At 71.8% G+C, this 57671-nt stretch carries 47 protein-coding genes and 1 pseudogene (2 of these 48 running past the window's edge); 35 read left to right on the forward strand and 13 right to left on the reverse strand.

What is annotated here, in order from left to right; translation table 11 throughout:
* Window positions 1-712, forward strand: the end of a protein-coding gene (locus ACIP2X_RS10735; RefSeq protein WP_401670278.1) for an MOSC domain-containing protein. The gene continues 1013 nt to the left of window position 1, outside the view; only the last 712 of its 1725 coding nucleotides appear in the window; the start codon falls outside the window, past its left edge; its stop codon occupies window positions 710-712.
* 123 nt (window positions 713-835) lie between these two features.
* Here ACIP2X_RS10735 and ACIP2X_RS10740 read toward each other — a convergent pair whose 3' ends face one another.
* Window positions 836-1483, reverse strand: coding sequence for a TetR/AcrR family transcriptional regulator (locus tag ACIP2X_RS10740; protein ID WP_401670281.1), 648 nt, complete (start codon window positions 1481-1483; stop codon window positions 836-838).
* A 154-nt stretch (window positions 1484-1637) separates the two neighbouring features.
* On the opposite strand from ACIP2X_RS10740, the gene ACIP2X_RS10745 reads away from it, so the two are divergent.
* Both ACIP2X_RS10745 and ACIP2X_RS10750 read left to right on the forward strand, forming a co-directional pair.
* Window positions 1638-2372 (forward strand): SDR family NAD(P)-dependent oxidoreductase, encoded by a 735-nt coding sequence (locus tag ACIP2X_RS10745; RefSeq protein ID WP_401670284.1) that lies wholly within the window; start codon window positions 1638-1640, stop codon window positions 2370-2372.
* Between the two features lie 117 nt (window positions 2373-2489).
* Window positions 2490-2963: a carboxymuconolactone decarboxylase family protein gene (locus ACIP2X_RS10750; protein WP_401670286.1), complete on the forward strand. Its 474-nt coding sequence runs from the start codon at window positions 2490-2492 to the stop codon at window positions 2961-2963.
* 67 nt (window positions 2964-3030) lie between these two features.
* Here the strand turns inward: ACIP2X_RS10750 and ACIP2X_RS10755 are convergent, their stop codons facing one another.
* On the reverse strand, window positions 3031-3813 hold the full coding sequence (locus tag ACIP2X_RS10755) for a DUF899 family protein (RefSeq protein ID WP_401670288.1): 783 nt from the start codon (window positions 3811-3813) through the stop codon (window positions 3031-3033).
* Between the two features lie 314 nt (window positions 3814-4127).
* Between ACIP2X_RS10755 and ACIP2X_RS10760 the strand changes: the two genes are divergently transcribed.
* The 6 genes from ACIP2X_RS10760 to ACIP2X_RS10785 all read left to right on the forward strand — a co-directional run bounded on the left by ACIP2X_RS10760 (window position 4128) and on the right by ACIP2X_RS10785 (window position 10310).
* On the forward strand, window positions 4128-4697 hold the full coding sequence (locus ACIP2X_RS10760) for a 2Fe-2S iron-sulfur cluster-binding protein (protein ID WP_401670291.1): 570 nt from the start codon (window positions 4128-4130) through the stop codon (window positions 4695-4697).
* Entirely contained in the window at window positions 4694-5680 is a 987-nt protein-coding gene (locus tag ACIP2X_RS10765; protein WP_401670293.1) for an FAD binding domain-containing protein, read from the forward strand. The genes ACIP2X_RS10760 and ACIP2X_RS10765 overlap by 4 nt, the downstream gene beginning before the upstream one ends.
* A 9-nt stretch (window positions 5681-5689) precedes the next feature.
* Window positions 5690-7918, forward strand: a complete 2229-nt coding sequence (locus ACIP2X_RS10770; protein WP_401670296.1) for a molybdopterin cofactor-binding domain-containing protein — start codon at window positions 5690-5692, stop codon at window positions 7916-7918.
* Window positions 7919-7997: 79 nt separating this feature from the next.
* Entirely contained in the window at window positions 7998-8792 is a 795-nt protein-coding gene (locus ACIP2X_RS10775; RefSeq protein WP_401670298.1) for a class I SAM-dependent methyltransferase, read from the forward strand.
* Window positions 8793-8990: 198 nt separating this feature from the next.
* Window positions 8991-9452 carry a hypothetical protein gene (locus tag ACIP2X_RS10780; RefSeq protein WP_401670301.1) on the forward strand — a complete coding sequence of 154 codons (462 nt, stop codon included), beginning with the start codon at window positions 8991-8993 and terminating at the stop codon, window positions 9450-9452.
* A gap of 150 nt (window positions 9453-9602) precedes the next feature.
* Window positions 9603-10310 (forward strand): response regulator, encoded by a 708-nt coding sequence (locus ACIP2X_RS10785; RefSeq protein ID WP_401670304.1) that lies wholly within the window; start codon window positions 9603-9605, stop codon window positions 10308-10310.
* Here ACIP2X_RS10785 and ACIP2X_RS10790 read toward each other — a convergent pair.
* On the reverse strand, window positions 10288-10695 hold the full coding sequence (locus tag ACIP2X_RS10790) for a LytR/AlgR family response regulator transcription factor (protein WP_401670307.1): 408 nt from the start codon (window positions 10693-10695) through the stop codon (window positions 10288-10290). The two genes, ACIP2X_RS10785 and ACIP2X_RS10790, sit on opposite strands and share 23 nt — an antisense overlap.
* A gap of 220 nt (window positions 10696-10915) precedes the next feature.
* On the opposite strand from ACIP2X_RS10790, the gene ACIP2X_RS10795 reads away from it, so the two are divergent.
* Both ACIP2X_RS10795 and ACIP2X_RS10800 read left to right on the forward strand, forming a co-directional pair.
* Entirely contained in the window at window positions 10916-11329 is a 414-nt protein-coding gene (locus ACIP2X_RS10795; protein WP_401670309.1) for an ATP-binding protein, read from the forward strand.
* Window positions 11330-11489: 160 nt separating this feature from the next.
* Window positions 11490-13016 carry a DUF4118 domain-containing protein gene (locus ACIP2X_RS10800; protein WP_401672286.1) on the forward strand — a complete coding sequence of 509 codons (1527 nt, stop codon included), beginning with the start codon at window positions 11490-11492 and terminating at the stop codon, window positions 13014-13016.
* Between the two features lie 118 nt (window positions 13017-13134).
* Here ACIP2X_RS10800 and ACIP2X_RS10805 read toward each other — a convergent pair whose 3' ends face one another.
* The 3 genes from ACIP2X_RS10805 to ACIP2X_RS10815 all read right to left on the reverse strand — a co-directional run bounded on the left by ACIP2X_RS10805 (window position 13135) and on the right by ACIP2X_RS10815 (window position 17747).
* Window positions 13135-15099 (reverse strand): FHA domain-containing protein, encoded by a 1965-nt coding sequence (locus ACIP2X_RS10805; RefSeq protein WP_401670312.1) that lies wholly within the window; start codon window positions 15097-15099, stop codon window positions 13135-13137.
* Between the two features lie 61 nt (window positions 15100-15160).
* Window positions 15161-16978 (reverse strand): serine/threonine-protein kinase, encoded by a 1818-nt coding sequence (locus ACIP2X_RS10810; RefSeq protein ID WP_401670315.1) that lies wholly within the window; start codon window positions 16976-16978, stop codon window positions 15161-15163.
* A 151-nt stretch (window positions 16979-17129) separates the two neighbouring features.
* Window positions 17130-17747 carry a TetR/AcrR family transcriptional regulator gene (locus ACIP2X_RS10815; protein ID WP_401670317.1) on the reverse strand — a complete coding sequence of 206 codons (618 nt, stop codon included), beginning with the start codon at window positions 17745-17747 and terminating at the stop codon, window positions 17130-17132.
* Between the two features lie 132 nt (window positions 17748-17879).
* On the opposite strand from ACIP2X_RS10815, the gene ACIP2X_RS10820 reads away from it, so the two are divergent.
* Window positions 17880-18650, forward strand: a complete 771-nt coding sequence (locus ACIP2X_RS10820; RefSeq protein ID WP_401670319.1) for an SDR family NAD(P)-dependent oxidoreductase — start codon at window positions 17880-17882, stop codon at window positions 18648-18650.
* 712 nt (window positions 18651-19362) lie between these two features.
* Complete coding sequence (locus ACIP2X_RS10825; protein WP_401670322.1) at window positions 19363-20202, forward strand: class I SAM-dependent methyltransferase; 840 nt, start codon at window positions 19363-19365, stop codon at window positions 20200-20202.
* A 308-nt stretch (window positions 20203-20510) separates the two neighbouring features.
* Here the strand turns inward: ACIP2X_RS10825 and ACIP2X_RS10830 are convergent, their stop codons facing one another.
* Window positions 20511-21731: a saccharopine dehydrogenase family protein gene (locus tag ACIP2X_RS10830; protein WP_401670324.1), complete on the reverse strand. Its 1221-nt coding sequence runs from the start codon at window positions 21729-21731 to the stop codon at window positions 20511-20513.
* Window positions 21732-21852: 121 nt separating this feature from the next.
* Here ACIP2X_RS10830 and ACIP2X_RS10835 point away from each other — a divergent pair, with 121 nt between their 5' ends.
* The 6 genes from ACIP2X_RS10835 (at window position 21853) to ACIP2X_RS10860 (ending at window position 31971) form a co-directional block, all read left to right on the forward strand.
* Window positions 21853-22635, forward strand: a complete 783-nt coding sequence (locus tag ACIP2X_RS10835) for a TetR/AcrR family transcriptional regulator (RefSeq protein WP_401670326.1) — start codon at window positions 21853-21855, stop codon at window positions 22633-22635.
* Between the two features lie 41 nt (window positions 22636-22676).
* Entirely contained in the window at window positions 22677-23660 is a 984-nt protein-coding gene (locus ACIP2X_RS10840) for a hypothetical protein (protein WP_401670328.1), read from the forward strand.
* Between the two features lie 245 nt (window positions 23661-23905).
* On the forward strand, window positions 23906-25768 hold the full coding sequence (locus ACIP2X_RS10845) for an HSP90 family protein (protein ID WP_401670331.1): 1863 nt from the start codon (window positions 23906-23908) through the stop codon (window positions 25766-25768).
* A complete protein-coding gene (locus ACIP2X_RS10850; RefSeq protein ID WP_401670333.1) occupies window positions 25769-28786 on the forward strand; it encodes a tetratricopeptide repeat protein in 3018 nt (1005 codons plus the stop codon). It begins immediately after the preceding gene.
* A 106-nt stretch (window positions 28787-28892) separates the two neighbouring features.
* Entirely contained in the window at window positions 28893-29108 is a 216-nt protein-coding gene (locus tag ACIP2X_RS10855) for a hypothetical protein (protein ID WP_401672288.1), read from the forward strand.
* A gap of 292 nt (window positions 29109-29400) precedes the next feature.
* Window positions 29401-31971 (forward strand): discoidin domain-containing protein, encoded by a 2571-nt coding sequence (locus ACIP2X_RS10860; RefSeq protein ID WP_401670336.1) that lies wholly within the window; start codon window positions 29401-29403, stop codon window positions 31969-31971.
* Between the two features lie 89 nt (window positions 31972-32060).
* On the opposite strand, the gene ACIP2X_RS10865 is transcribed toward ACIP2X_RS10860, so the two are convergent.
* Window positions 32061-32480: an ester cyclase gene (locus ACIP2X_RS10865; protein ID WP_401670339.1), complete on the reverse strand. Its 420-nt coding sequence runs from the start codon at window positions 32478-32480 to the stop codon at window positions 32061-32063.
* 61 nt (window positions 32481-32541) lie between these two features.
* Here ACIP2X_RS10865 and ACIP2X_RS10870 point away from each other — a divergent pair, with 61 nt between their 5' ends.
* The 12 genes from ACIP2X_RS10870 to ACIP2X_RS10925 all read left to right on the forward strand — a co-directional run bounded on the left by ACIP2X_RS10870 (window position 32542) and on the right by ACIP2X_RS10925 (window position 46515).
* Window positions 32542-33129, forward strand: a complete 588-nt coding sequence (locus ACIP2X_RS10870; RefSeq protein WP_401670341.1) for a TetR/AcrR family transcriptional regulator — start codon at window positions 32542-32544, stop codon at window positions 33127-33129.
* 194 nt (window positions 33130-33323) lie between these two features.
* Window positions 33324-34406: a LacI family DNA-binding transcriptional regulator gene (locus ACIP2X_RS10875; protein WP_401670343.1), complete on the forward strand. Its 1083-nt coding sequence runs from the start codon at window positions 33324-33326 to the stop codon at window positions 34404-34406.
* Between the two features lie 97 nt (window positions 34407-34503).
* A complete protein-coding gene (locus ACIP2X_RS10880; protein ID WP_401670346.1) occupies window positions 34504-35772 on the forward strand; it encodes an extracellular solute-binding protein in 1269 nt (422 codons plus the stop codon).
* Between the two features lie 10 nt (window positions 35773-35782).
* Window positions 35783-36742, forward strand: coding sequence for a carbohydrate ABC transporter permease (locus ACIP2X_RS10885; protein ID WP_401670348.1), 960 nt, complete (start codon window positions 35783-35785; stop codon window positions 36740-36742).
* 5 nt (window positions 36743-36747) lie between these two features.
* Complete coding sequence (locus tag ACIP2X_RS10890; protein WP_401670351.1) at window positions 36748-37599, forward strand: carbohydrate ABC transporter permease; 852 nt, start codon at window positions 36748-36750, stop codon at window positions 37597-37599.
* 46 nt (window positions 37600-37645) lie between these two features.
* On the forward strand, window positions 37646-39064 hold the full coding sequence (locus tag ACIP2X_RS10895; RefSeq protein WP_401672290.1) for a GH1 family beta-glucosidase: 1419 nt from the start codon (window positions 37646-37648) through the stop codon (window positions 39062-39064).
* Window positions 39064-41409, forward strand: a complete 2346-nt coding sequence (yicI, locus tag ACIP2X_RS10900; RefSeq protein ID WP_401670354.1) for an alpha-xylosidase — start codon at window positions 39064-39066, stop codon at window positions 41407-41409. Before ACIP2X_RS10895 ends, yicI begins: the two co-directional genes overlap by 1 nt.
* 374 nt (window positions 41410-41783) lie before the next feature.
* Window positions 41784-42200, forward strand: coding sequence for an OsmC family protein (locus ACIP2X_RS10905; protein WP_401670356.1), 417 nt, complete (start codon window positions 41784-41786; stop codon window positions 42198-42200).
* A 108-nt stretch (window positions 42201-42308) separates the two neighbouring features.
* On the forward strand, window positions 42309-43541 hold the full coding sequence (locus ACIP2X_RS10910) for an NAD(P)/FAD-dependent oxidoreductase (protein WP_401670359.1): 1233 nt from the start codon (window positions 42309-42311) through the stop codon (window positions 43539-43541).
* Between the two features lie 131 nt (window positions 43542-43672).
* Window positions 43673-45373, forward strand: coding sequence for an FAD-binding protein (locus ACIP2X_RS10915; protein WP_401672292.1), 1701 nt, complete (start codon window positions 43673-43675; stop codon window positions 45371-45373).
* Between the two features lie 124 nt (window positions 45374-45497).
* Entirely contained in the window at window positions 45498-46244 is a 747-nt protein-coding gene (locus ACIP2X_RS10920) for an SDR family oxidoreductase (protein ID WP_401670362.1), read from the forward strand.
* A 73-nt stretch (window positions 46245-46317) separates the two neighbouring features.
* Window positions 46318-46515 (forward strand): hypothetical protein, encoded by a 198-nt coding sequence (locus tag ACIP2X_RS10925; protein ID WP_401670365.1) that lies wholly within the window; start codon window positions 46318-46320, stop codon window positions 46513-46515.
* Window positions 46516-46574: 59 nt separating this feature from the next.
* On the opposite strand, the gene ACIP2X_RS10930 is transcribed toward ACIP2X_RS10925, so the two are convergent.
* Entirely contained in the window at window positions 46575-47408 is an 834-nt protein-coding gene (locus tag ACIP2X_RS10930) for an alpha/beta fold hydrolase (RefSeq protein WP_401670367.1), read from the reverse strand.
* 262 nt (window positions 47409-47670) lie between these two features.
* Here ACIP2X_RS10930 and ACIP2X_RS10935 point away from each other — a divergent pair, with 262 nt between their 5' ends.
* Window positions 47671-48522 carry an RNA polymerase subunit sigma gene (locus ACIP2X_RS10935; protein WP_401670369.1) on the forward strand — a complete coding sequence of 284 codons (852 nt, stop codon included), beginning with the start codon at window positions 47671-47673 and terminating at the stop codon, window positions 48520-48522.
* Between the two features lie 81 nt (window positions 48523-48603).
* Here the strand turns inward: ACIP2X_RS10935 and ACIP2X_RS10940 are convergent.
* Window positions 48604-49224: pseudogene (locus tag ACIP2X_RS10940) on the reverse strand (sigma-70 family RNA polymerase sigma factor); the annotation flags it as partial.
* A 244-nt stretch (window positions 49225-49468) separates the two neighbouring features.
* On the opposite strand from ACIP2X_RS10940, the gene ACIP2X_RS10945 reads away from it, so the two are divergent.
* Window positions 49469-49984 carry a hypothetical protein gene (locus ACIP2X_RS10945; protein ID WP_401670371.1) on the forward strand — a complete coding sequence of 172 codons (516 nt, stop codon included), beginning with the start codon at window positions 49469-49471 and terminating at the stop codon, window positions 49982-49984.
* A 160-nt stretch (window positions 49985-50144) separates the two neighbouring features.
* On the opposite strand, the gene ACIP2X_RS10950 is transcribed toward ACIP2X_RS10945, so the two are convergent.
* Window positions 50145-50891, reverse strand: a complete 747-nt coding sequence (locus ACIP2X_RS10950) for an SDR family oxidoreductase (RefSeq protein ID WP_401670374.1) — start codon at window positions 50889-50891, stop codon at window positions 50145-50147.
* Window positions 50892-50987: 96 nt separating this feature from the next.
* Here ACIP2X_RS10950 and ACIP2X_RS10955 point away from each other — a divergent pair, with 96 nt between their 5' ends.
* A complete protein-coding gene (locus ACIP2X_RS10955) occupies window positions 50988-51437 on the forward strand; it encodes a cupin domain-containing protein (protein WP_401670376.1) in 450 nt (149 codons plus the stop codon).
* 123 nt (window positions 51438-51560) lie between these two features.
* On the forward strand, window positions 51561-52322 hold the full coding sequence (locus tag ACIP2X_RS10960) for a hypothetical protein (protein WP_401670379.1): 762 nt from the start codon (window positions 51561-51563) through the stop codon (window positions 52320-52322).
* A 75-nt stretch (window positions 52323-52397) separates the two neighbouring features.
* Here the strand turns inward: ACIP2X_RS10960 and ACIP2X_RS10965 are convergent, their stop codons facing one another.
* Together ACIP2X_RS10965 and ACIP2X_RS10970 are read right to left on the reverse strand one after the other, a co-directional pair.
* Window positions 52398-55406, reverse strand: a complete 3009-nt coding sequence (locus ACIP2X_RS10965) for a family 16 glycoside hydrolase (protein ID WP_401670382.1) — start codon at window positions 55404-55406, stop codon at window positions 52398-52400.
* A 1289-nt stretch (window positions 55407-56695) separates the two neighbouring features.
* Window positions 56696-57671: the 3' portion of a LacI family DNA-binding transcriptional regulator gene (locus ACIP2X_RS10970; RefSeq protein ID WP_401670385.1), read on the reverse strand. It continues 59 nt past the right edge of the window; only the last 976 of its 1035 coding nucleotides appear in the window; the start codon falls outside the window, past its right edge; the stop codon is at window positions 56696-56698.

The raw sequence follows: 57671 nt of genomic DNA on the forward strand, positions 1-57671 counted from the left end.
CCTCGCCTCCGCGGGGATCGGTGTCACTCCCGTGCTCGCCATGCTGCACCACCTCGCCGCCGCACGGGACCCGCGGCCCGTGTGGTGGATCCACGTCGCCCGCGACCGGGCCCAGCACGCCTTCGCGCAGGAGGCCCGCGGTCTGCTGGCGGAACTTCCCGACGCGCACGAGCACGTCTTCTACACCGCCGAGAGCCGCCGGGACGGGGAAACGGACGTCTCCTTCGGTCGCCCGACCGCCGCCTCGCTCACGGCCCTCGGTGTCCCGGCCGACGCCGACGCCTACCTCTGCGGGCCGACCTCCTTCATGGACGGCCTCGGCGGCCTCCTGCGCGACCACGGCCTGCGCCCCGAGCGGATCCACTCGGAACTGTTCAGCGCCCTGACCGCCGTCAACCCCGGTGTCACCGCCACCGCCGCGACCCGTCCGCACCAGCCCACCGGCCCCCCGGGCGCCGGACCCCTCGTCACCTTCGCCCGCAGCGGGATCACCACACCCTGGTCGGCCGCTCGCACCTCGCTGCTCGACCTCGCCGAGGCCTGCGACATCCCGACCCGCTGGTCCTGCCGCACCGGTGTGTGCCACACCTGCGTCACCCCGCTCGTGGCGGGCGACGTCACCTACACCACCCCACCGCTCGAACTCCCCGAGCCCGGGACCGTCCTGGTCTGCTGCAGCGCACCGGCCACCGAGGTCGTCCTCGACCTCTGAGCGACGGCCTGCGGCGGGCCGCGACAAGACGCGGGGCCCGCCCCGGACGGGCGGCGCGACTCCGCGGCGGCCGTCCGTCACTCCGCGGGGGCGGAGTCCGTCACTCCGCGGGGGCGGAGTCCGTCACTCCGCGGGGGCGGAGGGGGAATCGCCGAGGTCGAGGCGCCCCGGAGGCGGGTGCGGCAGGGTGCGGGCGCCGGCGGCGCTCAGGCCGTCGAAGGCCAGTGCCAGGTAGCGGCGCCAGGCCTGCGGCTGCGCGGCCAGCAAGGGCTCAGCCGTCTGGTGAATGCCACCGAGGAGCAGGACGATGTCCGTTCCCGTGATGTCGTCGCGGATCGCCCCTTGCTCCCGGGCGCGGGCGGTCAGCGTCTCCACCACGCCGCAGAGGCGGCCGATGGCGTCCCGCACCTCGGCATGCTGCAACGACGGCCGTCCGATCGCTTCGCAGAACGCCCGGTCGGCGGCGAGCGTCTCCACTCCCACGGTCATGAACTCCCGCAGCGCCTCCCCCGCGTCGTCGGCCGAGCCGAGCCGCTCCGCCGCGTCGAGCAGCTGATCGAGCACCTGGAGCATGATCGCCGCGAGCAGGTCGTCCTTGGAGGCGAAGTGCCGGAAGACGGTGCCCTTGGCGACACCGGCGCGCTGGGCGATCTCGCCCATCGACACGTCCGTCCCCCGCTCGGCGAACGCCGTCGTGGCGGCGGCCAGCAGCAGGCGCCGGTTACGCACCATGTCCGACCTCGGGCTCGCGGGCGTCGTGGCTCCGGTCATGTCCTCCTCCTCCGTGCGGAGGACCCTACCAGCAAGGTGACCGACGGGTCATCTTGGGTGCTACGCTCAACATGACCCATCGGTCATCTTCTGTTGCGCCGCCCATGGCCCTCCTTCCGAGCGCCCGGCGCAGCCATGTATCTCGGAGGTCGAAGTGAGCACCCTCGCAGGAAAAGTCGCCCTGGTCACCGGCGCTTCGTCGGGCATCGGCCGGGCGACGGCCCTCGCTCTGTCGGAGGCGGGCGCCAAGGTGGTCGCCGGCGCACGCAGGACCGACCGGCTGGAAACGCTGGCGAAGGAGGCCCCCGGTGAGCTGCTGCCGCTCGCGCTCGACGTCACCGACCAGGGATCGGTGCAGGACGCGGTCGCGGAAGCCGTCGGGCGCTTCGGCGCGCTCGACGTCGTGGTGAACAACGCGGGCCTCATGCTCAGCGGCATGATCCTCGGCGCGGACACCAGGGAGTGGACGCGCATGGTGGAGACCAACCTGCTCGGCTCGATGTACGTGGTCCACGCGGCGCTGCCCCACCTGCTGCGCTCCAAGGGGACGGTGGTGCAGGTCTCCTCGACGTCGGGACGTACGGCGTCCCCCGCGGGCGGCGTGTACTCGGCCACCAAGTTCGGCGTGAACGCCTTCTCCGAGGCGTTGCGCCAAGAGGTCACGAAGGAGGGCGTACGCGTCGTCGTGATCGAGCCGGGATTCGTCTCGACGGAGCTGACCGGCCACATCACCGACGAGACGATGCGGGCCATGGCCAGGGACATGGCGGCGTCCATGCGCACCCTGCGGTCCGAGGACATCGCCGCCGCGGTGCTGTACGCCGTCACCCAGCCCGAACACGTCGCCGTGAACGAGATCCTGGTCCGGCCGGTGGATCAGACCCAGTGAGGCCGGGCGAGCACGGGGCCCCGTCGAGCATGTGACGCACACCACAGTTCGTGCCGTCACAGGCGGTGGGGCCGGCCTGTCTGAACTGCGTACCCGGTACCCGATCAGGAGATCCCCATGGAACCCCGCCTGAACTTCTTCGGCAACGCCTTCGCCGGCAAGGTGCTCCGCCACATCAACACCGCCAACAAGGTCGTCACGGAATCCACCCTCCCGACCACCACCCAGGAACTCGTCAAAATCCGCGCCAGCCAGATCAACGGCTGCGGCTTCTGCACCGACATGCACACCAAGGACGCCACCCACGCCGGCGAAACCCAGCAACGCCTCAACCTCGTCGCCGCCTGGCGCGAAGCCACCGTCTTCACCGACGCCGAACGCGCCGCCCTCGAACTCACCGAACAAGGCACCCGCACCGCCGACGCCGCCGGCGGCGTCACCGACGAAGCCTGGAACAACGCCACCAAGCACTACGACGAAGACCAACTCGCCGCCCTCATCTCCCTCATCGCCGTCATCAACGCCTACAACCGCATCAACGTCATCAACCAGCAGCCCGCCGGCAGCTACCAGCCCGGCCAGTTCGGCTGACGCCGGCGGTACCGACGCGCGCACCCGGGCCCGGTCGTACGACCGGGCCCGCCCGCATGGGCGGGTGTCAGTGACAACGGCCCTGCCTGCCGAGGCTCTCCACCGGCGTCGCTCCGGGACGGGTCCACTGCGGCACGGGGCGGCTGGTCGGGCCCCACGTGGCGTTGCCGTCCGCGTCGGAGCGCCAGGACCAGCACGGGCCCTGCCCTTCGGGCCGGCCCTCGGGGTTGTCCTCCCAGCGCTCACCGCGGCCGTGGGGCGTCATGTCGAGCAGGCCGAGTGACCCGTTGACGCGCTCGTTGCCTCGTCCGGTCGTGGAGTAGGTGAGGAACACGCGCTCCCCCACGCGCAGGAAGCTGGTGAGGTGGCCCATGGGCCCGCCGACCGGCCCCTCCACGTCGCGCACCGAGTACCAGGGCTGGGTGTAGCCCATGAACGCGACGTAGGGCGCCACCTCCTCCCAGCGGCCCGTGGTCAGGACGGCGAACGAGACGCCGCGGGCGTTGAGGTAGACGGCGTCCTTCAGATGCCAGGCGGTGGTGGTGCAGCCCTCGCACTGCCCCTGGTGCGGCGCGCCGTCGTACCACATGTGCTGGTAGACCACGAGCTCCTCACGGCCCTGGAAGAGGTCCAGGAACGGCACCGGGCCGTCGGGGCCGACGACCTCGACCTTGCCGTCGAGCTCCACCATCGGCAGCCGGCGGCGGGCCGCCGCGAGGGCGTCGCCCTCCCTGGTGTGGGCCTTCTCGCGGACCAGAAGCTCGTCACGGGCGGCCTGCCAGGTGGCCAGGTCGACGACGGGCGGGTGGCCGGGCAGGGTGGTGTCCGGGGCGTGCGGCGGGGTCGTCATGGTGTCCTCCGTGGTCTCTCGTGCCAGGCAGTGCCGTACGGCGATCCGCGACGGTCACCAGAACAGACCGGCACCACGGCCGGAACTCATCGCGGCGGACGGGCCCCGGCCGGAACTCGTCACGGGACCGTTCGGATCCCCGGCCGAAACCCACCGTCGAGCCGCACGTCGGCCCCGACGCGCGGCGCGGCGGGTTTCGCGAGAGTCTGGGACGGAGGACCGTGCCCGTCGCCGGCGACGGGTCGCCTCGAGCGCTGCCAGGAGCGGCGACACCATCAGCACACACCCGCACCTAGTGAGGAAGGCGGGCCGCGATGAGCGAAGCGGACACGGGCGCCACGGGACCGAACCAGGCCGGTTCGGTCCCCGTTTCGGCGGTCAGGCTGAGCGTCAACCACGAGGTGCGGGAACTGGAGGTGGATCCGCGCACCACGCTGCTCGACGCGCTGCGCGAGCATCTGCACCTGAGCGGGACCAAGAAGGGGTGCGACCACGGGCAGTGCGGTGCCTGCACCGTGCTGGTCAACGGCCGGCGCGTCAACTCCTGCCTGTCGCTCGTCGTCATGCACGAGGACGACGAGGTCGTCACGGTCGAGGGTCTGGGCGACCCGGAGGCCATGCACCCCATGCAGCGCGCCTTCGTGGAGAACGACGGCTTCCAGTGCGGCTACTGCACGCCGGGCCAGATCTGTTCGGCCGTCGGCATGCTCTCCGAGGTCGAGGCGGGGTGGCCCAGCCATGCCACCGCCGACGTGGCCGCGCCGGAGGTCGCGCTGACCGACGAGGAGATCCGCGAGCGGATGAGCGGCAACATCTGCCGGTGCGCCGCCTATCCGAACATCGTCGCGGCCATCCGCAGCACGACGGGAGGTGGCCCGCGATGAGGTCCTTCACCTACGAGCGCGCGACGGACGTACCGTCCGCCGTCGCCTCGGTGTCCGGCAACGGCGCGAAGTACATCAGCGGCGGCACCAACCTGCTCGACCTGATGAAGCTCGGCATCGAGACGCCCGGCCATCTGGTCGACATCAGCCGGCTGCCGCTGCGGGAGATCGAGGAACTCCCGGACGGCACGATGCGCATCGGCTCGCAGGCGGTCAACTCCGTGGTGGCCGGGGACCCGCGCGTGCGCGCCCGCTACCCCATGCTGTCGGAGGCGCTGGTCGCGGGCGCCTCGGGTCAGTTGCGCAACAAGGCCTCCACCGGCGGCAATCTGCTGCAGCGCACGCGCTGCCCGTTCTTCTACGACACCGCCGCGGGCTGCAACAAGCGCGATCCCGGATCGGGGTGCTCCGCGATCGGCGGGTTCAACCGCAGCCACGCGATCCTCGGCGCCGGCGACTCCTGCATCGCCACCCATCCGTCGGACATGGCCGTCGCGATGGCCGCGCTGGACGCCGAGATCGAACTGGTCGACGCCGAGCAGGCGGTACGCCGCGTCGCCATCGGGGACTTCTACCGGCTGCCCGGCGAGACGCCGCACATCGAGAACGAGCTGCGGCCCGGTGAGATGATCACGGCCGTCGTCCTGCCCCCGCCCCCACCTGGGCGGCAGAAGTACCGCAAGGTGCGCGACCGGGCGTCGTACGAGTTCGCGCTGGTCTCCGTCGCGGCCCTGATGTCGACCACCGATCAGGGAACGATCAGTGAGGCGCGCGTGGCGTTCGGCGGTGTGGCGCACAAGCCGTGGCGCTCCCCCGAGGCGGAGGGGGCGCTGATCGGCCGTCCGGCGACGATGGCGACGTATCGCGCGGCTGCCGCGGAGGCGATGCGCGACGCGGTGGGGCAGGGACACAACGACTTCAAGATCGACCTGGCCGGACGCACGCTGTGCCGCACGCTGGCGCAGGTGGCCGGGGCGAGCTGAGGAGGCGACATGATCGGGCAGGCCGTGCACCGCGTCGACGGACCGTTGAAGGCCACCGGCAGGGCCACCTACGCCTACGAGCACTGGGAGGCCGGCCAACCGCTCTACGGTTTCATCGTCGGCTCGACGATCGGCAAGGGCCGCATCAGCCGGATCGACACCGAGGACGCCGAGCGCGCGCCGGGCGTGCTGTGGGTGATGACGTACCTCAACGCGCCGGTGCAGGGCCCGCGCGACGAGTCGATCCCCTTCGAGTACTGGCGCGCCCAGCCGGTGATGACCGGCGCCGACATCCATTACCACGGCGAACCGGTGGCCCTGGTGGTCGCGACGACCTTCGAGCAGGCCCGGGCCGCGGCCGATCTCGTCGACGTCACCTACAGCACCGGGCGCGGGCGTTTCGACTTCGGCGAGTTCGAGGACGACGTGTACATCCCGAAGGTGGTGAACGCGGGCATCCCCACGGACACCGCGGTGGGTGACTTCGACACCGGGTTCGCCGCCGCGGAGGTCCAGCTCGACCAGCAGTACACGACGCCGTACGAGTTCTCGCTGCCGATCGAGCCCAACTCGTGCATGGCCGCCCCGGACGGCGAGGACCTGATCGTCTACGTCAGCTCCCAGATCGTCGACGCGGCACAGGCCTCGGTGGCCGCCACGCTGCGGATGGACCCGGCGCGCGTGCACGTCGTCACGCCGTTCGTCGGCGGCGGGTTCGGTTCCAAGCTGGGTATCCATTCCGAGACGATCCTCGCGGCGATCGCCGCCCGCGAACTGGGCCGCCCGGTCAAGATCGCGATGACGCGTCAGCAGGTGTTCCAGCTCGTCGGCATGCGCCCGACGTCGAGCCAGCGGGTCCGGCTGGGCGCCGAGCGCGACGGTCATCTGACGGCGATCGCCCACGACGTGACCATGCACACCAACCCGGACGTCGAGTACGCCGAGCAGACGGCCGCCACCACCCGCAGCCTCTACGCCGCGCCGCACCGGCTGACCAGCCACCGGCTGGCGGCACTGGACCTGCCGCGGGGGACGGACGTCCGGGCGCCGGGCGAGGCGCCGGGCATGCTGGCGGTGGAGTCGGCGATGGACGAGCTGGCCCACACGCTCGGGATCGACCCGGTGGAGCTGCGGATCCGCAACGAACCGGCCGTCGATCCCGAGCGGGACGTGCCCTACAGCGACCGGCATCTGGTCGAGTGCATGCGCGAGGGGGCGCGCCGGTTCGGCTGGGAGGACCGTCCGGAGACCCCGGCCGGCCGCCGTGAGGGGCGCTGGCTGATCGGGTACGGCATGTCGGCCGCCATCCGCGGCCACTTCCAGGGGCCGACGACCGTGCGCGTCCGGATGGATGCCGACGGCAAGGCGGTCGTCCTCACGGACATGACCGACATCGGGACGGGCACCTACACGATCCTGACCCAGGTGGCCGCCGAAGGGCTCGGACTCCCGCTGGAGCGGGTGCGCGTGGACCTGGGGCGCTCCGACTTCCCCACCAGCTGGGGGTCCGGAGGCTCCTGGGGCGCCACCAACTCGTGCTCCGCGGCGGACCGGGCGTGCGCGGCACTGCGGACGAAGCTGGCGGAGGCGGCGTGTGGTGACGAGCGTTCCCCCCTGCACGGCCTGGATCCGGCGGGCGCGGAGTTCCACGGAGGCGGTGTGCGCATCGGCGGGGCCTTCGACGACCTGGGCGCGATCGTCGCGCGCAGCCGTCCCGAAGCGCTGGAGGCGGAGGGCCAGGTCCGCTTCATGGGCGACGACCCGAACTACTCGGAGTACTCGATCAACACCTACGGGGCGCATTTCGCCGAGGTGGGCGTCGACGCGGACACCGCCGAGATCCGGCTGCGGCGGATGCTCGGCGTGTTCTCCGTGGGCCGCGTGTTCAACCCGATCACGACCCGTTCGCAGCTGATCGGCGGCATGATCTGGGGCGTCGGCGCGGCCCTGGAGGAGGAGGCCGTGGTCGACCCGCGCTCGGGCGCCTTCGTGAACCGCGACTTCGCCGGCTATTTGGTGCCGGTGCACGCCGACATCCCCGGCGTCGACGCGGTCGTCCTGGACGGGTACGACGACAAGGCCAACCCGCTGGGCGCGAAGGGCGTCGGTGAGGTGGGCATCTGCGGGGCCGGCGCGTCGGTCGCGAACGCGGTGTTCAACGCGACCGGGATCCGGGTCCGCGACTTCCCCATCACCATCGAGAAGCTGCTTCCCGATCTACCACTGCTGGAGGCCTGAGACGGTCAACTCCCGCCGACGCCCGCGGACTCGGGTGCGCGCCCTGGCCGGCCGGCGGCCGTGTCGGTAGCGTTGCCGCGTGGATCAGGAGGAACGGCTGCTGCACGCCTCGTCGTTCGGCGCGGCTGCGGGCGCCTACGCCGCGCACCGTCCCAACTACGCACGGGCCGCGGTGGGTTGGGCACTCGCACCCGCGCCCGGCCCCCGTGTCCTCGACCTCGGCGCCGGGACCGGCAAGCTGACCGCCACGCTCGCCGCCGCGGGCGCCGAGGTGGTCGCGGTCGAACCCGACCCGGAGATGCTCACCGCGCTGCGCCGTTCGCTCCCCGCCGTCCGGGCCCTTCCGGGCAGTGCCGAGGCGATCCCGCTGCCGGACGGGTCCGTCGACGCCGTGCTGGCCGGCAACGCCATGCACTGGTTCGACATGGCCGTCGCGGGACCCGAGATCGCCCGGGTCCTGTCACCCGGCGGCGTCCTGGCCGGCCTGTGGAACCTCATGGACGACCGGGTCGACTGGGTCGCCGGGCTCGCGCGCATCGGCGGGAGCGCGGTCGTGGGACCGCGTGACACGCCGTCGAGTTGGCGCGCCGAGACGGCCGAGGCACACCTTCCGAAGACCGCCGCGGCCGCCCGGTTCGGCTCGCCGGAGCGGGCCGAGTTCCCGCACGGGCAGCTCCGTACCGCCGACTCCCTGGTCGCGACCCTCGCGACGCGCGCCGGGCTGCTGGTCATGCCGGACGAGGAACGGAACGCCACGCTGGGCCGGATCCGCGCCTTCCTCGCGAGCAGGCCGGAGACCGCCCGCGGCGAGTTCACCCTGCCTCTGCTGACCGGCGTGCTGCGGGTCCGCCCGTGCGCGGGCGATTCCTGCTAGCGGTAGGTGAGAACCACCGCTGGCTTCAAAGACACCTCTCCCCGCGAGCGCAAAGCTGGAGGCAGTTCGGTTGCCGACCGCGGAGGCGGAGAAGTAGCCGCCACCGCAGGCTCAGCATCACGTGCTGCTGCGGCTGCGCCACGGCGCCCGAAGAAACGACCCGCAGCACAGACTGTTCCGTTTCTGGAAGGACTCATCATGAACGCAAAGGCATCCAAGATCGCGCGCCTGGCTTCCGTTCCTGTCGCCGTGGCAGCCCTGAGCTTCGCAGGGGTCGGAGCCGCCAGTGCCGCCACTGTCCCCTCGGAGGCCCACAGCGCCTCCGTCACCACGAACCGTCACTTCCACGACGACGGCGACGGCAACTGGTGGAACAGCAGCTACGACGGCGGCTACAACCACGACCGTGGCGGCTACGGGCACGACGGCTACGGCTACGGCGGTCATGGTGGCTACGGGGGTTACGGCGGTGGCCACGGCGGCTACGGCGGTGGCCACGGCGGCTACGGCGGTGGCCACGGCGGCTACGGCGGTGGCCACGGCGGCTACGGCGGAGGTCACGGTGGCGGCCATGGCGGCGGTCACGGCGGTGGCCACGGCGGCGGCGGCCACGGCGGCGGCGGCCACGGCGGCGGCGGCCACGGCGGCGGCGGCCACTGAGCGCATCCAAGGGCGGGTGAGGGTCCCGCTCTCCCGTCAGGGCCGGTCGGTTCCACCGACCGGCCCTGAGTCGTGTCCCGGCGCGGTTCCCGTGTGCGGCTCGGCGCCTCGCCGCGTGCCCAGCCGCCGAGGCTCGCCGACAATGTGGTTATGACGCCAGGAACCACCGGTGCCGGGGCCGGGCCGTCCGAGGACGGACCGGCCGCGGCTGATCTGCGGGTCGTCCTCGCCGACGACGACGTACTGCTGCGGGAAGGGCTGGCCAGCCTGTTGCAGCGTTCGGGCTGCACCGTGGTGGGTCAGGCCGCCGACGCGCCGCAGCTGCTGGACGTGGTCCGGCAGGTGACACCGGAGTTGGTGGTGGTGGACATCCGGATGCCGCCGGGGCAGAGCACCGAGGGGCTGGAGGCGGCGCGCACCATCCGGCACGAGTTCCCCACCATGGGCATCCTCGTCCTGTCGGCGCACGCCGAGGTGGAGCACGCGATGGAGCTGCTGGCCAGCGGCCGCAGCATCGGCTATCTGCTCAAGAGCCGCGTGCGTGACGTGGGGGAGTTCCTCGACGCGCTGCAGCGGATCGCCAGGGGCGGTTCGGTGGTGGACCCGGCGCTGGTGCAGGAGCTGGTGTCCGTGCGTCGCCGGTCGGATCCGCTGGACGTGCTCAGCGCGCGGGAGCGGGACGTGCTCGAGCTCATGGCCGAGGGCCGGTCCAACGCCGGGATCGGGCGGCGGCTGTGGGTCACCGAGGGCACCGTGGAGAAGCACGTGCGCAGCATTCTTGCCAAACTGAACCTGCCGGAGACCGACGACGACCACCGTCGTGTCCGAGCGGTGATCACCTTCCTGGAGGCCCGTTGACAGGGCCGCGCCGGTGACAGTCGTCCGCTCCGGCGAGCAGCGTCCCGATCGCGTCGCCGGACAGCGACGTCTTGTTCAGGAAGCCCACCGCGGGGCTCGCCTCGATCAGGTCCGCGTAGTCGTCCTCGGAGTGGCTGGAGATCAGGATCACCACAAGGGCAGCCGGTCCGGCCTCGCCCTGCAGCCGCACGGCCAGGTCGAAGCCGCACTCGGCGCCGAGGTTGATGTCCACCAGCGCCACGTCCGGCCTGAGCCGCTCCGCGAGCCGCACTGCCTGGGCCCCGTCGGACGCCACGCCCACGACACTGACTCCCTGGCGCTCCAGCAGGCAGCGAGCGGCACTCAGGAAGTAGTCGTTGTCGTCGACGATCAGACAGCGCAGCATGCGTCCAGAATCCCAGGGCGGCACCTCGGCGGCATCCCTGCTAGCTGTATTCACGGCCGTTCGCGCCGCATTCGTGTGCGCCGCTGCGCGCCCTTCCCGCTGACCGGTACACACGTTGGGCGCTGGCCTGGAAGACATCGGGGGGTAGCGGAAGTGACCATGGGAACACATGGCACGGACGGCACCTCCGAGCCCGGCGGCGCCGTCGAGGAAGGAGGTGATGGCAGTGACGCACGACCACAGCGGAAAGACGTCGGCCCGCCCCTGGGCCCTGGCCCACCTTCCGGAGGCCGCTGGGGAGGCGCGGACGATCGCCCAGGAACTGCTGAGCGGGTGGGGCGTCGTCGGCGACGTCGCGGACTCCGTCCTGCTGACCGTCTCGGAACTGGTCGCCAATGCCGTCCAGCACGCGCAACCGCCGCTGTGCATGGGGCTCGGCTGCAACCACGACACCGGACGGGTGCACGTCGAGGTCTCGGACGGAGGTCCTGCCTGCGACGACTGGGCGGCGAACCTCGCCGACGACGAGCACGGCCGGGGGCTCCTGATCATCGATCAGCTCGCCGCCGCCCACGGCGACCGCCGGGAAGCGGGGCGCGCCGTCCACTGGGCGGACATCGCCTACGCATGGTGATGCCTTCCGTCCCGCACCGGGCGACTTGCGATTACTCAGGTATGTCATACTTTGGGTAATTACGTCAGTTCTTGTCGGCCAGGGAAGCGATCGGATGGGACGGCGTTGGATCCGCTCGCCGGGTCTACGGTGGTCGAACCGGCTGTTCGCCAGCGTGATCATGGTGGCCGCGATGACAGGGTTCATCGCACTTCTCAGGCCGCACACTGCCTCACTGCACCTCTCGGTGCTCTATCTGCTGGTCGTCCTCCCCGTGGCCGTCGTCTGGGGGACGGGACTGGCGCTGATCACGTCGGTCCTGTGCGTCGTCGTCTACGGATACCTGTTCGTCCCTCCGTTCCAGGCGTTCCCGGTCGCCAACTCCGAGGACATCGTCGCCCTGATCGTCTTCGCCCTGACCGCGCTGGTCGTGGGGCATCTGGCGGCCCGGATGCGGCGGGCCCTGCGGGCGGCGCAGCGCCTGACGGAGGAGCACGCGGCGCTGCGCCAGGTCGCGACCCTGGTCGCCCGCTCCTGCCCCCCTTCGGAGGTCTTCGAGGCCGTCACCCGCGAGGTCGGTCTGCTCTGCGGCGCCGACGTGGCCCGCATGGAGCGCTACGAGGCGGACGGAACCGTCACGGGCGTCGCCGCCTGGAGCCGCAACCGCCAGTTCGATCCGCTGCGGGTGGGCACCCGGTTCGACCTGAGCGGGCTGAGCGTCGCCCGCAATGTGCGTCACAGCGGCCGGCCGGTGCGGATCGAGAGCTTCGCGGGGGCCACGGGGCCGATCGCACAGGAGTCCCGCGCCAGGGGCATCCGCTCCTCGGTGGGCTGCCCGGTCACCGTCGGCGGGCGGCTGTGGGGGGTCATCGCCGCGTCCACGACGAAGGACAAGCCCTTTCCCGGGGACACCGAGGCGAAGATCGCGAGCTTCACCGAACTCGTGGCGACCGCCGTGGAGAACGCCGAGGCACGCGCCGAGCTGTCGGCCTCACGGGCAAGGATCGTCAACGCCGCCGACGAGGCGCGCCGGCGCATCGAGCGCGACCTCCACGACGGTGTCCAGCAGCGTCTGGTGTCGCTGGTGCTGCTCGTGGGCTCGACGCAGGACATGGTGCCGCCGGAACTGGACGAGCTGCGGGCGCGGCTGCGTGACGTGGGTGACGGACTGACGGACGCGTCGGAGGAGCTGCGCGAGATGGCGCGCGGCATCCACCCCTCGGTGCTTGCGACCGGTGGTCTCGTCTCCGCGCTGAAGGCGCTGGCGCGACGCTGCCCCATACCGGTCGACCTCGCGGTCCACACCGTGGGCAACCTGCCCAAGCAGGTCCAGGTGAGCGGCTACTACGTCATATCGGAGGCGCTCACCAACGTGGTCAAGCATTCCCGCGCCACCGCCGTCACGGTCACGGTCGCGGAGGACGAGACGGTGCTGCACCTGGCGGTCCGCGACGACGGTGTCGGGGGTGCGGACTTCGACGGGGGTACGGGCCTGGTAGGGCTCAAGGACCGGGTGGAGGCGCTCGGGGGCCGGATGAGCGTCGACAGTCCGCGCTCCGCGGGCACCACCCTGCGGGTGGAACTGCCGCTCTTCCACCGGGACCGTGGCGACTCCGAGCCGGCACGGGGGCCGGCGCTGAGCGCGGCGCAGGGGTCGTCCGGCCGCGCTCCGGACAGCGGCCCGCGAACGCGCTCCTCGCCCGCCTGATCGTCGCCGCGCCCGCCCGCAGTGAGCCCGCCTCGTGACCACGCGGAGCCCGCCCGCCCCCGTGCCCCGGTTCGCGCGCCGGAGCGCGCGGGACCGGTGACGGGGCAGGGGCAGGCCGTCAGGCCGGGGTGCGGGGGTCCAGGAGCTGGTCGGTCGCCGCGGGGGTGGCGGGGACGAAGACCGGGGCGTCCTGCTGGTAGAAGATGTCGATGTCCGCCTCCTCACCGCCGACGATCAGCGTGTCCCACGCACCGCTCTGCTGGAGCGTGCGCAGGGTCGAGGGAGCCAGCACGGAGAGGTGGGCCCGCAGTTCCTCGTCGTCGGGCAGGCCCGGCAGACGCGCGGCGAGGCGGTCCCTGATCGCCCGCATGCGGTCCAGCAGGAGCTCCAGGTCCTGCTCCTCCGCTCCCGTGGGCACGGCGCCCCCGGGAGTCCCGGCGGCAGGTCCGGTGACGCCGGCCACCGGCCCCTGCGCACCGTCCATGCTGCTGTCGATGATGTCCTTGATCGCTCGGGTGACGCCCCGCTCGTCCGTCGTGACCATCGCGTTCCACGCGCGGCTCTTGTGGCGGTACTGGAGCATCGACATCGCCGCCTCGTGGCGGATGAAGTCCGCGTCGCGCAGCGGGCGGCCCTGCCAGACGCGGCTGAGGGAACGGGCCAGCGAGAGGGCCGAGGCCAGACCGCTGTTCAGGCCGCGGCCGGGCCAGAAGTGGATGGCGTTGGCCGCGTCGCCCAGCAGGAAGCCGTACGTCCCGGGGCGGTCGGCGGCCGGACGGGTGAGCTGGGCGGTGAACCGCGGCCGCTGCACCATGTCGAGCCGGAACGAGGTGACCGCGCTGAGGTCGTCCTCGGCGACACCGAAGAGCCGGAGCCCCTCCTGGATCCGCTTCCACAGCGGGGAGCTGCGCAGCAGTGCGGGCAGGAACAGCGTGCCATGGGTCGGGCAGACGAACTCGTTGTCCTCCTGGCGGCTCATCACGCACGGCCGGGCCGCTATGCACTCCTCGAAGACCTGGCGCACCGGGTCGATGCCGATGACGTTGCGCGCCTCCTCGCGGGTCAGCCGCATGTTGAGGAAGCCCTCGCCGCGCAGCGAGTTGAGCAGGAAGCGGTTCTGCGCCACCGTCAGCAGGACGCTCATCGGGTCCGTGAGCCGGGACTTGACCCGCAGCCCCAGTACGACGTCCTGGAGGTGCTCCCCGTCCAGGGAGTAGATGGAGGCGTCGGCCGCGCCGAAGCGGTCCGCGAAGTGCTCCCGGGTGCGGGAGCGACCGCCCTCGCAGATCACCAGCACGTGGTCGCGGGCGACGAGGTGCTCGTGCTCGGCCGGGTCGAACCGCTTGGGGATCAGCCGGATCGCGGACTTGGTGTTGGCCAGTTGCAGCAGCCGGTCCTCGACATGGGCGATGCGGATGTTGCGGGGCGGCCGTCCGTTCACGGAGTCGGGCCCCAGCGGCCACATCTCGGAGAAATGGCCGTCCCCGAACAGCGCCTCCCCCATCTCCTCCGTCAGCGCGAGGTACTGCCGGCTCTGGACGGTGACGACCTGCTGGCGGCGGACGTTGCCGTGCGTCTCGTCCTTCCAGACCACGTCGGTGCCGCTGCGGATCCAACGGCCGTCGTAGACGGTGACCGAGACCCGCCCGCGAAGTGCCTCCTCCAGCAGCAGGGCGAAGGCGAGGCCGACCGGGCCGCCGCCGCTCACCGAGACCCGCAGCACGCCGGGGTCCACGGCGGCGCCGGCGCGGGGCAGGGCGAGCTGGGAGAGGTCCATGACCGTCTCCACGGCCTCCTGCGTCTCGAACAGGAAGGTCTCGTCGCCGATGCGTATGGTGTCGCCGGGCGTCAGCTCGTGCCGGGTGACGCGCTTGTCGTTGACATAGGTGCCGTTCCTGCTGTCGCGGTCCCGCAGCACGTAGGCGCCGTTCTCCGTGACGATCTCGGCATGCAGGCGGGAGGCACTGACGCTGACGATGATGACGTCGTTGTCACTCTTGCGCCCGAACGTCAGCGGAGCGTCGCCGAGGACCACGCTCTGACCGGCGAAGGGACCGGTGCGTCCCACGATGACCGACAACACGGAAACTCCTTAGGGAAAAGCCAGGTTGGTTGAAGTATGTGCGACATGTCGACGCGCGAGGTCACTCGCCGTTCGGTCGGCAGGTCACCGAGAACGGGACGGAGTTGGACTTCGCGTCGAACGGCGACCGGATCTCCACCGCCATCGCGCTCTGCAGCGTCCCCTCCTGCGCATACGTCGACAGCCGCACCGTCTCCTGCCGGGTCGTCGGCTCGCCCTCCCGGATCGTCAGCGTCCGCCACTGCCGGTCGACCACCGAGCCGTTCTCCGAGACCCACCGGTACGAGAACTGGACGGGAGGCCGGGTGGTGGTGAACGTCGCGGTGAACCAGGGCGCCTGGCCGTCGCCCGGCGGGCAACTCCCGTCGTACGTGGTCGCGTTGCCCGCCACTGTCACCGACACGGGCTGCGAGGCGCTGTCACCGGCCCCCTTCCCGCCGTCCGCGTCTCCGTCACCGTCGCCCATGAGGGCGTAGGTCAGGCCGCCGCCGAGCAGGACGAGCGCGGCGGCTCCGGCACCGATCAGGTACGCGGTACGACGGTTGCTCCGCGCGGGGGCGGGCGCGGCACCGGTGCCGTGCCCGAAGCCGGGGCCCGGCGGCGGGATCACCGGCCCGAACCCCGCCCCGGCGGGCGGAGGCCCGAACGAGGGCATCGGCGACGGGGCGGCCGCGGCGGGCGCCGCCGAGACCCCTGGCACCGGCGCGGTCGCCGTCCCGCCGGGTGCGGCGGCCGACACCGCCGTACGCTCCTGCGACGTGGGCCGGCCCGGTGCCGAATGCCCCGTCGCCGACGGCCCCGTCGCGGGGGTGACGGCCGTCGTGCCGCTCGCGGCGAGCGTGGCCGTCGTGTCCTCGGCGGCCGGGGTCGGCACGGTCTCTCCGGTGGCGGACACGGCGGTCGGCAGTTCCTCCGCCGCCGTGACCGCCGCCGTCACCCCGGCCGTGACGGCGGCCGTGGCCGAACTCGTGGCGACGGCGGTGGTCGTGGCGACGGCCGCGTCGGTGGTGGCGTCCGGCTCCGCGGGGAGCGCCGGCTCCCCCGCGGCCAGGTGCAGTTCCCGCGCGGCCTGCTCGGCGGTCATGCGCTCCTCGGGGTCCTTGCGCATGAGGCCCTCGATGACCGGTGTGAGCGCTCCCGCCCGGTGCGGCGGCGGAAGTTCGTCGTCCACGACGGCGCGCAGCGTCGCCAGTGCCGTCGTGCGGCGGAACGGCGAACGGCCCTGCACGGCCGTGTAGAGCAGCGCGCCCAGCGACCACAGGTCGGAAGCAGTGCCCGGCGTCCGTCCCAACGCCCGCTCCGGCGCCAGGTACTCGGGCGATCCGACGACCTCGCCGGTCAGCGTCAGCGCCGTGTCCCCCTCCACGGTGGCTATCCCGAAGTCGGTCAGCACGACCCGGCCCTCGTCACCGAGCAGGACGTTGGCGGGCTTCACGTCACGGTGCAGCACGCCCGCGCCGTGCGCCGCGCGCAGCGCCGCCAGCACCTCGACACCGATGCGCGCGGCCTCCTTCGGCGCCATGGCGCCCTCGGCGGCGATCACATCGGCCAGGGAGCGGCCCCGGACGAGTTCCATCACGATCCAGGGCCGGCCGTCGAAGGTGGCCACGTCGTAGACGGTCACCACGCCGCGGGCGTTGACCCGCGCCGCCGCCCACGCCTCCCGCTCCAGCCGGGTGTACATCCGCGCGGTGCGCTCGGCGGGGAGTTCGACCGCGGCACGCACCTCCTTGACCGCGACCTCACGGTGGAGCACCTCGTCGCGGGCGCGCCACACGGTGCCCATGCCGCCCTCACCGAGGACGGACAGCAGTCGGTACCGCCCGGCGACGAGCCGCTCGCCACCCGCGTCGGGCGAGGCCGCGTCCTGGTTGTGCATGGGGGTCAACTCCCTGTCTCTGCGAACTGCCGAACAGTACGATGAATCGCTAGACGATCACTAACTGATCATTTCAGAATGAGTTCGGTGCAGGGTTTGGTCGTGATGTGAGCGTAGCGGCGAACATCTGCGGTGTCAGATGATCTTGCGGCTACCACCGGTCGCCCTGTCCGGAACCCGTCGTCCGCAGGTGCTCGATGCCGGTGTCGAGCGCGGCCTTGAGGTGGGCGGAGTCGCCCGTGGACATCATGATGGTCACCCCTCCCTGGATGCCCGCCAGCAGCGCGGCGGCCGAGCGGTCCACGTCGAGGACGGGCGACACCAGGCCGTTGGCCTGCATGACGCGCATGCCGCGGGCGAGTTGCCGCTGCCATTGACGCATGAGCTCCGTGACAATCGCGCGGGCTCCGGGACGGGATCGCCCGACCTGCAGGAAGAGTGCCCCCAAGGGGCAGTGGTCGCCCTGGCGTTCGTAGCGCTCCACCACCAGGTCCCGCCACTGGTGCCAGGACTCCCAGGAGTCCAGCCGTCCGAGGTGGGGCTGCTGGTCCTCCAGGACACGGTCCGCCTCGAACTGGGCCACCGCCAGCAGCAGCTCGTCCTTGCCCTCGGGGAAGTAGTGGAAGAGCTGACTCTTGCTGGTGCCGGTGCGGCCACGGATGTCGTCCAGCGTCGTGAAGGCGACACCCTGCTCGCGCAGGACCTCGGCGGCCCCCTCGACGATGCGGGCCCGGGTGGCCCGTCCTTTCGCGGTCGGTGCGTGCGACATCTCGTCTTCCTCTCGCCTGCCCATCTGGACCAGAAGGTCCATTTTATGCCGTCCCCCGCGTCTGGACTTGCCGGTCCATTTTTCGCGAGGCACCGTGGTCCGCACGTTGTGGAACGAGAAGGAGCGGGCGTCATGAGCGAACGGCTGAGGAACAGGACAGCGCTGGTCACGGGGTCGACCAGCAACATCGGGCTGGCGATCGCCGAGGCGTTCGCCGCGGAAGGGGCCCACGTCATCGTGTCCGGGCGGAATCAGGAACGGGGGACCCGGGCGGCCGACAGGATCCGCGCAGCCGGTGGCCGCGCGGACTTCCTCGCCGCGGACCTCGACGGCAGCAGGCGGGCTTCGCAGGACCTGGCCGACCGCGCGCGGGAGACCCTGGGCGGGCGGATCGACATCCTGGTGAACAACGCCGGGATCTATCCGGCCCCCGGCACCATGGCCACCGACGAGGCCACCTTCGACAAGGTCTACGCGGTCAACGTGAAGGCGCCGTTCTTCCTCACCGCCGCGGTCGTCCCGGGGATGCGGGAGGCCGGCGGCGGGGTGATCGTCAATCTGGGGTCGTGGATCGCGCGGCTGGGCGTTCCGCTCGGCGCTCTCTACAGCTCCACCAAGGGCGCGATGGAGACGCTCACCCGGGCGTGGGCGGCGGAGTTCGGGCCGGCGGGCGTGCGGGTGAACGCCGTCTCGCCCGGCGTGATCCTGCCTCCGGCTCCCCCCGGCAGCGAGCCCCACGCGGGCGAGATCATGATGAAGGGCACCCCCGCCGGCGGCGTGGGCACTCCGGACGCCGTGGCGCGGGCCGTGGTCTGGCTGGCCAGCGAGGAGGCGGCCTTCGTGCACGGGACGGTGGTCGACGTCGACGGAGGCAGGACGGGCGTCGCGGTCATCGCGGCGTAACCCCCCGGGGGCTTGACTGTCCCGGGGCCCGGTTCTCCCGAGGCCCGGCTCTCCCCCGGAGCTTGGCTCTCCGGGGCTCCGGCCCTCCGGCGAGAGGCCCCAAGGGCTCGGCTCACGGGCGCTCGGCGCTCCGGCATCAGGCCGTCTGGGACTCGGCCCTCCGGGGCTTCACCTTCCGGCGAGAGGCCCTCCAAGGCTCGGCTCTCGGGGCCTCGGCCCTCCGGCGCTTGGCCTCCGGGGCTTGGCTCTCCGACTCTCGGTCCTCCGGGGCTCGGCCCTCCAGGGGCTTGGCGCTCCGAAGCTTCGCCTTCCGGCGAGAGGCCCTCCAGGGCTCGGCTCTCGAGCCCTTGGACCTCCGGCGCTTGGGCTATCGGGGGGCTTGGCTCTCCGAGACTTCGCCTTCCGCGGCTCGACTCTCCGGCGGTCGGCCCTCCGGCGCGCTTGATGCCAGGCGCGCTGGAGCCCTCCGGGGGCTTGGCCCTCCGCCACTCGGTCTTCCGACTCTCGGTTTTCCGACGCACGGCCCTCCGAGGGCTTGGCCCTCCGAAGCTTCGCCTTCCGGCGAGAGGCCCTCCAGGGCTCGGTTCTCCGGCGGTCGGCCCGCCGGCGCTCAGCTCTCCGGGGGGCGGGGAGTCCGGCGCTTGGTGCCAAGCGGCGCGCGGAGTTCGCCGGTGCGTTTCCCCTCGCTTCCGGAGGCTCTACCGTGCCGGTCATGCGCGACGACACGCCTGACGAGGCGCGCCGGGTCCGGCTGAGCCGTACTTTCGACGAGGACGCGGAGTTGTACGACCGGGCCAGGCCCGGATATCCCCGGGAGGTGTTCGACGACCTTGCCGAACTGGCCGGCGTCGGCCCCGGCTGCCGCGTCCTGGAGGTGGGCGCGGGCACCGGCAAGGCGACCTTGCCGCTCGCCGAGCGCGGGTGCCGGGTCACCGCGGTCGAACTGGGCGCGGGCATGGCCGCGGTCGCCCGGCGCAACCTGGCCGGGTTCGACTCGGTGGAGATCGTGACCGCGGACTTCGAGACCTGGCCCCTGCCGGCCGAGCGGTTCGACGCGGTCGTCTCGGCGACCGCCTTCCACTGGATCGATCCGGCGATCCGGATGGTGAGGTCCGCCGACGCCCTGCGGCCCGGTGGTGCGCTCGCCGTGGTGGCCACGCAGCATGTGGCGGGCGGCAGCGAGGAGTTCTTCGCCGAGGTACAGCACTGCTACGAGCGCTTCGACCCGGCCACACCACCGGGGCTACGGCTTCCCGCCGCGCAGGACGTCGACACCTCGTCCCACGCGGAGGAGGTCGCGCGAAGCGGCCGTTTCGGTCCCGTCGACACCCGGCGCCACACATGGGAGTCGACGTACACGACGGCGCAGTACCTGGACGTCCTGCGCACCTACTCCGGCCACCGGGCGCTGCCACCCGCCGCCCGGGAGGGCCTGCTGGAGTGCGTCGCCGCTCTGATCGACAGCCGCTACGAGGGCCGCGTCACCAAGCGCTACCTCACGGAACTACGGGTGTCGCGCACGGTCCCCGGCACGAACAGGCTCAGCCGATAGGTGGTCGGCCGGACCTGCCGACCGCACAACACGTCGATCCGCGTCATGGACCAGTCGATCCGGCCACCGGGGGCACGCAAGCCACGCAGGTGATCCCGCCATCGCGCCTCGTCCTGGGTCTCGAACAGCACCTCCCAGCGACCGTCTTCGGGCGCCGGGCGGCCGGCGGCCCACCGCCCTCTCCCCTGCCGTTCACGCCTCTTCCGTTGTCCCGCCACGGGCCGAGGATCGCTCACCGTCCGCGCCACGGCAAGACGAGCGTCCTGGTGATCCGTGGTCGGGCAGCGGCGCGAGCAGCGCGCGGGTCCTCACTGTTCCCGCATGCCCCACGGGGACCCGTACTCGGTGAGCAGGTCCAGGAAGGGGCGGGCCGGGAAGGCCTCGGGGCCGAGGACGCCCTTGCCGGTCCAGGCGCCCGACGCGAGGATTTCCAGGGCGACGACCGGGTTGATCGCCGTCTGCCACACCACGGCCTGGCAGCCGTACTCGGCCATGGACCACTCGTTGTCGACGACGTGGTACAGGTACACCTCGCGCCGCTCGCCGTCCTTCTGGCCGCGCACCAGCGTGCCGGCGCAGGTCTTGCCCCGCATGCGGTCGCCCAGGGTGGCCGGGTCGGGCAGGCACGCCGCGACGACGTCCCGGGGCGAGACGGCGACCGCACCCTGGGGGCCGGGCACGGTGACGGGTTCCGTGCGGTCGAGCCCCACCAGGTGCAGCATCTTCAAGGTGTCGATGAACTCGCCGCCCAGGCCGTACTTGAAGGTGACGCGCCCGGCGTCGATCCACCGTGGGACGAGGAGGACCTCCTCGTGCTCGACGTTCACGCACTCGACGGGTCCGATGCCCTCGGGGAAGTCGAACACCTCGGGTTCGCTGAACGGCTCGGTCGTGAACCAGCCCCGCTCCGCCTCGTAGACCACCGGCGGGTTGAGGCATTCCTCGATCGTCGTCCAGATGTTGAAGGACGGGGCGAAGGCGAATCCGTCTACCGTGAGGTCGGCCCCGTCGCGGATGCCGATCTCCTCGATCCGGTCGAAGAGTTCGTCGGCCGCGTGGCGTGCGAAGACGTCGGACAGGCCCGGCTCGACGCCCATGCCGACCAGTGCCAGCGCACCGTTCTCCGCCCACTCGTCGGCCTGGGCGAACTGCGCGTCGCCGAGCTTCACGCCGCACTCCTCGTAGGGCCGCTCGGGATGCGGCCTGGACAGCGACATCGCCATGTCCAGATAGGTGACGCCGGCCGCGAGCGCCGCCTGGAACAGCGGCATCACGAAGCGCGGGTCGGTGGCGTTGAGCAGGACGTCGCACCCGTGGCGGCGCAGCAGTGCCGTGACGGCCTGTTCGTCCTGGGCGTCCACCTGTTCCGCAACAAAGCGGCTGCCCCGCTCCCCCAGGGACGCGACGGCCGCCTCGGCCCGTGCGTGGTCGTAGTCGGCCACGATCATGGTGTCGAGGAACGGCCGCCGGGCCGCGATCCGGGTGATCGCCGTGCCCACGCCACCGGCTCCCACGAGAAGTACGCGCATGATCAGTTTCGCCTCTCAGTCGAGCATCCATCGGTACGGAGGGGCCCCTGGCCGGAATCAAAGGCGCCGCGGACACGTAAGGTCAACCACGTTGGCATAAGACACACCCGGAGGAGCCGAGGTGCCGAAGCCCGTCGTCCGCGAGGAACAGCGCAGGCGGCGCCGCCCCACCAGGAGCGGCACCCTGCTGTCCGACACCCTGTTCGTCGACGCCGCCCTCCTTCTGCTGCGCGAACACGGCAGCGCGGGGCTCACCGCCCGCCGTCTGGGTCTGGTCCTCGACTGCGACCCGAGCGCGCTGTACCGCTACTTCCGGGGCATGGACGAGTTGGTCCTCGCCATCGGCGACCGGCTCATCGGGCAGGCACTGGACGGCTGGACGCCCACCGGCCGGTGGCGGACGGATCTGCGCGACGTGGGGCTTCGCATCCACGCCGCGTACACCGCCCATCCCCAGGCCGCCCAGCTCACCGCCGGCCGTGTCTCGGGGCGGGCCAACGAACTGGCCGCCGACGAAGCGATCCTGGACATCCTGCGCACGGCCGGCTTCCCCTCGCCGGACACGGTGCGCATCTACCACGCGTTCATCGACCAGACCCTGGCCTTCGCCGCCCTCGACGCCGCGTCGCTCGCCCTGCCACAGCAGTCGCTGCGCTCCGACGAGGCCATGTGGCGCTCGACGTACGCGGCGCTGCCCGCGGCCGCCTACCCCCGCATCGCCGAGGCGGCGCCCCTCCTGGCCGCCCGCATGAACACCAGCGCGTACCCGACAGCCCTGGAGATGCTCCTGGACAGCGTGTCCGCCCAGCGGGACGGGCGGGCAGGCCAGGAGCCCGATCACCCGGGGGAAACGGATGTACGAATGTCCGTGGCACGTGATAATCACTACGTCCACGGGCGGTGATCATCAACCCCCCGTGTCAGGACAGAGCAAGGGGTGGGGACATGGCGTTGCTCCGGGACTTGGGGCTCACGCTGGGGAAATGGGCGGGGCGGCCCGGCGCACAGGTGCAGAAGGACTCCGGCGACCCGGACGTCGCGCGCGTGCGCGAGGCCGCCGAAGCGGCGGACTGGGCCTCGGTGCGCCAGGTGCTCGCGGCACGACCTGAGAGCGAGGGGCGGACCGAACTGCTCTGGGCCGTGGCCGACACCGCGGGCGTGGAGCAGTGGATCACGAAGGCGCTGGACGCGGAGACGGAGTCCGAGGCGACCCTCGCCCGGCTCGTGGCGGGGATCCGCCACATCAGCTGGGCCTGGGAGGCACGGACGGCGGCCCGGGCGGCAGACGTCTCCCGCGAGCAGTTCGAGGTGTTCCACGCCCGGCTGCGCACGGCCGAGCAGTGGCTGTACGAGGTGGCCGAGCGCGAGCCGCGGTGGGTCTCGCCCTGGTACGCCCTCCAGATCACCGGCCGCGGCCTTCAGGTCGGCCAGGTCCTCGCGCGCCGCCGGTTCGAGGCGACGGTACGACGCGATCCGGAGCATCTTGGCGCGCATCAGCAGCAGTTGCAGCAGATCTGCGAGAAGTGGGGCGGCTCCCACGAGGAGATGCACGCGTTCGCGCGCGCGTCCGTGTTCGGCGCGCCCGGCGGCACGCTGCTCGGGCTGCTCGTCCCGGTCGCGCACATCGAGCAGTGGCTGTCCCTCGATGCGGGACCGGACGCCGCGTACATGCGCCGGCCCGAAGTGGTGCTGTCCCTGCGAGAGGCCGCCGACCACTCGTACCGGCACCCGGACTTCGTGCGCCGCGGCAGCTGGAACTTGGTTCTGAACGCCTTCGCGATGGCCTTCTCGCTGGCCGGGGACCGCGTCGGCGCGCGCGAGTGCTTCGCGGCGACCGACGGCCGGGTCACCGAGTTCCCCTGGAGCTACCTGCACGGCTCCGACCCCGCCTCGGCCTACCGGAAGCAACGTGCGGCGGTCGGGCGCTGAAGGAGGGGCTCCCGCCCGCTCCGTCGCGCACGGTGAGATCCGCGCGCAAGCCCGGCGAGCGCCGGGCACGTGCGCGGTGAACCGCGGGCGCGTGCGGAGAGATCCGGGCACGCCCGTACCGCCTCGCGCGCGACGGCGCTCCGCTCCGGGCCGCCCCGGCCGCCCACCGCATCGCGTCGCCGTACCCCACTCGTCCGCGTCCGCGCCCGCACGGCGCCGGCGCGCCCATCGAAAGACGTCCTCAGGTGCCTCAGTCCGAGACCGCTCACACCTTCCAGGTCGACCTGCGCGGCCTGGTCGACCTTCTGTCCCACCACCTCTACTCGAGCCCTCGCGTCTATCTGCGCGAGCTGCTGCAGAACGCCGTCGACGCCATCACCGCCCGGCAGGCCGCCGACCCCGGTGCGCCCGGCGCCATCACCGTCCGTACCGGTGACACCATCACCGTCACGGACACCGGCATCGGTCTCACCGAGGCCGACGTCCACCGGTTCCTGGCCACCATCGGGCGCAGTTCGAAGCGGACCCCGGACGGTTCCCTCGACGGTGCCGGACTCGACGCCGCCCGGGGCGACTTCATCGGCCAGTTCGGCATCGGGCTGCTCGCCTGTTTCGTCATCGCCGACGAGATCAGCGTCGTCAGCCGGACGGCCCTTGACCCCTCGGCGCCCGCGGTCGAGTGGCGTGGCCACTCCGACGGCCGCTACACGATCCGTACCCTGCCCGCCTCGGCCCAGCCCGAGCCGGGCACCACCGTGCGGCTCACCCCCCGCGCGGACAACGCCGAGTGGACCAGCCCCGAACGGGTCGTCTCCCTGGCCCGGCACTACGGGTCCCTGCTGCGCCACGAGGTCACCGTCGTCGGACCGCGCGGCGAGACCCACCGGGTCAACGAGGCGCCGCCGTGGGAGCAGACCCACCGCTCCCCGCTGGCCCGCCGCGAGGCGCTCACCGCGTACTGCCGCACCCTCTTCGACTTCACCCCGCTCGACACCATCGAGCTCGACCTCCCGGCGGCGGGACTGCGCGGCGTCGCCTACGTCCTGCCCACCGCCGTGAACCCGGCGCAGCGCGCGGGTCACCGGGTGCACCTCAAGGGCATGCTGCTCAGCGACCAGGCGCCCGAACTGCTGCCGGACTGGGCGTTCTTCGTGCGCTGCGTCGTCGACACGACCAGCCTGCGCCCGACCGCCTCCCGCGAGGCGCTGTACGAGGACGGCACCCTGTCCGCCGTACGGGACGCGCTGGGCGAGCGGATCCGCGACTGGCTCACCGGCCTCGCCGCGAGCGACCCGTCGCTGCTGCACCGCTTCATCGACACCCACCACCTCGCGGTCAAGGCACTGGCCCGCTACGACGACGAGCTGCTGCGCATCGTGCTGCCCTGGCTGCCGTTCGAGACCACCGACGGCAACGTCACGCTGGAGGAGTTCGCGCGGACGCACCCGACGCTGCTGGTCACGCGCAGCGTCGAGGAGTTCCGCCAGGTCGCCCCCATCGCCTCGGCCGCCGGACTCGGCGTGGTCAACGGCGGCTACACCTACGACCGTGATCTGGTGCACCGGCTCCCGGAGATCCGGCCCGGCACGGCCGTCACCGACCTCGACCCGGCCACCGTCACGGCCCATCTCGACGCCGTGGACCCGGGCGCCGAACTGCGGGCGGCGGCCTTCCTCGCGATCGCCCGGGAGACGATCGGCGTGCACGACTGCGACGTCGTCCTGCGCGACTTCCAGCCCGTCACCGCGCCCGCGCTGCTCCTGGACAACCGGGAGGCGCGCCACGAGCGGAGCAGGTCGACTCTCGCCGCCGACAGCGACGGGCTGTGGGCGGACATCCTGGGTTCGCTGCGCCACGACACGCCGCGCGCCCAGCTCGTCCTCAACCACCTCAACCCGCTGGTCCGCCAGGCCATCACGATCGACGAGCACGGCCTGGCGGTCACCACCGCCGAGGCACTGTACGGCCAGGCCCTGCTGCTCAGCCGCCGCCCGCTGCGGGCGAGCGAGAGCGCCCTGCTCAACCGGGCCTTCATCGGCCTGCTCACCCACGCCATGCACCACCCCGGCACGGCGGCACCCGGCTCCGAGCCCCGGAAGGAACTGTAGATGCTGGACACCCCCGAGGCCGTGGTCGAGGCGCTGCGCGACAACCACGACCGGCCGCACGGCCTGCCACGCACCGTCACCGCGGAGGAGCTCGTCGAGGCGGCGGAGCCCTTCGACAAGCCGGACGTCCTCGTCACGGCGCTGCTGGAGCTGATGTCGGCGTACGAGTTCACCGGCGAACACCGCAAGTCGCCCGTGGTCTTCGCCCGGCTGCTCAAGCTGTGGGACACCGCCCCCGAGTGCTTCAGCGAGTGGGAGGCCCGTCAGGTCTTCTGGCGCTTCAAGTGGGTGACGACCTCCCTGCTCCAGGTCCCTGACGTGCCCCTGGAGACCATCCACGGCTGGATCGACCGGATGCGCGACCGCTACGAGGCGGCGGACCACGACATGCAGCCGGTGGCGGCGATGCGCTACCACGTCGCGGCCCACACCGGTGACGGCGTCAGCGACGCCTACGACCTGTGGGTCACCCGGCCGCGCACCGACCTCAGCGACTGCGAGGCCTGCGAGATCCGCCACCTCGCGGAACACGCGGTGCGGGCGGGCGACGACGCGGCCGCGCTCGAGACCTGGCGTCCCGTCCTCGCCGGCTCCGCGGGCTGCACGGAGGAGCCGCAGATGAGCCAGGCGCGGGCCCTGTTGCCGCTGCTGCGCGCCGGCCAGGCGGACGAGGCCCGCTCGCACCACCTCACCGGCTACCGGCGGGTCCGCGGCAACACCGGCATGCAGCACGAGGTCGGTCTGCACGTGGAGTTCTGCGCGCTGTCCCGCAACGAGGGCCGCGGGCTGGAGATACTCGCCGAGAACCGCCCCCTGTTCGAGTCGACCGGCGCGCCGCTGGACCATCTGGGCTTCCTCACCGGTGTCGAGGTGCTGCTCGCCCGGCTCGTCGAGGACGGGCACACCGCTACGCCCGTCGCCGGACCGCCCGGACGGACCTGGACGGCGGGGGAACTCCTCACGCACGTCCGCTCGGAGGCCGACCGGCTCACCGCCGCCTTCGACAACCGGGGCGGCACCACGGCAACCGGGGACCGCCGCAGGCTGCGCCTGGCCCGGCGTCCGCTGCTCGACGAGCCCCTGCCGCTGGGTCTGCGGACGTCCACCGCCCGCACGCTCGCGCCGTCCACGGCGTCACCGGCAGCCGTCCCGACCGCGACCACGACCACGACCACGACGGACGTTCCCGAGGACTTCGCCTCCCTGGTGCGCGAGGCACGGCGCAAGTCGAGTGCGGGGCATCCCGGGGGCGTCCGGCTCTGGAACCGCGTCGCGGAACGCGTGGCCGACGGCACCGCCACGCACGAGGACGGACTCGGCCCGCTGGAGCTGCTGCACGCGGAACTGGCCGAGCACCGGGCGCGCATCCTCTCGCACGAGGACCGCGACGCGGAGAGCGTCGCCGAGTTGGAGAAGGCCGCCGAGCTCTTCGAGCGGCTCGGGATGCCGTGGCAGGCCCTGTCCGCCCGCACCCACGCCCTCGCCAGGTCGACCCTCCCCGAATCGGACGGTGACGAGGCGGCCGCCGGCACCGGCCGGCCGGACCCGGACGCCGTCCGGGCCGGTGTCGACAAGGCGCTGGGCGAGGCGGAGCGGCTGCGGACCGAGGCGCCGTTCACGGGCGGGCCACGGGGTGAGGGGGAGGCCGCGTACGGAGCGGACGCGGCGGGAGAGCGTGCGCAGGAGTACCTCGCCACGCTGCACTCCTGCACCTACGCCGCCTACGGGGAGGTGCTGCGCCTGCTGCCGCAGGTGCCCGACTCCACGCTGGAGTGGTTCGAGGAGTGCACGCGCACACTGCACTCCGAGGCGGAGCGGCTGGCCCTGCCTCACCAGGTCGCCAACGCGCGGCAGTTCGTCGCGGACGTCGCCCTGCGGCGGGGCGACCTCGAACGCGCCGAGACGGAACTGCGGGCGGCCCTGGAGGACATCGCCGCGTCCGGGCGGCCCTGGCGCGCCATGCGTCCGCGCGCCCTGCTCGCCCAGCTGTTCCTCGGCAAGGACGAGCCGGAGGCGGCCGCGGAGCTGCTGCACCAGGTGATCGGGGACGCGGTCCGCCACGACGACGTCGAGTTCCCGCTGGCCGCGACGTACGCGCTGCTCGGCCACGCCGCCTCGCACACCGGGGACTTCGGCGCGGCCGTCCGCCATCTGTCCGAGGCGGCAACGCGCCACGACCACCAGGGCGACCACGACGCGGCCGCCGACATCCGGCTGCAGCTCGCCGACGTCCTGGCGCGCAGTGGCCAGCAGGCCGACGCCGTCGCCGTGCTGGAGTCCGTGCTCGCCGACGAGGCGGCCGCTTCCCTGGACGAACGGCTGCACGCCCAGGCCCGGCTGACGCTGGCGCGCGGACTGCGGGAGCTGGCGGAGTACCTGGCCTCCGCCGAGGAGTTCCTGCGTCTGGCGGACACCGTCGCCGCCTGGGAGGACGACCGCGCGACCCATACGCTGGTGGCGGCGGAGACGGCGGTGACGCTCGCGATGGCCGACCGCTGGGACGCGGCCGACACGGCGTACCGGCGCGCCCTCGCCGCGCACGCCGAGGCGCCGAATCCCTCCCTGATCCTGCACATGGTGTGCGAGTTCGCGCGTCTGGTCATGTCGGCCCGCGGCGCCGACGGCCTGGACACGGCCCTCGACCACCTGAAGCAGGCCGACGCGGTCCTGGACGCCCTCGACGACGGCGACGAGAGCGTCGCCGTCTGGTACGAGAGCGGCTCGGTGCACTACCGGCGCGCCCGCGTGCTCGCGGAGGCCGAGCGCTTCCCGGAGGCCCTGACCGCGGCGGAGGCGGCCGTCGCCGCGCACGAGAGGGGCGGGGAGCAGGGTGAGGTGCCGCGCGCCGAAGCGGTCCGTGTCGCGGCGCTGATCGAGGGGAACGGCCTGGGCCGGTTCAAGGACGCGACGGTCCGCCTGACGGCGGCGGCGCGCCGCTGCCGGCAGGCGGACCTGGGCGACGCCGCCGACATCCTCGACGCCCTGCGGGAGGACTTCCTGACCCGTCTGGAGCGCTGAACGCCCCGCTCGGCAAGGGCAGTTGAATGACGGGCGGAGGTGCCGTGAACCCGGCGCCTCCGCCCGTCGCGTCCGCCGGTGGCTGACGTACAGTGCCTGCGTGGAGATCAAGTGCAGCCAGTGCCAGGCCGGCGACCTGCAACCCGGGTTCATCGAGGACGGCGGTGACCACGCGAGCGGCTTCTCGCGGTGGATCCCGGGGCCGCTGGAGCGCGGGATCTTCGGCGGAGCCAAGCGCTGGGGACGTCCCCGCTTCCAGATCGACGCCTACCGCTGCGCCCACTGCGGCCACCTCGAACTGTTCGCCCCGCACGAGGTCTGACGCCGGCGGCAGCACGGCACGGTCCCGGAGGACCGACCGCACGCACTCGAGGTGCCAATTCCCCCACGGCTCACGGCAATTTGCGTCCGGGGGCTTGCCGACCTATTGCCTCACCACTTAAATCAAAGCCTGAACTAAGAGGCTCCGCAGCCGCGTCGCGCCTTCGGCATGCCCTCAGGCGAGTGACTCACCAGCATCTCGCCCGGGCACCGCGGCACGCAGCGCGCGCCGCGGGCACCTGCTCGTCGGCACCCGCACCGCCCCCGTATCGGCACCCGTAGAAAGCTGACGCATGAGACACACGACTCGCACGAGACGCCTCAGACGCAGGTCACTCGGTGTCGCGCTGATGGCGACCGCGGCCCTCGTCACCCTCCCCGGCCAACTGCCCGCCGCGGCCGCCGAGACCCCGCTGTCCCAGGGCAGGACCGTCACGTCGTCGTCGGACGAGAACGCGGGAACGCCCGCGCGCAACGCCGTGGACGGCGACCGGGGCACCAGGTGGTCCTCCGCCCCGGGCGACGACCAGTGGCTGCAGGTGGACCTCGGCGTCACGGCCTCCGTCAGCCGTGTCGTGCTCGACTGGGAGGCCGCCTACGGCAAGGACTACAAGATCCAGCTGTCCCAGGACGGTGCCGCCTGGCGAGACGCCGCAACGGTGACCGGCGGCGACGGCGCCGCCGACACGGTGGACGTCTCGGGACAGGCCCGCTACGTACGGATGCAGGGGCTCACGCGGGCCACGCCCTGGGGCTACTCCCTGTGGGAGTTCCAGGTGTTCGGTACGACGGACGGCACCCCGCCCGCGACCTGCGACAGCGCCGACGCCGCTCGCGGCAGGCCCGCCTCGGCCTCCTCCGTCGAGAACGCCGGCACGCCGGCCTCGGCCGCGTTCGACGGTGACGGCGGCACCCGCTGGTCGAGCCGGTCCTCCGACCCGCAGTGGGTCCAGGTGGACCTCGGCTCGGTGCGTGACCTGTGCAAGGTCGACCTGAACTGGGAGGCCGCGTACGCCCGGGACTTCCGGATCCAGACCTCCGCGAACGGGCAGGACTGGACGACGCTGAAGGAGGTCACCGGCGCCACCGGCGGGCAGACCTCGTACGAGGTGAACGGCTCCGGCCGCCACGTGCGCATCCTCGGCACGGCCCGCGCGACCGGCTACGGCTACTCCCTGTGGGACGTGGGGGTGCACACCGCCTCCGGTGGCACCGGCCCCATCCAGGGCGGCGGTGACCTCGGCCCCAACGTCATCGTGGTGGATCCGTCGACCCCCGGTCTGCAGCAGAAGTTCGACCAGGTCTTCGCGCAGCAGGAGGAGAGCCAGTTCGGCAGCGGCCGCTACCAGTTCCTGCTGAAGCCGGGCACCTACAACGGCATCAACGCCCAACTGGGCTTCTACACCTCGGTCTCCGGGCTCGGGCTCAACCCTGACGACGTCCAGATCAACGGCGACATCACCGTGGACGCGGGCTGGTTCGACGGCAACGCCACCCAGAACTTCTGGCGTTCGGCCGAGAACCTCGCCATCAACCCGGTGAGCGGCACCAACCGGTGGGCGGTCGCCCAGGCCGCGCCCTTCCGCCGGATCCACGTCAAGGGCGGTCTCAACCTCGCCCCGAACGGCTACGGCTGGGCCTCCGGCGGCTACATCGCCGACTCGAAGATCGACGGCACCGTCGGCCCCTACTCGCAGCAGCAGTGGTACACGCGCGACAGCTCCGTCGGCGGCTGGACCAACGGCGTGTGGAACATGACGTTCACCGGCGTCGAGGGCGCACCCGCGACCAACTTCGCCAGTGGGCCGTACACCACGTTCGACACCACCCCGATCTCACGGGAGAAGCCGTTCCTGTACCTGGACGGCAGCACCTACAAGGTCTTCGTGCCCGCCAAGCGGACCAACTCGCGCGGTGTGTCCTGGCCGGCGAACGCCGGTGGCACCTCCCTGCCGCTGGACCAGTTCTACGTGGTCAAGCCCGGCGCCACCGCCGCGACCATCAACGCCGCGCTCGCCCAGGGGCTGCATCTGCTGTTCACACCGGGCGTCCACCACATCGACCAAACCATCCAGATCGACCGCGCCAACACCGTCGTACTGGGCCTCGGTCTGGCCACGATCATCCCCGACGGCGGCATCGACGCCATGCACGTCGCGGACGTCGACGGGGTCCGGCTGGCCGGCTTCCTGATCGACGCCGGCGCGCGGAACTCGGACACGCTGCTGCAGATCGGCCCCGCCGGTTCGTCGGCCGACCACTCCGCCAACCCCACCACGATGCAGGACGTGTTCGTCCGCATCGGCGGCGCGGGTCCGGGCCTCGCCACCAACTCCGTGGTGGTCAACAGCGACGACGTCCTGATCGACCACACCTGGATCTGGCGCGCCGACCACGGGGAGGGCGTCGGCTGGGAGACGAACCGCGCGGACTACGGCCTGCGCGTCAACGGCGACGACGTGCTGACCACCGGCCTGTTCGTCGAGCACTTCAACAAGTACGACGTGCTCTGGACCGGCGAGCGCGGCCGCACGATCTTCTTCCAGAACGAGAAGGCGTACGACGCCCCCGACGAGGCCGCCATCACCCACGACGGCATCGTCGGCTACGCGGCCTACAAGGTCGCCGACACGGTGAACGAGCACGAGGCCTGGGCTCTCGGCAGCTACTGCAACTACACGTCCGACGACACGATCGTTCAGCACCACGGCTTCCAGGTGCCGGTGAAGCCGGGCATCAGGATGCGCCACGTGATGGTGATCTCGCTCGGCGGCAAGGGCCAGTACCGCCACGTGATCAACGACACGGGAGCGGGGACCTCGGGGACGGACACCGTTCCGTCCAAGATCGTCCAGTTCCCCTGACCTCTCCCGGCCCGCACAGTGCCTGAAGGCTCCCGAGGACGCGTCACCGTCCTCGGGAGCCTTCGCGCGCGGGGTCGCGGCAGGGCACCTCAGGGCCGCTTCGCCGTGAGGCGCTGGAACAGTTCCCAGCTCGCGCGTTCCACCCAGTTGTGCAGGAGCTTGCCGTCCTCGCGCACGGCCCACACCGCGGTGCCGGTGAAGGAGATCGGCCGCCCGTCCGGCTCGGAGCCCAGCACGCCGTTGTTCCGTCCGTGCAGCCGCCAGCGGGAGGCGACCCTGCTGCCGTCCTCGTTCTGGAAGGTCTCGGTCACCTCCAGCCGGAGGTCGTCGACCTGGCCGAGGAAGGCCCTGATCCACGCCTTGAAGTTCTCGCGCCCGCGGATGTCCACGCCGGCGTTGGTGATCACGAAGTCCTCGACGACGAAGTCGTCCACCTTGTCCGGATCGTGGGCGTTCCACACCTGCTCCCAGAACGCCTCCACGATCTCGACCGAATTCCCGCGCGTCATGTGTCCTCCCGGTGGTCCGGCGGGCCGAGCGGCCTCGCCGTCGCCCACCATACATACATGTATGTATGGTGGGGCCGTGGAGAAGACCCCGAACGCCAAGGACCGCCTCGTCGAAGGCACCCGTCAACTGCTGTGGGACCGCGGCTACCTGGGCACCAGCCCGACCGCGATCCTGCGCCGCTCCGGCGTCGGGCAGGGCAGCATGTATCACCACTTCAGCGGCAAACCCGACCTCGTGCTGGCCGCCGAGCGCAGAAGCGCCGAGCTGATGCAGGCCCAGATCCGCGCGGTCTTCACCGGGGAGGGCACCGGCCTGGAGCGGATCGTCGCCTATCTGCTGCTGGAACGGGACGTGCTGCGGGGATGCAGTGTCGGGCGGCTGGCGGGAGATCCCGAGATCGTCGCGGACGAGACACTGCGCGAACCCGTCCGGGAGACCTTCGGCGTCCTCGGCGAGCACCTGGCCCGGGCCGTCACCGAGGCCCAGGCCGCGGGCGAACTGGACGCGAGCCTGCGACCGGAGCGGACCGCCGCCGCGCTGGCGGCTGTCGTCCAGGGCGGTTACGCGCTGGCCCGCGCCGAGCAGTCCGTCGAGCCCTTCGAACGCGCGATTCTCGGCGCCCTCGACCTGCTCGGCGTCTCACCCTGAGACCCCCACACACGGCAGATTCCGGCAGACCGGACCAAACGTGATGTGCGCGGCAAGGTATTGCCTTCGCCCGCACCCCCCGCCTACAGTCTCGCCCATCCTCGAATCGATTCGACGTGCTCCGTGCGGTCCACTGTCGAATCGATTCGACAATCCGAGCCCGACAGAGTTGTACGGGGGGACAGGGGCGGGACATGGCCACGATCAAGGACGTCGCCGAACGGGCGGGCGTCGCACCGAGCACCGTCTCCTACGTGCTGAGCGGCTCACGCAAGATCTCCGAGGACACCCGGCGGGCGGTCCAGGCCGCCATAGACGAGCTCGGCTACCACCCGCGCGCCAGCGCCCGCACGCTGCGCAGTGCCCGTACCCGCGTGCTCGCGCTCGCCGTGCCCCGCGTCCCCGGTGAGTACCGGGCGATCGACGGCCGGTTCGCCGTCGACGTCACCGACGCCGCCCGGGGCCACGACCACGACGTGCTGCTCATCACCGACGAGGACGGCGTCGGCGGCCTGCGCCGGGTGGCCCGCAGCGGGCTCGCGGACGCGGCGGTGCTGATGGCGGTCGAGGAGCGCGACCCCCGCATGGAGGTCCTGCGCGAACTGGGCTTCCCCGCCGCGCTGCTCGGCCATGACGGCCACGCCGGACTGCCGTGGACGGATCTCGACTGGGAGGCCGCGGTCGCCCTCGCGTTGCGGGGGACGGCCGCGGCCGGCCACCGGCGGATCGTCTTCCTGTCGTCCGCCGAACACGAGATCGCCGCCCGCCGCGGCTACGCGCTGCACGGCCTCGACGGCGCCCGGCGCGCGGCCCGCGAGACGGGCGCCGAGGTGCGCGTGGTCTCCTCGCACCGCGATCCGGACGTCCTCGGGCGCCGACTGCGCGAGGCGCTCCTCGCCACTCCCGCGCCGACCGCGCTCGTCGTCCAGCACCTGATCCTCCTCCCCCACCTGCTGGACGCGGTGGCCTCGGCCGGGCGGCGGATCCCCGACGACCTGTCCGTCGTCCTCGTCGGCAGCCTCCCCGACGAGCTGGGCGTCCGGCATCTGCCCCGGATCGACCTGCCCGTCGCCGAGATGTCCGCGGCCGTGGCCCGACTCGCCGTCGAGGCGGTCGAGCTCCGTTCCGGCACCACGACGCCGCCCCTCGACCCGCTCCGCACGACGACACGTGACACGGACGAGGCAGCTGCCCCGGACCCGTCGCGCGAAGCGCCGTACCACCGGATCCAGCCGCGTATGGCCGGACCCTCCATCGCCCCGCCGGCCGCCGGCTGAGGGGCGGGCCGTCCCGCACCCGACGGGACGGCCGACCCGACCGGCCCACGCCGGAGCAATGCATGTCCAGAGCCGCACATGTAAGGGAGACACGACCATGCCGTCCCCAGCAGGACGCATCGGAGCAAAAGCCGTGAGAGCCAAAGGCGCGCGCGTCCCCGCGCTCGCCGCGACGCTCGTGTGCGCCACCGCCGCGCTCGGCCTGACCGGCTGCGCCGCGGAGCCCGACCCGGGCACGGTCACCGTGCTCAACTCGGCGACCGACACGGCCGAGCACACCGCCAACCAGCAGTTCTTCGACCGCTGCGCCGAGCCGCTGGGCGTGAAGGTGGAGCAGGTCAGTGTGCCCGCCGACCAGATCGCCTCGAAGGCGCTGCGCATGGCGTCCTCCGACTCCCTGACCGACATCCTGGAGCTCGACGGCTCGGAGCTGCCGCAGTTCGCGCAGACCGAGGGGCTGCGCCCGCTGAAGGAGGCCGGCGTCGACACGGCGGGCTTCTCCGCGAGCGCGACCTCCCTCGGCTCCTACGACGGGGTGCAGTACGGCGTCGCCCGATCGGTGAACTCGCTCGCCCTGATCTACAACACCGAGCTCCTGAAGGACGCGGGGCTGGAGCCGCCCCGTACCTGGGCCGAGCTGCGGGAGACCGCGAAGAAGCTGACCGCCGGCGACACGTACGGCATGGCCTTCAGCGCGAGCCCCAACGCGGACGGCGTGTACCAGTTCCTGCCCTTCTTCTGGTCGGCCGGCGGCGACGAGGCGCAGCTCGACAACGGCAAGGGCGAGGCCGCGCTCCAGCTCTGGAAGGACCTCGTGACGGACGGCTCCGCCTCGCGGTCGGTGGTCAACTGGAACCAGCAGGACGTCAACGACCAGTTCGTGGCGGGCCGCGCGGCCATGATGATCAACGGCCCCTGGCAGGTGCCGGTCCTCAGCGCCCAGAAGAACGTGGACTGGGCCGTCGCGAGCATCCCCGTGCCCGAGGCGGGCAAGGCCGCCGTCCCGCCCATCGGCGGCACCGTCATGGCCGTGCCGAAGAACGAGGACGACCCGGACCGCGAGAAGAGGGCGGGCGAGCTGCTGAACTGCCTGAACTCCGAGCAGAACCAGCTCCAGTGGGGCGAGTCCGTGAACAACGTGCCCACCCGCGCGGCGGCCGCCCGGGCGTACGCGGCGCAGAACCCGAAGCTCGCCGCCTTCGCCGATCTGGTGACCACCGCCCGGTCCCGCACCGCGCAGGTGGGGACCGGATGGCCCGTCGTCGGCGACGCGCTGGCCGGTGCCTTCCAGTCCGTGCTGACCGGGCGCACCAGTCCGGAGCAGGCCCTGCACCGGGCGCAGCAGCAGGCCTCGGCGGGGAAGTGAGGAGCAGGCCATGACCACCATCACCTCGATCGCGCCCGCCGAGGCCACCGGCAAGGCACGGACGCGTCCGCGCCGGGCCCCTCGGCACAGGTCGCTGCTGCGCTGGCTGTTCGTCGCGCCGGCCCTCGCCTACATGGCGCTGTTCTTCGGCTATCCGCTCGTCAACAACATCGTGATGAGCTTCCAGCACTACACACCCAAGACGTACTTCACCGGCGAGGCCCCCTTCAACGGCCTCGACAACTGGCGGGCCGTCTTCGCCAACGAGCTGTTCGGCGACGCCCTGTGGCACACGTTGCTCTTCACCGTCGGCTCGCTGGTCGGCCAGTTCACGATCGGCCTGGCCCTCGCCGTCTTCTTCTCCCGGCGCTTCAGGCTCTCGGGGCTGGTCCGTGCCGTGCTGCTGCTGCCGTGGCTCGTGCCCATGGTGGTCTCGGCCGTGGTGTGGCGCCGCATCCTCGACCAGGAGCACGGCATGCTCAACACCGTGCTGCACGCCGTCGGCCTGGTGCCCGCGGAGGGTGTGCCGTGGCTCAGCAGTCCGAGTGTGGCGCTGCTGTCGGCCGTCCTGGTCAACATCTGGATCGGCATACCGTTCAACATGGTGATCCTCTACGGCGGACTCCAGGAGATACCGCGCGACCTGTACGAGGCCGCGTCGCTGGACGGCTCCGGCCCCTGGCGGACGTTCCGCAGCATCACCCTGCCGATGCTGCGGCCGGTGATCACCGTGGTGCTGGTGCTGGGCTTCATGTCGACGGTCAAGATCCTCGACCTGATCCTGGCACTCACCTCGGGCGGTCCCGCCGACTCCACCCAGACGCTGGGCACGGTCACCTACCAGCTGTCCTTCCTTCAGCTCGACTTCGGCCAGGGCGCCGTCGTCGGCAATGTCCTGATCCTCATCAGCGCGATCTTCGCCGTGCTGTACCTGCGGGCCAACCGCGCCGACTTCGGCAAGGGGAAGTGACCGACATGAAGCGACCCACGACCGCGCCGGAGAACCGGCCCACCCGCTCCGTCCGGCTGCGCTCGGCCTGGAACACCACCGCCGCGCTGCTGATCCTCGCCGTCCTGCTCTTCCCGGTGTACTGGATGCTCAACACCGCGCTCCAGCCGGAGTCGAGCATCGCCGCCACGCGGTGGTTCCCCACGTCGCCGAGCTTCGGCAACTTCGACACCGCCCTCAGCACCCAGGGCGGATCGCTGCTCACCAGCCTCGGGGTGGCGCTGGGCGCCGTCGTCGTGTGTCTGGCGCTGGCCGCGCCCGCCGCGTACGGGCTGGCCCAGTTCGGTCTGCGGGGCGGCCAGGGCATCGTCTTCACCACGCTCATCACCCAGATGGTGCCGGGCATCGTCATCGCCAACGCCATGTACAGCGCGTACGCGGAGCTGGGGCTGGTCAACTCGTACCTCGGGCTGATCCTCGCCGACGCCTCGCTGGGGCTGCCGTTCGCGATCGTGCTGCTGCGGGCGTTCATGGTCTCGATCCCCACCGAGGTGGTGGAGGCCGCGATGGTGGACGGCGCGAACCGCTTCACCGCGTTCGTCCGCGTCGTGCTGCCGATGAGCCGCAACTCCCTGATCACGGCGGGCCTGTTCACCTTCCTGTTCGCCTGGTCGGACTTCATCTTCGCGCTGACGCTCAACACCACGGACGACGTGAAGCCGATCACGCTCGGCATCTACCAGTTCGTCGGCGCGCACGTCAGCGACTGGGGCGCGGTGATGGCGACCGCCGTGCTCTCGGCCGTACCGGCCGCGGTGCTGCTCGTCGTCGCCCAGAAGTACATCGCCGCCGGCATCACCGGCGGGTCGGTCAAGTAGGACGGTTCCTCCCTTGAGCATTTCCGAGTTGCCCGAGTCGCCCGAGATCTCGGGTCTCCCCGGCTTCCCCGACGGCTTCCTCTTCGGCGCCGCCACGGCCAGCTACCAGATCGAGGGCGCGTACGACGAGGACGGCAGGGGCCCGTCCATCTGGGACACCTTCAGCCGCGAACCCGGCCGTGTCGCCGGTGGCGCCACCGGCGACGTCGCCTGCGACCACTACCACCGCTACCGCGAGGACGTCGCCCTGCTGCGCGAGCTGGGCGTGGACAGCTACCGCTTCTCCGTCGCCTGGCCGCGCGTCCAGCCCACCGGATCGGGCCCGGTGAACACGGCGGGACTGGACTTCTACGACCGGCTCGTCGACGAACTGCTCGCCGCCGGGATCTCCCCGGCCGCCACGCTCTACCACTGGGACCTGCCGCAGGCCCTGGAGGACCGGGGCGGCTGGCGGGTGCGCGAGACCGCGGAGCGCTTCGCCGCGTACACGGCCGTCGTGGCGGACCGGCTCGGCGACCGGGTGGACCGCTGGATCACCCTCAACGAGCCGTTCTGCAGCGCCTTCGTCGGCTACGCGGCGGGCGGGCACGCGCCGGGTGCCCGCGAGGGCCGTGGCGCGCTCGCCGCGGCCCACCATCTCCTCGTCGGCCACGGGCTCGCGGTGCGCGCGCTGCGTGCCGCGGGCGTCAAGGAGGTCGGGATCACGCTCAACCCCGACCGGCTGCTGCCCGCCACCGATTCGCCGGCCGACCTGGCAGCCGTACGCCGTGTGGGGACACTGCACAACGACGTGTGGTTCGAGCCGCTGTTCGCCGGGCGCTATCCGGCGCACGAGGCCGAGACCTGGGGGGAGCTCCTGGAGTCGGGCGAATCGTTTCGGCACGAGGGCGACCTCGAGCTCGTCGGCGCACCGCTCGACTTCGTCGGCATCAACTACTACCGGCCCATCACCGTCGCCGACGCCCCGTACGAGGACCCGGACCCGGCCACGCGGACGGCCGTCGACGTCCGGGCGAGGGAGACGTGGCGCGAGGACGTGCGGCACACCACGATGGGCTGGCCCGTCGTCCCGCACACCTTCACGGACCTGCTGGTCGACCTGGCGGAGCGCTATCCGGCGCTGCCGCCGCTGCTGATCACGGAGAACGGATCCGCGGAGGCCGACACCGTCGACGCCGAGGGCCGTGTCCGCGACGACGACCGGGTCGAGTACCTGCGCAGCCACCTGGAGGCCCTCGCGGCCGCCATGCGCGCCGGCGTGGACGTCCGCGGCTACTACGTGTGGTCGCTGCTCGACAACTTCGAGTGGGCCCGCGGCTACGACCAGCGCTTCGGCATCGTCCGGGTCGACTACGACACCCTGCGGCGCATCCCCAAGGACAGCTACCACTGGTACCGGCAGCTGATCGCCGCGCACCGCGCCCGTACCGGCGCCCCTGACACCGCCACCACGAGGAACATCTGATGAAGTTCACCGACGGCTACTGGCTGATGCGTGACGGCGTGCGCGCGTCGTACGCGGCGGAGGTCGCCGACGTCCACGCCACCGACGACCGGTTCACCCTCTACGCACCCGTACGCCACGTGACCGATCGCGGCCACACCCTCAACAGCCCGCTGCTGACCGTCGAGTGCTGGTCGCCGGCCGAGGGCGTCATCGGCGTCCGCGCCACCCATCACGCGGGCGGCGCCGAGCACGGCCCCGACTTCGCGCTGCACGCCGAACCCGGTCACGCGGCCAAGGTCACCCGGGACGGCGCCCTGCTGGAACTGACCGCCGGCGAGCTGTCCCTGCGCGTGGACACCTCCGCACCCTGGCGGCTCGACTTCGTCGCGGACGGGCGGGTCCTCACCTCCGCCGAGGCCCGGGGCACCGGTTTCGCCGTCACCGGTGACGGCGCGCACCACTCGCTGGCCCAGCTCTCGCTCGGCGTCGGCGAGCTGGTCTACGGGCTCGGCGAGCGCTTCACACCGTTCGTCAGGAACGGCCAGACCGTGGACGTCTGGCAGGCGGACGGCGGCACCGCGAGCGAGCAGGCCTACAAGAACGTCCCGTTCCACCTCACCAACCGGGGCTACGGCGTCTTCGTCAACCACCCCGGCAAGGTCAGCTACGAGATCGGCTCCGAGGCCGTCGGGCGGGTGCAGTTCAGCGTCGAGGACCAGTCGCTGGAGTACTTCGTCGTGCACGGTCCGACGCCGAAGGAGATCCTCGACCGCTACACGGCGCTGACCGGCCGCCCGGCCCTGCCGTCCGCCTGGTCGTTCGGCCTGTGGCTGTCGACGTCGTTCACGACCTCGTACGACGAGGAGACGGTGAACCGCTTCGTGCGCGGCATGGCCGAACGCGACATCCCGCTCGGCGTCTTCCACTTCGACTGCTTCTGGATGCGCGAGTACCAGTGGTGCGACTTCGTCTGGGACCCGGACGTCTTCCCGGACCCGGAGGGCATGCTGCGGCGTCTGAAGGAGGAGCACGATCTGCGCGTCTCCGTGTGGATCAACCCCTACATCGCCCAGAAGTCCCCGCTCTTCGCGGAGGCCAAGCGCCTCGGCCACCTGGTGCGCAGGCCGGGCGGCGACGTGTGGCAGTGGGACCTGTGGCAGGCGGGCATGGCCCTGGTCGACTTCACCAGTCCCGACGCGCGCGAATGGTACGCCGACAAGCTGCGGGTGCTGGTCGCGCAGGGCGTCGACTGCTTCAAGACCGACTTCGGCGAGCGCATCCCGACCGACGTGGTCTGGCACGACGGCTCCGACCCGGAGCGGATGCACAACTACTACACGCAGCTCTACAACCAGACCGTCTTCGACGTGCTCACCGAGGCCAGGGGCGCGGGCGAGGCCGTGCTGTTCGCCCGCTCCGCCACGGCCGGGGGCCAGCAGTTCCCCGTGCACTGGGGCGGCGACTGCGAGTCCCACTTCGGCGCGATGGCCGAGTCGCTGCGCGGCGGGCTCTCGCTGGGACTGTCCGGCTTCGGCTTCTGGAGCCATGACATCGGCGGCTTCGAGGGCACGCCGACACCCGAGGTGTTCAAGCGGTGGGTGCAGTTCGGGCTGCTGTCGTCGCACAGCCGGCTGCACGGCAGCAAGTCGTACCGGGTGCCGTGGGACTACGACGACGAGGCGGTCGCGGTCACGCGCGACTTCACGCGTCTGAAGCACCGGTTGATGCCGTACCTGTTCGGCGCGGCACGGCAGGCCGCCGAGCACGGCACCCCGATGATGCGCGCCATGGTGCTGGAGTTCCCGGACGACCCCGCCTGCCACACCCTGGACCGGCAGTACATGCTGGGCGGCGACCTGCTCGTCGCGCCCGTCTTCTCGGCCGACGGCGAGGTCGAGTACTACGTGCCGGCCGGCACCTGGACCCATGTGCTGTCGGGTGAGCGGATCGAGGGCCCCGGGTGGCGACGCGAGCGGTACGGCTTCGACAGCCTGCCCCTGCTCGCCCGCCCCGGCTCGGTGATCCCCTTCGGCGCGAGCGACGACTCGGCGGTCTACGACTGGGCGGACGGTGTGACCCTGCGCGTCCACGTGCCGGCCGACGGCGTCACGACCGTCACCACCGTGCCCGCCTCCGACGGCACGGCGGACGCCGTGTTCCGTACCCGCCGCGACGGTGACGTGGTCCGCGTCGCGGCCGAGGGCGCCCCGGGGTCCTGGCGGGTCCTGCTGGTCGGCGCGCAGGCGCGGCTCGACGCCGGGTCGACGGCGTCCGCCGAGCCGACGGAACCCGGCACACTCCTTCGCGTCCCGTCGGGCACGACGGAGGTCACGGCGCGCGTGACGGGGACGCCCTCCGTCTGACGACGACGGGACGCCCGCCCGGCCGCGACCGGGCGGGCGTCCCGCCGGACTCCTCGCGGGAGGAGATCCCTGCCGCGCGCGGGCCGCCTGGCGACACGTGAGGGAATCCCCCGCGCGCCCGGTGAGCCAGCTCGCCGTACTCGGTCCGGGCGGACGCGCGGCCACCGGATGCTCGGGTGACGACATCGCCGCCCCCTTCGCGCAACACCGCAGCGCGACGTCTCAGGCTCCTTCCGCCGCCGCGCGGCACCCGGCGCTGTCACACGGGCGGCGTCTGAGCTGTCCTACTGGTGGCGAGCCGGCCGCCTCCCCGCGCCCTCGCCGTCCTCCGCGGTGCTCACGAGCGGTGCACCCCCACCCCGAGAGGCGGACTGATGTCCGGACGCCCCGTGTCGGTCCGTGAGGGCCGGCGTCTCGCCCGTTCCATCACGATCGGGCCCCACACCCTGACGGCCGACGAGCCCGAGCCCCTCAGCGCGGACACGGGGCCCACCCCGGTGGAGGTCCTCCTGGGCGCGCTCGGGTCGTGCACCTCCATGGCGGTGCGCGCCTACGCGGACCGCCAGGGGTGGCCTCTCGACCGGGTCGACCTCGACGTGCGGTTCGACTCGGCCGGGCAGATCGTCAAGAGCGTCACGCTCACCGGCGACCTGGAACCCCGGCAGACGGAACGGCTGCTCGCGGTGGCCGGCCGGTGCCCGGTGCACCGGCTGCTGACCGGCGACGTCTCGGTGGTCACCGTGCCGACGGTCCTCGCACCGCGGAGCGGTACCGAGGACCGGACGCCGTGACGGGCGACCGGTCACAGGGGGCGCGCCGAGGCTGTCTCACGGATGATTTTCACAGCTACGGCTCGCAGCGCCACGCATCAACCACGCGGAACTGAGACGAGGAACAACATGTCCCCTGCGCACACTTTCGTGATCGTCGGCGGTGGCCTCGCCGCGGGCAAGGCGGCCGAGGCGCTGCGGAAGGAGGGCCACGACGGCCCGCTCCTCGTCGTCGCCGACGAGCGGGAGCGGCCGTACATCCGGCCCCCGCTGTCCAAGGGCTACCTGCTGGGCAAGGAGGAGCGGGACTCGATCTTCGTGCACCCCGAGGACTGGTACACCGAGCACGACGTCGAGCTGCTGCTGGGCACGCAGGCGCGAGCGGTGGATCCGCGCGCCAAGGAGGTGGAGCTGGACGGCGGGCGCCGGCTGGGATACGACGGGCTGCTCCTGGCGACCGGCTCGTCCCCGCGCCGTCTGTCCGTCCCCGGTGCCGACCTCGACAACGTTCTGTACCTGCGGCGCGTCGGGGACAGCGAGCGCCTCAAGGCCGCCTTCACCAAGGGGGCGAGGATCGTCGTGATCGGCGGCGGCTGGATCGGGCTGGAGACCGCCGCGGCCGCCCGGACCGCCGGAGCGGAGGTGACGGTGCTCGAACACTCGGAGCTGCCGCTGCTGAAGGTGCTCGGGCGTGAGGCCGCCGAGGTGTTCGCCGCGCTGCACCGGGACCACGGCGTACGGCTGCTCCCGCACGCGGAGGTCGAGCGGCTCACCGGGTCCGACGGCCGGGTGGACGGCGTCCGGCTCGCCGACGGCACCCACCTCGCCGCCGACGCGGTGGTCGTGGGCATCGGCATCACCCCCAACGTGCGCCTCGCGCAGGAAGCGGGCCTTGAGGTGCGCGACGGCATCGTCACCGACGCCCACCTGCGGACCTCGGCGGCCGGCATCTACGCCGCCGGCGACGTCGCCAACGCCTACCACCCCGTGCTGGACCGCCACCTGCGCGTGGAGCACTGGGCCAACGCCCTGAACCAGCCGGCGACGGCCGCGCAGAGCATGCTCGGCAAGGAGGCCGTGTACGACAGGCTGCCGTACTTCTACACCGACCAGTACGACCTCGGCATGGAGTACACGGGCTACGTCGCACCCGGTGGCTACGACCGCGTCGTCTTCCGGGGCGACACCGCGGCACGGGAATTCGTCGCCTTCTGGATGTCGGGGAACCGGGTGCTGGCGGGTATGAACGTCAATGTGTGGGACGTCATCGACGACATCCGCGACCTGGTGCTCTCCCGGGCCGGCGTCGACGACGCCCGCCTCCGCGACCCCGGTGTCCCGCTGGACGCTCTCGTCGGCTGACGGCCCTTGGCCCTCCGGCCCGCGCCGGACGTCCGCTCGACTGTCACAGATTCCTCGATCGTCCGGTCGTACAGGGTGACAACAAGCCGATCGGAGCAATCGTGTCTCTCACCGAACAACGTCTCTCCACCATGGTGCTGGTGATCGGCACCGGCGGAGCCGGCCTGCGGGCGGCCATCGAGCTGGCCGAGGCCGGTGTCGATGTCCTAGCCGTCGGCAAGCGCCCCAAGGAGGACGCGCACACGGCCCTCGCGGCCGGTGGCATCAACGCGGCCCTCGCCACCATGGACCCCGGGGACACGTGGCAGCAGCACGCCGCCGACACCCTCAAGGAGAGCTACCTCCTCGCCGACCCGCGCACCGTCGAGATCGTGACCCAGGGTGCCGCCCGCGGCATCGACGACCTGGAGCGCTACGGCATGGCCTTCGCCCGGGAGGAGGACGGCCGTATCTCGCAGCGCTTCTTCGGCGCGCACAAGTTCCGCCGCACCGCGTTCGCCGGCGACTACACCGGCCTGGAGATCCAGCGCACGCTCGTCGCGCGGGCCGCCCAGCTCAAGGTGCCCATGCTGGACAGCGTGTACATCACCCGGCTGCTGGTCCACGACGGGGCCGTCTTCGGGGCGTACGGGTTCGACCTGACGAACGGGAAGCGCTACCTGATCCACGCCGACGCGGTGATCCTCGCGGCCGGCGGCCACACCCGCATCTGGCGCCGCACCTCCTCGCGGCGCGACGAGAACACCGGTGACTCCTTCCGGCTCGCGGTCGAGGCCGGGGCGCGGCTGCGCGACCCGGAGCTGGTGCAGTTCCACCCCTCCGGGATCATCGAGCCGGAGAACGCGGCCGGCACGCTGGTCAGCGAGGCGGCGCGCGGCGAGGGCGGCATCCTGCGCAACTCGCTCGGCGAGCGGTACATGGACCGCTACGACCCCGAGCGCATGGAACTCTCCACCCGCGACCGCGTGGCCCTCGCGTCCTACACGGAGATCAAGGAGGGGCGCGGCACGGAGAAGGGCGGAGTGTGGCTCGACGTCTCCCACCTCCCCCGGCAGACGATCATGAACCGGCTCCCCCGGGTCTATCAGACGCTCCTGGACCTGCAGATGCTGGACATCACCCGCGAGCCGATCGAGGTCGCGCCCACGGCGCACTACTCGATGGGCGGGGTCTGGGTCCGGCCCGAGGACCACAGCACCGACGTCCGTGGTCTGTACGCCATCGGCGAGGCCTCCAGCGGGCTGCACGGCGCCAACCGCCTCGGCGGCAACAGCCTGATCGAACTGCTGGTCTTCGGCCGGATCACCGGTCAGGCGGCCGCCGCGTACTCGGATTCCCTGACGGCGCAGCCCCGGTCGGCGGCCGCGGTGGCCGAGGCCCGTGCCGAGGTCGACGGCCTCCTCACGGCGGACGGGCACGAGAACGTCCGCGCGCTGCAGCGCGCCCTGCGCAACACGATGACCGAGCACGCCGGCGTCGTGCGCGACGAGCAGGGGCTGCGGACCGGGCTGGCCGAGCTGAGCGCGATCGAGAAGCGGATGGACGACATCGGCGTCCATCCCGACATCGCCGGCTTCCAGGACCTCGCGCACGCCTTCGACCTCAAGGCCGCGGCGCTGGCCGCGCGGGCCACGCTGGAGGCGGCGCTGGAGCGCCGCGAGACCCGCGGCTGCCACAACCGAAGCGACTTCCCGGACATGGACCCCGAGATGCGGGTCAACCTGGTGTGGTCGCCGAGCACGGGTGTGACCCGCGAGGCCATTCCCGCCGTCCCGGACGAGATCTCCGCCCTGATGCACGAGGTGTCGACCGACGGCAAGCTCGTGGAGTAGACGGCCGGTTCGGCCGACCTGTCACAAACGCGGTCGGCGCGCTGTCTTTCCTGTACGGAATTCGTGGGCGTGCGGTTCGCGCAGTCCATGTGCACACACCATCAAGCATTTTCGAGGTAAGTACATGAAGGTTGTAGTGATCGGCGGGACCGGCCTCATCGGCTCCAAGGTGGTCGGCAAGCTCAAGGACCACGGTCACGAGGCGGTGGCCGCCTCCCCCAACACCGGTGTCAACACGCTGACGGGCGAGGGTCTGGCGGACGTCCTCAAGGGCGCCTCGGTCGTCGTCGACGTGTCGAACTCCCCCTCGTTCGCGCCCGACGCCGTCATGGAGTTCTTCCGCACGTCCACCGCGAACCTCCTGGTGGCCGAGGCGGAGGCCGGGGTGACCCACCATGTCGCGCTCTCCATCGTGGGCACCGAACGGCTGGAGGAGAACGGCTACTTCCGCGCCAAGCTGGCGCAGGAGGGACTCATCAAGGCGTCGGGGATCGCGTACTCCATCGTCCACGCCACGCAGTTCTTCGAGTTCGTGACGGCCATCGCGGACTCGATGACGGAGGGCGACACGGTGCGCTGCCCGGCCGCCAAGATCCAGCCGATGTACTCCGACGACGTCGCCACCGCCGTGGCCCGCACGGCCGCCGGGGCGCCGCTGAACGGCACGGTGGAGATCGCCGGCCCCGAGGCCTTCGGCTTCAAGGAGTTCCTCGAGCAGGGACTCGCTCCCCACGGCGACCCCCGCAAGGTCGAGGCGGACGTACACGCCCCGTACTTCGGTTCCGAGTTGGAGGAGGCCAGCCTGCTTCCCGGCCCGGACGCGCAGATCGCCGAGACCCGGTTCGCCGACTGGCTGGCGCAGCAGCGGTAGAGGCGAAATCAGCGGTGGCCCCCGCCCGGCGGCGGGGGCCACCCCCGGCCCGCGGCGTCCAGGAGGCCACGGAGTGATACCCACGTCCCGCGAGAACCGCATCGCGCTCACGGCCACGATCGAGGTGCTGACCGCGAAGGCCGCCGAACTCGAAACCCGGGTCAACGAGCTGCACCGGGCGATCGCGGAGATCAACGAGCAGATGCTGTCGGTGTCCGACGCACTGCACCGGCTGGCCCGCTCCGGGGCCGAACCGCCCGCGGAGGAATGAGACGCGCGGGAGGCGGGGGTGGAGTGACACGGTGTCACTCCACCCCCGCCTCCCGGGCGTCAGCGCACCGAGCGCGCCGCGTCCCGGATGACGCGGACGACGTCGTCGGGGCGTGAGACGTTCACCGCGTGCGACGCACGCACTTCCAGGGTGCGCGCCTTGGCACGCTTCGCCATGAAGGTCTGGGCCGCGTGCGGCATGCTGCGGTCCTCGGTGGCCACCAGGTACCAGGAGGGGATGGTCCTCCAGGCGGGCCGGGCCGCCCGCTCCTCCAGGGCGACGTCGGTCGCGGGCCGCTGGGTGACCGCCATCAGCGCGGCGGTGCGCTCCGGAACGTCCGCGGCGAACCGCTCGGGGAACTTCTCCTGGTCGATGTACAGGTCGACGCCCGGGGAGCCGTCCGGCAGGGTGACCGGCACGGGCGGGCGCAGCGCGTCGGTGAACGTGCTGTTGAACTCGGCGCCCAGGCCGAACGCGCTCTCCCCCTCGTCCGGGGCGAAGGCCGCGATGTACACCAGCGCCTTGACGTTGTCGGCGCCCACGGCGGCATTGCTGATGACCGCTCCACCGTAGGAGTGGCCGGCGAGCACGACCGGTCCCTCGATACCGGCGAGGAGCTCCCGCACGTATCTGGCGTCGCCGCTGAGGCTGCGCAGCGGGTTGGACGCCGTGACCACCGGATACCCCTCGCGCCGCAGCCTCTCCACGACGCCGTTCCAGCTGCTGGAATCGGCGAACGCTCCGTGGACCAGCACCACGGTCGGCCTGCCGCCGCCCGGCAGGGGACTCGGGGGTGCGTCGTCGGCCGTGGTGACCAGCGCGGCGGCGACGGTCGCCGTGGTCACCAGGGCGAGCGGAACACGGACATGTCGATAGCGGGACTGCTTGCTCATGACGGACCTTTCGGGGCGGGTGCCGCAGCGTGCCGTGCGGGCCTTGGGGGGCCACACCTGCGCGAAGCTTCCATGCAGGGGACAGATCGTCCTCAGAAGGTGTGACACCTGTTTCTCCTGGCATCTTCCACCGTGTGATGCGCGCGGATGTCACAAGGGTCGCGGGCGTCCGGTCTCCCCTGTGGGACGAGCATGTTGCCGACCGAGTCTCCATGGACTCCCGGCTGCGGCGTAGCGCCGTACGAGAGAGGGAGGATGCCGAATGGACCGCGTCAACGAGGCGATGACGATCGTGGAGCTGCTCGACGAACGGCGGCGGCTGCTGGAGCTCACCTACCGCATGCTGGGGAGCACCGGTGCGGCCGAGAGCGTCATCGACGAGACGTATCGGCGGTGGTACGAGCTGCCCGGTCCGGCGCGTGCGCGGATCGAGGCGCCCGGTTCGTGGCTCGCCGAGGTCGCGGACGGCATCTGCCGCGCGCGGCTGGCCGGGACCGGGCCCGGGGAGGGGGCGGCGGCGCCGTCGGAGAAGACGCTCGGGAAGGAGGTGGGTGTCGTGATGCGCCGGGCGCTGCGGTCCTTCTCCCCGGCCGAGCGGGCGGCGTACCTGCTCAACGAGGTCTTCGGAGCGGCGCCGGACGCGGCGACCGGCACCGCCATGCAGCCGAGGCGCACCGTCCCGGCCGGTCCGGCGTCCGGGAACCCCAGCGGCCGACGCTCCCCGCCCTCGCCCGCGGACCGGCACGACGAGGTCGCCCACACCCTCCTGCGGGCCTGTCTCAGGGGGGACGAGGTGCTCCTCGTGTCCGTGCTGACGCCGGACTGCACGGCCGTCTTCGACGGGGGCGGCAAGGTCAGGGCCCTGGTCACACCGGTGCACGGCGCACGGCTGGTCGCCCGCACCCTGATGACGCTGCTGCCCCGCTGCCCGCGCACCCGTCTGCAGACCCGGGCGATCAACGGACGGACCGGTCTCGTGGTCTTCTCCGACCGGCAGGTCGCCGCGGTCATCAGCCTCGACGTCGCCGGACGCCGGATCCAGCAGCTCTACGTCATCCTCAATCCGGACAAGCTCCGGAGCTGGCGTGAGCCCGACGGCGAGGCGACGCGCTGAGCCACCGCGCGGACGTCATCTGCGCAAGCCGCGACGGGAGCGCCGAGGGGCCGGCGTCGGGGTGTCGAGGCCGGGCCGGGCGGCATCCGGCACCAGGAACGCCTCCAGCCCGGCGAGGTCCCCCGATTCCGACGCGGCGACGAAGGCTTCGAGGAACCGTCGGTGGTCCTCCCTGTCGACGGTCCTGCGCCCCTCGGCCGCGAGATGCCCGCGCGCCCTGCTCACGATCTTGCGTACGTTGACACGTGTGAGCTGAAGGATCTCGGCGATCTCCTCGTAGGAGTAGTCGAACGCCTCACGCAGCACGTACGCGGCGCGCTCGGTGGGATTCAGTTTCTCCAGGACCAGCAGCAGGGCCAGTTCGAGGGCCTCGGCCCGCTCGGCGCCCAGCAGCGGGTCGCCGCTCGTGTCGAGGGGTTCGGGCAGCCACGGGCCGATGTAGGTCTCGCGGCGCACACGCGCGGACTGGGCCACGTTGATGGCCAGCCGCGTGGTCGTGGTCGACAGGAACGCCACGGGGCTGACCACCGCCGCCCGATCGGTCTTCTGCCAGCGCAGCCACACTTCCTGGACCACGTCCTCCGCCTCGGCCGCGCTTCCCAGCAGCCGATAGGCGATGCCGAACAGGCGCGGACGGAAGTGCACGAAGACGGAAACGGCCTCCTCCAGGCAACCTTCCTCGGGGGGCGTCTCGAGGTGCATCGTCCTGCTGTCTCCGTTCCTGGTCTGGATGAGCCACAGCCATGGCCGATCCGTGGCGTCTACATCTTTGACCAGGCACATGCACATTTTGTGACACCGTTTCCCACCAAGTAGGCGTCAGAAGGGGGTGAGTCCCATGGAGAGCGCGGCACCGTGTCGCACGTCCGCGCGCATCGTCTGTCTTCCGGCGTGCCGTATTGCCTATGATGAAGAAACACAATGGGTTGAGAAACGAGAGGAACACATGGTCTCCGGCACCCGCGCTCCGCACCCCATCGCGGTCACCGCTGAAAGCCTCACCAAGGACCTGGCCCGCCTGGAGTTGCAGAAGCAGGCCCTGGAGCGGGAGTTGGCCGCGGTCGTGGCGCACCTCGGCTCCGTCCAGCGCGCGCTCAGCGCGATCGAGGCCGTGATGCGGGACACGGGAGAGGTGGCGCCGACGCCCACGAGGGCGCAGCCGGACCTGACCGCTGCCGAGGAGTCCGTCCGCCCGGACATCTCCACCGAGGCCGGCTCCGACGCGGACGCCGACGCGGACGCCGACGGGCAGCGGAAGTACGGCCGGCTCACCGAGCAGATCCTCGAGTACTTCGCCACGGTCGGGCAGGCGGACGTACGGGCCCGTGACGTGGCCGCGGCGCTCGGGCGCGACAGCGACAGCGGGAGCATCAACGCGGTCCGCAGCACCCTTGACCGTCTCGTCGGCACCTCCCGTATCCGCCGGACGGGCCGGGGTCTCTACCGCGCCAAGCGCGCGTAGCGGCCCGTTCCTGCACGTACCACCATTCGATCTCGGCCTTCCGCTGCTCGCTCAGAACGTCCACCGCCGAGCCGGCATATCTCGCACGCGAGACAACCATGGGGCAGGGTGGTACCACCGTGTGACCACCCTGTTGACAGGTGCCGACGCCGCGACACCCCTACCGCTGCTGCTGCCGCTGCATCCAGTCCTCGTAGGTCGTGGCGGCCAGGTCGGCGCCCTCCGGCGCCGTCAGCACGTCTCCTTCGACCACGGCGAACATGCCGGCCTGCTCGTCGGTGACCACCTGACGCCCGTCCGAGTGCGCCGCCAGCGTGATGCGCCCCAGTTCGTCGAGGGGGTAGACGGTGGGGCCCGCGACGTTGCGCGTGCCGCGCAAGGGAGCCTCGGACGCGGCGCGCGCGACTGCCGCCGCGACGTCCGCGGAGGCCATCGGCTGCACGGGCGTGGAGGGGAGGCGGACGGTGTCCCCTTCGGTCGTCCAGGACATGATCGCGTCGACGAATTCGTAGAACTGCGTGACCCGCACGATCGAGTAGGGCGTGCGCCCTTCCTTCAGCAGTTTCTCCTGGACGGTCTTGGCCCGGTAGTAGTCGAGTTGGGGCACCTGATCCACCCCCACGATCGAGAGGACCACGAAGTGGCGGACGTCCGCCGCCTCGGCGGCGGACAGGACGTTGCCCATCGACGTCTCGAAGAAGGCGATGGAGGTGTCGTCGAAGGCCGGGGAATTCGTCAGGTTCACGACGACGTCGGCGCCCTGCAGAGCCTCGTCCAGGCCCTTTCCGCTGATCACGTCGACTCCGCTGGACAGCGAGGCCGAGACCACCTCGTGGCCTCCCTCCCTCAGTCGCTGTCCCACCTGCGAGCCGATCAGGCCGCTTCCCCCCAGGACGGTGAACTTCATGACCACACCCTTCTGATGGCTGGGCTGTACGGAAAAATAGTAGTCTGGGGTGGTATGTCCCACCCGCGCTGTGCAGTGCGGAGAGGAGGTCGCGTGATGCCGAACAATGGACCGGATGCACACTCTCCAGGGGGCCCGGGGCAGCGATCCGAGGCCTGGAAGACCGCGGTGACCGTCATCCAGGAAGCGAAACCGCCCTCGATTCCGGACGGCGCACACGTCATGACGCTGCTCGTCGAGTTTCCTCCGGGAGACCCCGGCACACCCCCGCACCGCCACTTCGGACCGGCCTTCGGCTATGTCCTGGAGGGCGAGATGGTGTTCGAACTGGAGGGTGAGCCCGAACGGGTGGTCCGGGCCGGAGAGACGTTCTGGGAGCCCGGCGGCGACGTGATCCATTACCAGGACGGCAACAACCGCGACGACATGCCGAGCCGGTTCGTCGTCACGATGATGTGCGAGCCCGACAAGCCCATGCTCGTCCTGGTCGACGACGAGGAGCTGGAGCAGCGCAAGGACAGGCGGGCCCCTCGGCCAGCGTCCTGAGTACGGCTACTCATGCCGGCCGGCGCCGGGTCCGCGACGATGGCTCCATGGACTCCGGCGCGGAAGCCGCAGTCCGGAAGGCGGCGGCCGGGGGGCGGCGGCCAGGAGGCGGGGGGCGTGGGCGTGGGCAGATTTCTTGCGGCGGTGACGGCGGTCGGGGCGGCGGTCGGTGCACTGGTCCTCGCCCACCTGGCAGGGGCGCCGCCGAAGGTGGTGTTCGCGGTCGGGGCGGGCGTGCTGAGTCTTCTGTGGCTGCTGCTCCTTCTCACGCTGCCGTGGAACCTGTACTTCCGTGCCCACGCGGTGCTCGCCGAGATCGGGGTGAGCCGTGAGAAGGGCATCGAGGTCTCCCCCGCCCGGGACGCCGAGGCCGGCCGTATCGCCCGTGCGATGCTCCGGACGGCGGTCGCGGGCCATCTGCTGACGGCGGCGGTCGTCCTCGCGGTCACCTGGGCCACGGGCGAGTTCACGGGGTACTGGTTCGCCGCGTTCTTCCTGCTGAGCACCTTCTTCCGGCCGGCGGGCGCCTACTTCGGCCAGCTCCGGCGGCGTCTGGGCACTCTCCTCAAGGACGTCACCCATCCGCGGGACGACGTGGTGGAACTGCGCGGCCGGCTGGACCGCGCCGAGGCCGGGACGCGGGTCCTGGAGGAGAAGGCCGAGGAGCAGTACCGGGCCCTGGCCGAGTTGCGGCGCACGGTGGACGCGCTGGCGGTCAGCACCTACGAACGTGCCGAGGAGACCGAGCGCGGACTCGCCTCACTGGCCCGGGAGTTCGAGGCCACCGTGCACCGTCTCACCGACGACCAGGAGATCATCGCCGGGGTCAAGGCGTTCCTGCGCCTGCTGCACTCCACGGACACCGGGGGCGGCGCCCGGGTCTGACCGCGGCGCGCGCGGCACGGCGCCCGGGGCCGGTGGCTGCCGCCGGCCCCGGGCGCCTCGAAGGGCGGTCGCGGGTCACCCCAGGGGCTGCACCCGGATGTTGCGGAACCGCACCTTGTTCCCGTGGTCCTGCAACCGGATCGGCCCCGCCGCGGGCGTCTCCGGCCGGCCCGAGCCGGTGGGACCGTCGATCACGACGTCGTCGTGCACCTTCTTGCCGTTCCACACGACCGTCGCCCGGGCGTCGGCGATCTTGCGGCCGCTGTCGTCGTAGCGCGCCGCACGGAAGACGATGTCGTAGGTCTGCCAGGTCTCCGGTGCCGTCGCCGCGTTCACGTCGGGCGCCTTCTTCAGGTAGAACGCGCCTGCCTCGTTGGTGTCCGGCGTGGTGTCACCGTAGGAGTCGAGGATCTGGAGCTCGTAGCGGTCCTGGAGGTAGATGCCGCTGTTCCCCCGGTCCTGGCCGGTCACGTCCGGCGGCAGCAGCGGGACCCGGAACTCCACATGCAGCGCGAAGTCCTGGTAGGCGTCCTTGGTCCGGAGGTCCCCGCAGCACACCTCCATCGACTTCTCGTCGGTCAGCGGCCACGCCGTCCGCCGGCCGTCGGGGTGCAGCCACTGCGCCTGCGAGGAGGCGGTCCCGTCGAAGAGGGTGACCGGGGCGCCGTGCGGCCGCACGGTGATCAGGTCGAGATTGACATGACCGGTGTCGCCCGCGTCGTACCGGTAGGCGATCTCGTTGCGGCCGGCGCGCAGGGTGAGGCGTTCCGTCCGGGTGGACCAGGAGTCCCAGTCGCCGGTGGAGGGGAGCTCGGTCTGCCGCACCTTCTCGCCGTTGGCGTACAGGGAGAGGGACTTGGTGCCCTGGAAGGGGTTGGGGCCGTTGGAGTAGCGCAGGTTCACGTCGTAGGAGCCCGACGTGGGGACCGTGACGTCGAAGGCCGTCCCGACCTTGCCCTCGGTGGCGTAGCGGTCGACGAACCCGCTGCCGGAGTAGCCCACGTGGTCGGTGTTGATGCCGGCCTTGCCGGTCAGGCGGGCCTCCTCCGCCTCGTACAGGGTCGCGGGCGGCGGCTGCTTGCCGGGGATCTCGTTGAGCGTGTACCAGGCCTCGGTGCTCCACAGGGACTCGCCGGACGCCGAGGTGAAGGGCCGCGGGGAACGCACATGCACGACATGACCGGACTCCAGGCCGTCCAGCCGCAGACGGACGGTGCGGCCGTCCCCGGACAGCGTCGCCGAGCGTACGGCGAGCCGTTCCTCGCCGATCTTCGGGCCGCCGTAGTCGGTGGTCGGGGTGTAGCGCCACTGCTCGGCCCGGTAGTGCTCGGCGAGCTGGGCGGCCGTCTCGGTGGAGAGCGGCTGCGTGTACGTGAGGTCGAAGCCGCCGGGCACGGCGCGCATGGTCTTGATGTCGAAGGTGTTGCCGCCGTTGGGCGTCAGCTTCTGCAGACCGAACCTGAGCTTGCCCTCCTGGCCCCAGTTGCCGTCGGCGCCGAGACCGCCGGCGTAGATCGCGCCGTCGGGACCGAGGCTGATCCGGTTGACGCCGGCCTCCAGGCCCTGGGTGTAGCGGAAGACGGCACCCTGGTACTGCCCCTTCACCTTCTCCAGGTAGGCGCGCTGGAGTCCGCCGTAGGTGACGTCGCCGATGAGCATCTGCCCGGCGAACCGGCCCTTGCTCAGATACAGCGGCGTGGAGGGCGAGTTGGCGATCTCGTTCTGCGGCAGCCAGAGCACCGGCGCGGTCACGGGCGAGTCCTCAAAGGGACCGGCGGGCTCGGTGTAGTGGTTGAAGAAGCGGTCCTGCTTGATCTGGACCAGCTTCGAGGAAGGCAGCCAGCCACCCTGGTTGTCGGTGGTGAACAGACCGCCGTCCGGCCCCCATCCGATGCCGTTGGGTGTGCGCAGGCCACCGGCCACCGGACTGATATGGCCGGTCTTCCGGCTCACCTTGTACGTGGTCCCCCGGCCCGGCGCCGGCTGCGGGGTGGTCGTCGCGCCGCCGTAGTCGATGGCGACGGAGAGGTTCACGTAGAAGTAGCCGTCGCGGTAGAGCAGGCCGAAGGCGAACTCGTGGAAGTTGCCTCCGTAGGGCCAGGTGGCGACCGTGCGGTACTCGTCGGTCACGTCGTCGCCGTCCCGGTCCACCAGCCGGGTCAGTTCGTGCTTCTGCGAGACGTACAGGGAACCGTCGACGTACTTGATCCCCATGGGTTCGCGCAGCCCGGTCGCGACCTTCTCGACGGTGACCTCGTCACGGCTCGTGGCGCCGGTGACGTTGTCCAGCAGGTAGACCTCGCCGGCCACGTTGTTGCTGCCGCCCCAGGTGCTGATCGCGAGGCGTCCGTCGGGCAGCCAGTCCATTCCGCTGACCTGGGGTTCGAACCCCTCGGGGCGCAGGTCGGTGAGGGTGAGGTCGGGCCGCACGGACGTGAGCGGCAGGCCGTCGCCGGGGGTGTCCCCGTTCCCTTCGCACTCCTTGCGGCCGGGCGCGGTCACGCGGACCACCCCGGCGTCGGTGCTCAGCGCCTCCTGGGGCACGACGGTGAAGTCGGCGGCGCCCGGGGGCTTCCAGGAGAGCTGCAGTCGCTGTCCGCCGTCGCGCTCGAAGTGCTCGACGCGCAGCGGGTGCGAGCCGGCGGTGAGATGGACGACGCCGTCCTTGGGCTCGGCCCCGTGGAGTCCGTCGTGGTCGATGACGGTTTGGCCGTCTAGCGAGAGGCGGGAGCCGTCGTCGCTGGTGAGCCGGAAGACGTAGGAACCGTCGCTGGGCGCCACCAGGTAGCCGGTCGCCTCCGCGACGAACCGGTCGTCTAGCCCGCCGAAGTCGTCGGTCGTGGACCAGTCGACCGTCGGCATGAGTTTGTCGTGGTTGGGGGTCTGTCCCGGCTTGAGGGTGCACAACTCGCTGAGCGGGGTCTGCACGTCGAACACGCGCAGGGTGACCCCTGGTTCCTGCGGCGGGATGTCCGCGGGGGCGGCGACGGCCGCCGGGGCGGCCAGGGCACCGGTGGCCAGGACGGCCGACGTCAGCAGCGGAACGAGGTGTTTTCGGACGACGGGGAACAGGCGTGGGCGCATTGGTCCTCCTGGGCTGGGGACCGGACCGTGCCGGATGTCGTTCCGGTCTTCTTCCGTGGCGGAGCCTGCGGTTGCGCCGCAAAGGTAGGAGACTTCTGCTTGTCATGTCCATACTTTGTCATCGATGTGTTCAAAGTCCGGCGCGGTGCGACGACTTGGAGGCGGGACATGGCGGGATCAATCGCCTGCGCGACGGCGGCCCGGCTCGCGCCACGCTGTCACGGACGCGCCCACCGAACCCAGTCGCTCGCGCCGACCGGCGCGCGTGGTGCTCGACCCGCCTTGTCGCACGCGGAGACGAGGGGCGATGGCGCCGTACCGACCCGCAGAACGCGCGAGCACGGACCGGGCGGCTCGCCCGGTGATCAACCCGCCCTCTCACGCGCGGAGTCGAGAGCCGGTGGCGCCATGCCCGCCCCCAGAACGCGAGAGCGCGGACCATCCGGCTCGCGCGGCGCTCAACACGCCCCCTCGCGCACGGAGTCGGCGGGCGGTGGCGCCGTGCCAGCTCTCAGCACGACCTCGCCACCGTCCTGCAGCACGCGAACTGGCGGACCGTGCGGCGAGCGCGGTGCTCAACACGCCCCCTCACGCACGGAGTCGACGAGCGGTGACGCCGTGCCCGCCCTCAGCACGACCTCACCCCCGGCGCGCAAAACGCGCCAGCGCGGACCGGGCGGCACGCGCGGCGCTCAACGCGCCCTCTCACACGAGGAGTCGAGAGGCGATGACACCGCCCCGACCCTCAGCACGACCTCGCCCCCGACCCTCAGCACGACCTCGCCCCCGGCCCGCAGGACGCGCGAGCACAGGCCGTGCGGTGCTCAACCCGCCCTCTCACGCAGGGCGTCGAGGGGCGGTGACGCCATGCCGCCCAGCAGGACACGCGAGCCTGGTCCGGGCGGCCCGCGCGGAGCTCAACCCGTCCTCTCACACACGGAGTCGACAGACGACGGCGCCAAACCCACCCGCAGAACCCAGGAGCCCGGGCCACGCGGCCCGCGCGGTGCGAAACCCGCCCCCTCACACAGGGCATCAAGGGGCGGTGACGCCAAGCCGACCCACAGGACACGCGAGCCCGGACCGGGCGGCACACCCGGAGCTCAACCCGCCCTCTCACGCACGGACTCGACAGACGACGGCGCCGAAACCACCCGCAGAACCCAGGAGTCCGAGCCACGCGGCCCGCGCGCTGCGAAACCCGCCCCCTCACACAGGGCATCAAGGGGCGATGGCGCCAAGCCGACCCACAGGACACGCGAGCCCGGACCGAGCGGCTCGTGCAGGGCTCAAGAGGAACCCACGGAGTGGCCAGGCGGTGGTGCCGTGCTGGCTCTCAGGACGACCTCGCCGCCGGCCCGCAGGACGCGGGAGCGCGGGCCGGGCGGTTCGCGCAGGGCGAGGGCCATGACCTGCTGCCCCATCGCGGCGAGGGGCAGGGCGACGGTGGTCAGGGGCGGTGAGAGCTCCCGCACGAGGGGGATGTCGTCGAACCCGGCCAGCGACATGTCCTCGGGGACCCGGACGCCCTGCTCCCGGAACGCGGCGAGTGCCCCGACCGCCATCACGTCGGTGACGGCGAAGACGCAGGTCGGCCGGCCGGAGCGGGTGAGCAGCTCGCGCGCGGCCGCGTATCCGCCGTCGCGGGTGAAGGCACCCTCCACGACCCGCTCCCGCGGCAGCCTGACGCCGGCCGTGGCGAGGCCCTCGCGGAAACCCGCCAGCCGGTCGCAGACGGTGGTCAGTTCGGGTGGTCCGCTGAGCACGGCGAACTCCCGGTGACCGAGGTCCAGCAGGGCCCGCGCGAGCGCCGCCGCGCCGGCCCGGTTCTCGGGCAGTACGGCGTCGACCCGCAGGCTGCGGTGCCGGCTCACCACGGCGACCCGGCCGCCCGCGCGGACGTACGGCGCGAGTTCGGCCGCGAGGGCCCGCTCCCAGGCGCGGTCCTGGATGCCCGAGCCGATGAGCAGGATCGCGCGCGCCCGCTGCGCGCGGAGCGTGGAGACGTACGCGATCTCCCGCTCGGGTTCGCGGAAGGTGCTGGCGAGCATGACGAGGAGGTCCTGCTCGGCGGCGGCGCGCATCACTCCGGCGGCTATCGCGGCGAAGTACGGGTCGCCGACGTCGTGGCAGATCAGCCCGACGGTGTTGCTGGAGGCGCTGGCCAGCGCCTGGGCATGGGCGTTGGGGATGTAGCCGAGCAGGTCGGCGGCCGCGCGTACCCGCTGGCGCAGGTCCTCACGGACCCGCGCGGTCCCGTTGAGC

Source organism: Streptomyces sp. NPDC089424 (genome assembly GCF_044749345.1).
Taxonomy (GTDB): domain Bacteria; phylum Actinomycetota; class Actinomycetes; order Streptomycetales; family Streptomycetaceae; genus Streptomyces.

What these genes read in the sequence shown, in the direction of transcription:
- ACIP2X_RS10740 (WP_401670281.1), bottom strand. Translation starts at nt 1,483, where the DNA reads ATGACCGGAGCCACGACGCCCGCGAGCCCGAGGTCGGACATGGTGCGT.
- ACIP2X_RS10750 (WP_401670286.1), top strand. Translation starts at nt 2,490, where the DNA reads ATGGAACCCCGCCTGAACTTCTTCGGCAACGCCTTCGCCGGCAAGGTG.
- ACIP2X_RS10755 (WP_401670288.1), bottom strand. Translation starts at nt 3,813, where the DNA reads ATGACGACCCCGCCGCACGCCCCGGACACCACCCTGCCCGGCCACCCG.
- ACIP2X_RS10760 (WP_401670291.1), top strand. Translation starts at nt 4,128, where the DNA reads ATGAGCGAAGCGGACACGGGCGCCACGGGACCGAACCAGGCCGGTTCG.
- ACIP2X_RS10765 (WP_401670293.1), top strand. Translation starts at nt 4,694, where the DNA reads ATGAGGTCCTTCACCTACGAGCGCGCGACGGACGTACCGTCCGCCGTC.
- ACIP2X_RS10770 (WP_401670296.1), top strand. Translation starts at nt 5,690, where the DNA reads ATGATCGGGCAGGCCGTGCACCGCGTCGACGGACCGTTGAAGGCCACC.
- ACIP2X_RS10780 (WP_401670301.1), top strand. Translation starts at nt 8,991, where the DNA reads ATGAACGCAAAGGCATCCAAGATCGCGCGCCTGGCTTCCGTTCCTGTC.
- ACIP2X_RS10785 (WP_401670304.1), top strand. Translation starts at nt 9,603, where the DNA reads ATGACGCCAGGAACCACCGGTGCCGGGGCCGGGCCGTCCGAGGACGGA.
- ACIP2X_RS10790 (WP_401670307.1), bottom strand. Translation starts at nt 10,695, where the DNA reads ATGCTGCGCTGTCTGATCGTCGACGACAACGACTACTTCCTGAGTGCC.
- ACIP2X_RS10795 (WP_401670309.1), top strand. Translation starts at nt 10,916, where the DNA reads ATGGCAGTGACGCACGACCACAGCGGAAAGACGTCGGCCCGCCCCTGG.
- ACIP2X_RS10800 (WP_401672286.1), top strand. Translation starts at nt 11,490, where the DNA reads ATGGTGGCCGCGATGACAGGGTTCATCGCACTTCTCAGGCCGCACACT.
- ACIP2X_RS10810 (WP_401670315.1), bottom strand. Translation starts at nt 16,978, where the DNA reads ATGCACAACCAGGACGCGGCCTCGCCCGACGCGGGTGGCGAGCGGCTC.
- ACIP2X_RS10815 (WP_401670317.1), bottom strand. Translation starts at nt 17,747, where the DNA reads ATGTCGCACGCACCGACCGCGAAAGGACGGGCCACCCGGGCCCGCATC.
- ACIP2X_RS10820 (WP_401670319.1), top strand. Translation starts at nt 17,880, where the DNA reads ATGAGCGAACGGCTGAGGAACAGGACAGCGCTGGTCACGGGGTCGACC.
- ACIP2X_RS10825 (WP_401670322.1), top strand. Translation starts at nt 19,363, where the DNA reads ATGCGCGACGACACGCCTGACGAGGCGCGCCGGGTCCGGCTGAGCCGT.
- ACIP2X_RS10830 (WP_401670324.1), bottom strand. Translation starts at nt 21,731, where the DNA reads ATGCGCGTACTTCTCGTGGGAGCCGGTGGCGTGGGCACGGCGATCACC.
- ACIP2X_RS10840 (WP_401670328.1), top strand. Translation starts at nt 22,677, where the DNA reads ATGGCGTTGCTCCGGGACTTGGGGCTCACGCTGGGGAAATGGGCGGGG.
- ACIP2X_RS10850 (WP_401670333.1), top strand. Translation starts at nt 25,769, where the DNA reads ATGCTGGACACCCCCGAGGCCGTGGTCGAGGCGCTGCGCGACAACCAC.
- ACIP2X_RS10860 (WP_401670336.1), top strand. Translation starts at nt 29,401, where the DNA reads ATGAGACACACGACTCGCACGAGACGCCTCAGACGCAGGTCACTCGGT.
- ACIP2X_RS10865 (WP_401670339.1), bottom strand. Translation starts at nt 32,480, where the DNA reads ATGACGCGCGGGAATTCGGTCGAGATCGTGGAGGCGTTCTGGGAGCAG.
- ACIP2X_RS10870 (WP_401670341.1), top strand. Translation starts at nt 32,542, where the DNA reads ATGTATGGTGGGGCCGTGGAGAAGACCCCGAACGCCAAGGACCGCCTC.
- ACIP2X_RS10875 (WP_401670343.1), top strand. Translation starts at nt 33,324, where the DNA reads ATGGCCACGATCAAGGACGTCGCCGAACGGGCGGGCGTCGCACCGAGC.
- ACIP2X_RS10880 (WP_401670346.1), top strand. Translation starts at nt 34,504, where the DNA reads ATGCCGTCCCCAGCAGGACGCATCGGAGCAAAAGCCGTGAGAGCCAAA.
- ACIP2X_RS10885 (WP_401670348.1), top strand. Translation starts at nt 35,783, where the DNA reads ATGACCACCATCACCTCGATCGCGCCCGCCGAGGCCACCGGCAAGGCA.
- ACIP2X_RS10890 (WP_401670351.1), top strand. Translation starts at nt 36,748, where the DNA reads ATGAAGCGACCCACGACCGCGCCGGAGAACCGGCCCACCCGCTCCGTC.
- yicI (WP_401670354.1), top strand. Translation starts at nt 39,064, where the DNA reads ATGAAGTTCACCGACGGCTACTGGCTGATGCGTGACGGCGTGCGCGCG.
- ACIP2X_RS10905 (WP_401670356.1), top strand. Translation starts at nt 41,784, where the DNA reads ATGTCCGGACGCCCCGTGTCGGTCCGTGAGGGCCGGCGTCTCGCCCGT.
- ACIP2X_RS10910 (WP_401670359.1), top strand. Translation starts at nt 42,309, where the DNA reads ATGTCCCCTGCGCACACTTTCGTGATCGTCGGCGGTGGCCTCGCCGCG.
- ACIP2X_RS10915 (WP_401672292.1), top strand. Translation starts at nt 43,673, where the DNA reads ATGGTGCTGGTGATCGGCACCGGCGGAGCCGGCCTGCGGGCGGCCATC.
- ACIP2X_RS10920 (WP_401670362.1), top strand. Translation starts at nt 45,498, where the DNA reads ATGAAGGTTGTAGTGATCGGCGGGACCGGCCTCATCGGCTCCAAGGTG.
- ACIP2X_RS10930 (WP_401670367.1), bottom strand. Translation starts at nt 47,408, where the DNA reads ATGAGCAAGCAGTCCCGCTATCGACATGTCCGTGTTCCGCTCGCCCTG.
- ACIP2X_RS10935 (WP_401670369.1), top strand. Translation starts at nt 47,671, where the DNA reads ATGGACCGCGTCAACGAGGCGATGACGATCGTGGAGCTGCTCGACGAA.
- ACIP2X_RS10945 (WP_401670371.1), top strand. Translation starts at nt 49,469, where the DNA reads ATGGTCTCCGGCACCCGCGCTCCGCACCCCATCGCGGTCACCGCTGAA.
- ACIP2X_RS10950 (WP_401670374.1), bottom strand. Translation starts at nt 50,891, where the DNA reads ATGAAGTTCACCGTCCTGGGGGGAAGCGGCCTGATCGGCTCGCAGGTG.
- ACIP2X_RS10955 (WP_401670376.1), top strand. Translation starts at nt 50,988, where the DNA reads ATGCCGAACAATGGACCGGATGCACACTCTCCAGGGGGCCCGGGGCAG.
- ACIP2X_RS10965 (WP_401670382.1), bottom strand. Translation starts at nt 55,406, where the DNA reads ATGCGCCCACGCCTGTTCCCCGTCGTCCGAAAACACCTCGTTCCGCTG.